Origin of the sequence: Enterococcus casseliflavus NBRC 100478 (assembly GCF_001544095.1) — a bacterium.
GTDB classification, from domain to species: Bacteria; Bacillota; Bacilli; order Lactobacillales; family Enterococcaceae; genus Enterococcus_D; species Enterococcus_D casseliflavus.
The window spans coordinates 1-47,154 of sequence record NZ_BCPT01000021.1 but is presented as its reverse complement, the minus strand read 5'-3'; the positions used below and the strand labels follow the sequence as shown (position 1 = coordinate 47,154).

General features: G+C 41.9%; 44 protein-coding genes. 35 read left to right on the top strand and 9 right to left on the bottom strand.

All coding sequences use genetic code 11. From position 1 onward, the window contains the following. Positions 1–27 precede the first annotated feature (27 nt). A complete protein-coding gene (locus ECA1_RS14820) occupies positions 28–672 on the bottom strand; it encodes a CPBP family intramembrane glutamic endopeptidase (protein ID WP_060792901.1) in 645 nt (214 codons plus the stop codon). A gap of 217 nt (positions 673–889) precedes the next feature. On the opposite strand from ECA1_RS14820, the gene groES reads away from it, so the two are divergent. The 5 genes from groES to ECA1_RS14795 all read left to right on the top strand — a co-directional run bounded on the left by groES (position 890) and on the right by ECA1_RS14795 (position 6,294). Beyond that, complete coding sequence (groES, locus tag ECA1_RS14815; protein ID WP_005225291.1) at positions 890–1,174, top strand: co-chaperone GroES; 285 nt, start codon at positions 890–892, stop codon at positions 1,172–1,174. A gap of 32 nt (positions 1,175–1,206) precedes the next feature. Then, complete coding sequence (groL, locus tag ECA1_RS14810) at positions 1,207–2,835, top strand: chaperonin GroEL (RefSeq protein WP_005237384.1); 1,629 nt, start codon at positions 1,207–1,209, stop codon at positions 2,833–2,835. Between the two features lie 802 nt (positions 2,836–3,637). Beyond that, positions 3,638–4,384, top strand: coding sequence for a YcjF family protein (locus ECA1_RS14805; RefSeq protein WP_060792900.1), 747 nt, complete (start codon positions 3,638–3,640; stop codon positions 4,382–4,384). A gap of 96 nt (positions 4,385–4,480) precedes the next feature. After that, positions 4,481–4,987 (top strand): hypothetical protein, encoded by a 507-nt coding sequence (locus ECA1_RS14800; RefSeq protein WP_060792899.1) that lies wholly within the window; start codon positions 4,481–4,483, stop codon positions 4,985–4,987. Further along, the gene (locus ECA1_RS14795) at positions 4,987–6,294 is read left to right on the top strand and encodes a glycosyltransferase family 2 protein (protein ID WP_060792898.1); all 1,308 of its coding nucleotides are present in this window, start codon (positions 4,987–4,989) and stop codon (positions 6,292–6,294) included. Before ECA1_RS14800 ends, ECA1_RS14795 begins: the two co-directional genes overlap by 1 nt. A 64-nt stretch (positions 6,295–6,358) precedes the next feature. Here ECA1_RS14795 and ECA1_RS14790 read toward each other — a convergent pair whose 3' ends face one another. Continuing rightward, positions 6,359–7,057 (bottom strand): GntR family transcriptional regulator, encoded by a 699-nt coding sequence (locus tag ECA1_RS14790; RefSeq protein WP_071859296.1) that lies wholly within the window; start codon positions 7,055–7,057, stop codon positions 6,359–6,361. Between the two features lie 199 nt (positions 7,058–7,256). Here ECA1_RS14790 and ECA1_RS14785 point away from each other — a divergent pair, with 199 nt between their 5' ends. From ECA1_RS14785 to ECA1_RS14770, 4 genes are all read left to right on the top strand, one after another. Further along, on the top strand, positions 7,257–8,636 hold the full coding sequence (locus ECA1_RS14785; RefSeq protein WP_060792896.1) for a glycoside hydrolase family 1 protein: 1,380 nt from the start codon (positions 7,257–7,259) through the stop codon (positions 8,634–8,636). Between the two features lie 11 nt (positions 8,637–8,647). Further along, positions 8,648–9,961, top strand: a complete 1,314-nt coding sequence (locus tag ECA1_RS14780; RefSeq protein ID WP_060792895.1) for a PTS sugar transporter subunit IIC — start codon at positions 8,648–8,650, stop codon at positions 9,959–9,961. 152 nt (positions 9,962–10,113) lie between these two features. After that, positions 10,114–10,413, top strand: coding sequence for a MazG-like family protein (locus ECA1_RS14775; RefSeq protein WP_060792894.1), 300 nt, complete (start codon positions 10,114–10,116; stop codon positions 10,411–10,413). A gap of 72 nt (positions 10,414–10,485) precedes the next feature. Next, positions 10,486–10,944 carry a GNAT family N-acetyltransferase gene (locus tag ECA1_RS14770; protein WP_005225310.1) on the top strand — a complete coding sequence of 153 codons (459 nt, stop codon included), beginning with the start codon at positions 10,486–10,488 and terminating at the stop codon, positions 10,942–10,944. 255 nt (positions 10,945–11,199) lie between these two features. Here ECA1_RS14770 and ECA1_RS14765 read toward each other — a convergent pair whose 3' ends face one another. Then, positions 11,200–12,039: an AraC family transcriptional regulator gene (locus ECA1_RS14765; RefSeq protein ID WP_060792893.1), complete on the bottom strand. Its 840-nt coding sequence runs from the start codon at positions 12,037–12,039 to the stop codon at positions 11,200–11,202. A gap of 114 nt (positions 12,040–12,153) precedes the next feature. On the opposite strand from ECA1_RS14765, the gene ECA1_RS14760 reads away from it, so the two are divergent. Continuing rightward, positions 12,154–13,032 carry a DMT family transporter gene (locus ECA1_RS14760; protein ID WP_060792892.1) on the top strand — a complete coding sequence of 293 codons (879 nt, stop codon included), beginning with the start codon at positions 12,154–12,156 and terminating at the stop codon, positions 13,030–13,032. Positions 13,033–13,106: 74 nt separating this feature from the next. Here ECA1_RS14760 and ECA1_RS17660 read toward each other — a convergent pair whose 3' ends face one another. Continuing rightward, positions 13,107–13,247 (bottom strand): hypothetical protein, encoded by a 141-nt coding sequence (locus tag ECA1_RS17660; RefSeq protein ID WP_005237363.1) that lies wholly within the window; start codon positions 13,245–13,247, stop codon positions 13,107–13,109. Positions 13,248–13,859: 612 nt separating this feature from the next. Between ECA1_RS17660 and ECA1_RS14755 the strand changes: the two genes are divergently transcribed. Both ECA1_RS14755 and ECA1_RS14750 read left to right on the top strand, forming a co-directional pair. Continuing rightward, positions 13,860–15,500: a C40 family peptidase gene (locus ECA1_RS14755; RefSeq protein ID WP_060792891.1), complete on the top strand. Its 1,641-nt coding sequence runs from the start codon at positions 13,860–13,862 to the stop codon at positions 15,498–15,500. 244 nt (positions 15,501–15,744) lie between these two features. Beyond that, positions 15,745–17,517 carry an oleate hydratase gene (locus ECA1_RS14750; RefSeq protein ID WP_060792890.1) on the top strand — a complete coding sequence of 591 codons (1,773 nt, stop codon included), beginning with the start codon at positions 15,745–15,747 and terminating at the stop codon, positions 17,515–17,517. An 86-nt stretch (positions 17,518–17,603) separates the two neighbouring features. Here the strand turns inward: ECA1_RS14750 and ECA1_RS14745 are convergent, their stop codons facing one another. Further along, positions 17,604–18,392 (bottom strand): MerR family transcriptional regulator, encoded by a 789-nt coding sequence (locus ECA1_RS14745; protein WP_060792889.1) that lies wholly within the window; start codon positions 18,390–18,392, stop codon positions 17,604–17,606. A gap of 73 nt (positions 18,393–18,465) precedes the next feature. Between ECA1_RS14745 and ECA1_RS14740 the strand changes: the two genes are divergently transcribed. The 4 genes from ECA1_RS14740 to ECA1_RS14725 all read left to right on the top strand — a co-directional run bounded on the left by ECA1_RS14740 (position 18,466) and on the right by ECA1_RS14725 (position 23,034). Continuing rightward, on the top strand, positions 18,466–19,089 hold the full coding sequence (locus tag ECA1_RS14740; protein ID WP_060792888.1) for an N-acetyltransferase: 624 nt from the start codon (positions 18,466–18,468) through the stop codon (positions 19,087–19,089). Between the two features lie 156 nt (positions 19,090–19,245). Beyond that, positions 19,246–20,085, top strand: coding sequence for a Cof-type HAD-IIB family hydrolase (locus ECA1_RS14735; protein ID WP_034858307.1), 840 nt, complete (start codon positions 19,246–19,248; stop codon positions 20,083–20,085). A gap of 108 nt (positions 20,086–20,193) precedes the next feature. After that, positions 20,194–21,141: a hypothetical protein gene (locus tag ECA1_RS14730; protein ID WP_060792887.1), complete on the top strand. Its 948-nt coding sequence runs from the start codon at positions 20,194–20,196 to the stop codon at positions 21,139–21,141. 228 nt (positions 21,142–21,369) lie between these two features. Continuing rightward, positions 21,370–23,034 carry a peptide ABC transporter substrate-binding protein gene (locus ECA1_RS14725; RefSeq protein ID WP_060792886.1) on the top strand — a complete coding sequence of 555 codons (1,665 nt, stop codon included), beginning with the start codon at positions 21,370–21,372 and terminating at the stop codon, positions 23,032–23,034. 194 nt (positions 23,035–23,228) lie between these two features. Here ECA1_RS14725 and ECA1_RS14720 read toward each other — a convergent pair whose 3' ends face one another. Continuing rightward, positions 23,229–23,813 carry a polymer-forming cytoskeletal protein gene (locus ECA1_RS14720; RefSeq protein ID WP_010747631.1) on the bottom strand — a complete coding sequence of 195 codons (585 nt, stop codon included), beginning with the start codon at positions 23,811–23,813 and terminating at the stop codon, positions 23,229–23,231. 245 nt (positions 23,814–24,058) lie between these two features. Continuing rightward, positions 24,059–24,868 (bottom strand): MurR/RpiR family transcriptional regulator, encoded by an 810-nt coding sequence (locus ECA1_RS14715; protein WP_015509153.1) that lies wholly within the window; start codon positions 24,866–24,868, stop codon positions 24,059–24,061. A 107-nt stretch (positions 24,869–24,975) separates the two neighbouring features. Between ECA1_RS14715 and ECA1_RS14710 the strand changes: the two genes are divergently transcribed. The 5 genes from ECA1_RS14710 (at position 24,976) to ECA1_RS14690 (ending at position 31,046) form a co-directional block, all read left to right on the top strand. Next, a complete protein-coding gene (locus tag ECA1_RS14710; RefSeq protein ID WP_081091758.1) occupies positions 24,976–26,847 on the top strand; it encodes a beta-glucoside-specific PTS transporter subunit IIABC in 1,872 nt (623 codons plus the stop codon). Then, a complete protein-coding gene (locus ECA1_RS14705; RefSeq protein WP_060792884.1) occupies positions 26,844–28,286 on the top strand; it encodes a glycoside hydrolase family 1 protein in 1,443 nt (480 codons plus the stop codon). Before ECA1_RS14710 ends, ECA1_RS14705 begins: the two co-directional genes overlap by 4 nt. Before the next feature lies 1 nt (position 28,287). Beyond that, positions 28,288–29,748, top strand: coding sequence for a glycoside hydrolase family 1 protein (locus tag ECA1_RS14700; protein WP_015509156.1), 1,461 nt, complete (start codon positions 28,288–28,290; stop codon positions 29,746–29,748). A gap of 247 nt (positions 29,749–29,995) precedes the next feature. Continuing rightward, positions 29,996–30,196: a cold-shock protein gene (locus ECA1_RS14695; protein WP_005225331.1), complete on the top strand. Its 201-nt coding sequence runs from the start codon at positions 29,996–29,998 to the stop codon at positions 30,194–30,196. 496 nt (positions 30,197–30,692) lie between these two features. Beyond that, positions 30,693–31,046 (top strand): nuclear transport factor 2 family protein, encoded by a 354-nt coding sequence (locus ECA1_RS14690; RefSeq protein ID WP_060792883.1) that lies wholly within the window; start codon positions 30,693–30,695, stop codon positions 31,044–31,046. Between the two features lie 451 nt (positions 31,047–31,497). Here ECA1_RS14690 and ECA1_RS14685 read toward each other — a convergent pair whose 3' ends face one another. After that, positions 31,498–32,898, bottom strand: coding sequence for a metallophosphoesterase (locus ECA1_RS14685; protein ID WP_060792882.1), 1,401 nt, complete (start codon positions 32,896–32,898; stop codon positions 31,498–31,500). A gap of 391 nt (positions 32,899–33,289) precedes the next feature. On the opposite strand from ECA1_RS14685, the gene ECA1_RS14680 reads away from it, so the two are divergent. Beyond that, on the top strand, positions 33,290–34,666 hold the full coding sequence (locus ECA1_RS14680) for a CHAP domain-containing protein (protein ID WP_060792881.1): 1,377 nt from the start codon (positions 33,290–33,292) through the stop codon (positions 34,664–34,666). 160 nt (positions 34,667–34,826) lie between these two features. Here the strand turns inward: ECA1_RS14680 and ECA1_RS14675 are convergent, their stop codons facing one another. Next, positions 34,827–36,968 (bottom strand): HelD family protein, encoded by a 2,142-nt coding sequence (locus tag ECA1_RS14675; protein ID WP_060792880.1) that lies wholly within the window; start codon positions 36,966–36,968, stop codon positions 34,827–34,829. A 263-nt stretch (positions 36,969–37,231) separates the two neighbouring features. On the opposite strand from ECA1_RS14675, the gene ECA1_RS14670 reads away from it, so the two are divergent. The 13 genes from ECA1_RS14670 (at position 37,232) to ECA1_RS14615 (ending at position 46,866) form a co-directional block, all read left to right on the top strand. Then, a complete protein-coding gene (locus ECA1_RS14670) occupies positions 37,232–38,269 on the top strand; it encodes an NADH:flavin oxidoreductase/NADH oxidase (protein WP_060792879.1) in 1,038 nt (345 codons plus the stop codon). A gap of 154 nt (positions 38,270–38,423) precedes the next feature. Then, entirely contained in the window at positions 38,424–38,741 is a 318-nt protein-coding gene (locus tag ECA1_RS14665; protein WP_008377296.1) for a PadR family transcriptional regulator, read from the top strand. Between the two features lie 6 nt (positions 38,742–38,747). Then, positions 38,748–39,581 (top strand): DUF1129 domain-containing protein, encoded by an 834-nt coding sequence (locus ECA1_RS14660; protein ID WP_060792878.1) that lies wholly within the window; start codon positions 38,748–38,750, stop codon positions 39,579–39,581. Positions 39,582–39,699: 118 nt separating this feature from the next. Next, positions 39,700–40,644 (top strand): tocopherol cyclase family protein, encoded by a 945-nt coding sequence (locus ECA1_RS14655; protein WP_060792877.1) that lies wholly within the window; start codon positions 39,700–39,702, stop codon positions 40,642–40,644. A 90-nt stretch (positions 40,645–40,734) separates the two neighbouring features. Beyond that, positions 40,735–42,714, top strand: a complete 1,980-nt coding sequence (locus ECA1_RS14650) for a S9 family peptidase (protein WP_060792876.1) — start codon at positions 40,735–40,737, stop codon at positions 42,712–42,714. 300 nt (positions 42,715–43,014) lie between these two features. Further along, a complete protein-coding gene (rpmG, locus tag ECA1_RS14645; RefSeq protein ID WP_005225339.1) occupies positions 43,015–43,167 on the top strand; it encodes a 50S ribosomal protein L33 in 153 nt (50 codons plus the stop codon). 16 nt (positions 43,168–43,183) lie between these two features. After that, positions 43,184–43,453: a 30S ribosomal protein S14 gene (rpsN, locus tag ECA1_RS14640; RefSeq protein WP_005225340.1), complete on the top strand. Its 270-nt coding sequence runs from the start codon at positions 43,184–43,186 to the stop codon at positions 43,451–43,453. A 15-nt stretch (positions 43,454–43,468) separates the two neighbouring features. Continuing rightward, on the top strand, positions 43,469–43,603 hold the full coding sequence (locus ECA1_RS17505; protein ID WP_005237325.1) for a putative metal homeostasis protein: 135 nt from the start codon (positions 43,469–43,471) through the stop codon (positions 43,601–43,603). Positions 43,604–43,632: 29 nt separating this feature from the next. Next, positions 43,633–43,803 carry a 50S ribosomal protein L32 gene (gene rpmF, locus ECA1_RS14635; RefSeq protein WP_060792875.1) on the top strand — a complete coding sequence of 57 codons (171 nt, stop codon included), beginning with the start codon at positions 43,633–43,635 and terminating at the stop codon, positions 43,801–43,803. Positions 43,804–43,840: 37 nt separating this feature from the next. Then, positions 43,841–44,236: a hypothetical protein gene (locus ECA1_RS14630; protein WP_005225342.1), complete on the top strand. Its 396-nt coding sequence runs from the start codon at positions 43,841–43,843 to the stop codon at positions 44,234–44,236. A 25-nt stretch (positions 44,237–44,261) separates the two neighbouring features. Continuing rightward, positions 44,262–44,669 (top strand): NusG domain II-containing protein, encoded by a 408-nt coding sequence (locus tag ECA1_RS14625; RefSeq protein ID WP_005237322.1) that lies wholly within the window; start codon positions 44,262–44,264, stop codon positions 44,667–44,669. Between the two features lie 375 nt (positions 44,670–45,044). Beyond that, a complete protein-coding gene (locus ECA1_RS14620) occupies positions 45,045–45,752 on the top strand; it encodes an EAL domain-containing protein (protein WP_060792874.1) in 708 nt (235 codons plus the stop codon). A 4-nt stretch (positions 45,753–45,756) separates the two neighbouring features. Further along, the gene (locus tag ECA1_RS14615) at positions 45,757–46,866 is read left to right on the top strand and encodes a GGDEF domain-containing protein (RefSeq protein WP_060792873.1); all 1,110 of its coding nucleotides are present in this window, start codon (positions 45,757–45,759) and stop codon (positions 46,864–46,866) included. Positions 46,867–47,154: the final 288 nt, after the last annotated feature.

The window sequence follows — 47,154 nt, the reverse complement described above, 5'->3', positions numbered from 1 at the left end:
CCAAAATTTCTGCGTAGCGTTTTTTCTTTAGGGCATTTGGATATAGCCGTAATGAAGCAATAACTGAATAATAATAACTAAAGTGTTCATTCCCACATGGGTGATCATGGAAGTCCAAATACTGCCGGTCAAAGCATAAAGCCCAGAAAAGAACAGTCCTAAGAAAATATAGACTAAGAGATGATTGTCATTGTGGGCAAAGGCAAAGGCTACGGCGCTGACCACTACACCAACCCAAACATTGCTGTATTTCCCAATGATGCCAACTAAGGCTCTGCGGAAGACAAATTCCTCCATAATTGGCCCACCGATCATTGCTGCGAGAGCAAAGAGTGGGTTTTGCACCACGATGGCAATGATGTTTTCGGTATTTTGCGAAGCGCTGACTTCTCCGAAAAAGGATTCGATAAAGATGGCTAGATTTTGCAACAAAATCGCTGCGACAATGCCGGTTAGCCCGTAAATAAGAATCGCTGAGACTTTGGTTTTTTTGTGTTCAAACGATAGCGGTTCTGTTTGTTTGAAATACAAGAAAAACATGATCGCTGCACCAGCTAAGTAACCGATCGTCGTTGCTGCTACTTGATGTCCGCTAGGGACGAAGGCGATCGGTAGAAAAAAGACGATGCCGTAAGTAAGAATCGTGGACAAAGAATATTTTGATAAAGACATAGTTGTTTCCTCACACTCCTTTGCTTCATTATAGACTAGGTTGCTTCTAGAAACAAAAAATCCTACTATATTTATCAATCAATTAGAAATGCAAAAAAAATTTAGCAAAAGGCTTGCAAAAATTTGGGAAAATGAGTAATATTGAAACTGTAAGTTAGCACTCGATACAAGAGAGTGCTAATGCTAAATTCTATAACATTCATTGGAGGGATTTATCGTGTTAAGACCATTAGGTGATCGTGTGATTATCGAAGTCGCAAAAGAAGAAGAAAAAACTGTAGGCGGAATCGTGCTTGCATCAGCAGCAAAAGAAAAACCACAAACGGGTACCGTTATTGCAGTCGGCGAAGGACGCACGCTCGAAAACGGTGAAAAAGCTCCTGTTGCTGTCAACGTTGGCGAACAAGTAATGTTCGAAAAATACGCTGGCACAGAAGTGAAATATGAAGGAACAGAATATTTGATCGTTGCTGCAAAAGATATCATTGCAGTAGTAGAATAAGAAAAATAAAAAATACTTGAGGTGATGAAATCATGGCAAAAGAAATCAAATTTGCAGAAGACGCACGCGCAGCAATGCTTCGTGGGGTAGATAAATTAGCAGATACAGTAAAAGTAACCTTAGGCCCTAAAGGTCGTAACGTGGTTTTAGAAAAATCTTACGGTTCACCATTGATCACAAATGACGGTGTAACGATCGCTAAAGAAATCGAATTAGAAGATCATTTTGAAAACATGGGCGCAAAACTTGTTTCTGAAGTCGCTTCAAAAACAAACGATATCGCTGGTGACGGAACAACGACTGCTACGTTATTGACACAAGCAATCGTTCGTGAAGGATTGAAAAATGTCACCGCTGGTGCGAACCCATTAGGTATTCGTCGTGGGATCGAAATGGCAACAAAAGTGGCTGTAGAAGAGCTACACAACATTTCATCAATCGTTGATTCAAAAGAAGCAATCGCACAAGTTGGTGCTGTTTCTTCTGGTAGTGAAAAAGTTGGTCAATACATCGCTGATGCAATGGAAAAAGTCGGCAATGACGGTGTTATCACTATTGAAGAATCAAAAGGGATCGAAACAGAATTAGATGTTGTGGAAGGAATGCAATTTGATCGTGGTTACTTATCACAATACATGGTAACTGACAACGATAAAATGGAAGCAGCGTTAGAAAATCCATACATCTTGATCACTGACAAAAAAATCTCTAACATCCAAGATATCTTGCCATTGTTAGAACAAATCTTACAACAATCAAAACCATTATTGATCATCGCTGATGACGTTGATGGCGAAGCATTACCAACACTTGTATTGAACAAAATCCGTGGAACATTCAATGTTGTTGCAGTGAAAGCACCAGGATTTGGTGACCGTCGTAAAGCAATGCTAGAAGACATTGCGATCTTAACTGGTGGCACAGTGATCACTGAAGACTTAGGCCTTGAGTTGAAAGATGCAACCATCGATAACTTAGGTCAAGCAAGCAAAGTGGTTGTGGATAAAGACAACACAACAATCGTTGAAGGTGCTGGTGAAAAAGAAGCAATTGACGCACGCGTTCAATTGATCAAAAACCAAATCGCTGATACAACTTCTGACTTTGACCGTGAAAAACTACAAGAACGCTTAGCAAAACTTGCTGGTGGGGTTGCAGTGATCAAAGTTGGGGCACCAACTGAAACTGAATTGAAAGAATTGAAATTACGTATTGAAGATGCATTGAATGCAACACGTGCCGCTGTTGAAGAAGGCATGGTCTCAGGTGGGGGAACTGCCTTAGTGAATGTCATCAACAAAGTTGCAGAAATCGAAACAGATGGCGATGCAGCAACAGGTGTCAAAATCGTTTTACGTGCCTTAGAAGAACCAGTTCGTCAAATTGCTGAAAATGCAGGCTACGAAGGTTCAGTGATCATCGACAAATTGAAAAACGCTGACTTAGGCGTTGGTTTCAATGCAGCAACTGGCGAATGGGTAAACATGCTAGAAGCTGGGATCGTTGACCCAACAAAAGTGACGCGTTCTGCATTACAAAACGCAGCTTCTGTTGCCGCATTATTGTTAACGACTGAAGCAGTCGTTGCCGACAAACCAGAACCAGCAGCGCCAGCAGCTCCTGCAATGGACCCATCAATGGGTATGGGCGGCATGATGTAAGCAAGCCTTGAGAACTCCTCTTTTGAGGGGTTCTTTTTTTTGCGATCAAAAAATACTTCAACACAGAAAAAGACAAAAAACCTTTCTTCTTAGTATTCTATGCACCAAAGAATTGGTTCATTGCTTGAATAAAAGGAGAAAGGAGTGGTAGATATAAGCTATCTATTTGTCTTGTAAAGGCAGTGTGTTTTGTAAGGAACGTCAGTTACAACCGTTCCCAAAATCCCTGCGCAAAACCAGTAATAAATTCGTAGAGAGCCGGCAGTATCACCGAAATACATAAAACAACAAAGACCATTTTCTGAACAGCAGTTAATTGTTTGAGGAAATGGTTTTTTGTGAACAATAAATACGCGATACAGATAACGGCAAGCAGCTGCAATAGATCAAATAAAATGGACAAGAAAATCACCTTTTCTGATTAGATTGAATGGACGATAGAATGATGGATTCTCTCAACATAGAGCAAAGGGTTGAATGATATGGTTCTGAGAAAACGTGAAGATCAACGTTTATAAAGAAACGGTATTTCGACTCCAAAGAATGCGAAGATCCCGCTTAAAAGAAAGTGAGTCAATAAGCCTAGATAAAAAAGGACTTTCCAATTCAATTTCTTTTTCATTCGATCCACTCCTTTTGTGTATCATAGCATAAAAAAACGATAATATAAATAAATAATCTAAAGATGCAAATTTGCATTTTTTAGCAAGTGTAAGCTCTCTCAAGCTACATTTTCGCTATCTTGAAAAACCTGAGCTAAAATAGAATGAGGAACAAAATCATGGCTCACTTTGATTTTTAAATGAACAACGAGTCGAAAGAAGGAGACATTTCTTTGAAAAAACCATGGATAAAACGCAAAAAGAAACAAAACGAAAATGAATTATTAACGGAACAGTCCGTTCAAGTCGAGCAAAGTCAAACGAGAGAAGAGTTGCAAGAAGAAGCGGAGTTTACTTCTTTTTTTGCGGATGTCATGAAGCGAATGCCGAAAAAATCGGCTGCCCTGGTGATGAAAGGCTATGACGGATCAAAAGCCCAGGCGGAAAAAGTGTTAGCGAAAAGCAAGGATCAATTTGATCAGGTATTTGAGGAGTTTTTAGTTGGCGTAGGTGATGAAACGCGGAAAAAAGCCCACCGCACGATCCATGCGGCTTCTTTGACGGCGGCGATCATCGGCTGTTCACCGATTCCCTTTTCAGATGCAGTGTTACTTGTGCCAGTTCAGATGACAATGATGGCCCGTTTGTATCGTATTTTTGGGCGAACATGGCGTGAAGGGTTAGCGAAAAGTATTTCGAAAGAGCTAGTCGTTGTGAGTTTTGGTCGCAGTGCCGTTGGCAATATCTTGAAATTTGTCCCAGCAGTCGGCACCGTTGCTGGAGCTGCAATCAATGCCAGTGTGGCTAGCGGTATTACCGAAGCATTAGGCTGGGTGACGGTCAAGATGCTGAATGATGGGGAAGATGTGTTTGAGCAAGTGATGTCCTTTAAAGGCCAATTTCACACGCTGTTCAATGCGTTGAAAGTTGGCAAGAAATCTAAGTGAGACAAACAGAAGAAGAACGAAGCAGGTCCAGACGACTTGCTTTTGTTGCTTCTTTTTCTTCACAGCAAATTAAAAAAAATTTAAGGAGTGAGTAAAATGAAACAACGAGTGACACGGGAAGAAGTCAAAGAACGGTTGGTCACCGATGCGTATTTTCAAAAAGGTCGTTCCGCTTTAAAGACCCGCCAAACGATTTTGACGATTCTTGCTTGGCTGATGGTCTTGGTTCCCTTTGTCTGGCTGGCCATTCCGTTGACGCTGCCGAATCTGGCGGATCGGATCGCCTTTCGGACCTATTTAGAAGAAGCAGTCACTTTCGAATTTCTAGCGTTATTTTTAGGCATTTCTTTTTTGATTTTAGTTCTTACGTTTACTTTATTAACTTTGAGGAACAACCGCCGCTTCAAACGATTGCTGCAAAAGCAATCGATGCATGATGAAGCTGCCTTGGAAAAACGCAAAGAGTTGCTAGAAGCATTTTACGAAGAACGCTTCGGGACGAAAGAAGAACGCCACGGGGCAAAATACTACGCGGTTGCACCGGAGCAAAACATCGGAGAAAGAGAGATCCAAGAACTTTTCCGTAGAAATGGGGTGGGCTGATGGTTGTCAATTTTGATACTGGGTTCCCGTGGTTGGACACATTTTTAACAGTCGTTTTGATGATTCTCTTCACGTATCCAATTTTAGGTGGCTTTGCTTGGTTCATTGGGGTGATCTGCAATCGTTTTTTGTTCCGTTATCGACAATTAGAGTGGATACCGATCCCCGAAGAGATCAAGCCGATGATCATGATTATGGTACCAGCTCACAATGAAGAAATCGTTATTGAAGACACGATTCATTATTTAATGAACAATCTGAACTACAGCAATTATGAGGTGTTGGTGACTGATGATGGCTCAACGGATCAAACTCCTGTGATACTAGACCGATTGATGGAACAGTACCCAAATCTAAGAGTGTTGCGCATCGAAAAAAATCAAGGAAAAGCCCATGCCTTTAATATTGGGGTAGGGTTTGCCAAAGGGGAATTGATCTTGAGCAACGATGCAGATACGGTTCCTGAACCTGACGCGTTATGGAAATATGTCAATTACTTCATCCGCCAAGACTCCATCAATATCTCTGCCATTACGGCGAATATGGATGTTCAAAACCGCACAACGATCGTAGGAAAATCACAAACTGTTGAGTTTTCAAGTATCGTAGGAATTATCAAACGGACCCAGCAAGCCGTTTTCGGCGTCATCTATGCCTATAGCGGTGCCAATACGATGTATCGCCGCGCGGCATTGATGGACGTGGGTCTGTTTCGACAAAATCGAGCAACAGAAGACATCAGTATTGCCTGGGACCACCAATTCCGAGGTTGGCTGTCTTTATTTGCTTCACGAGTGGAGGTGCCAGAAACACTCAAGATGCTCTACCGACAACGGAAACGCTGGGCGAAGGGCGGTACAGAAGTATGGCTGACCAACTTTAAAAAGGTCTTTTTGCATCCTTTTGAAAACATTGGTCGAACCGCTATGTTTGTCGATCAAAAATTAAGTATCATCTGGTCATTCTTTTTCTGGCTTTCATCTGCCTTGTTTGTCTTCTATCTGATCTATTATGGTGCAACTGGGAATTACGAACGGATCTATCATATGTTTACGATGGCCTTTCTCTTCGTTTGTTTCGAGATGATTGCGGGGGTGATGCAGCTATTTACCAGCCTCTTGGCGGATGATAACCGCAGCAAGCTGAAGTATTTCCGTTTTGCACCTTTTTACAAGCTGTTTTACTGGATGATCAATGCCATAACGATCGTCACTACCTTTATTCCAGCCGTCAAGACCATCCTTGGCTACGGCAGCGGCGTTTGGGTCAGCCCTGAGCGAACGGCGAAAAAAACCGAAGAATCTTAACGAATTCACCTTCCCTGGACAATAAAAACAAGTCTGAGTTTTCTTCAGACTTGTTTTTTTGCCATTAAGGTTCAGAAAGATAGTAAATCTCACGATTTTGGTAAGGATAACGAGTTTGCGAAAATTCGAAGGGTCGTCCGTCGGAGAGACGAGCAACTTGTTCTAATTCTAAGATCGGATCATTGGGATCGACTTCTAAATATTTGATATCATAGGAATCCGCTTTGTCGGCACGGATTTTACGTATGGCGGGACCTATTTTGAGATGTAAGGAATCAGTGATATATCGATAGATCGAGTGTTCAAGGATCGCCATATCAATATCGGGAATGGTTTTGATGGGCATGATCGTGTACTCCAATTCAAAGGGTTCGTTATCAACATAGCGCAGTCGTACGATATCATAAACAGGTTCGTTTTCTCGCAAAGACAAGTAATCCATTTCGTTGGCTTCTGGAAAACGTACATTGAAACTAATGATTTTACTTTGCACTTTATGCCGTCCGCCATATCGGTTGACTAAACCGATATACTCATTGATCTGTCCTTGGTAGGTAGCTGAATTGACATAGGTGCCATGACCTCTTTTGGTGGAAATCAGGCCTTCTTGCTTCAGTTGATTTAGCGCTTTTTGGATCGTCATTCGCGAGGATTGAAATCGTCTGGCTAACGCCGTTTGTTCCGGTAGTTTTGATAAAGCTGGAAAAACACCTTCATAAATATTCGTCCGCAACTGATCAACGATCTCTTTGTATTTTGTCATAGTCATCACTCCTTATGTAAAGAAATTCATGGACTTGAGTTTTGTTTGAAGGGGATAAAAACAAGGTCTATCACTAAAGAATCCGCTGAAATTCACATGTATAGAAAAAGCTTTACATGAGTTTTTGAAAAATTTACATGCCTATTTCACCTAATTATAATAGGTTTTGTAAGCGAATACAAACGATGGAGGAATCAATATGACAAAATTTTATTGGGGGAACAGTGTCAGCAGTATGCAGACAGAAGGCGGTTGGAATGAAGGCGGTAAAAGCTTATCCGTTTATGATATACGGGAAGCTTCGGAACAGGCTAGCGATTGGCATGTAGCAAATGATAACTATCATGCGTATACAGAAGACTTTGATTATATGCAAGATTTGGGGATGAACATGTATCGTTTCCAAATTTCTTGGTCAAGGGTCGTTCACGATGGAGATGGTGCCTTTAATGAAGAAGGGATCGCCTATTACGATCGTTTTATTGATGATTTGTTAGCTCGAGGGATCGAGCCTATGATTTGTTTGTACCATTTTGATATGCCTCTGCATCTGGCGAAAACCTATAACGGGTTCATCAGCAAAGAAGTGAAGGACGCATTCATTCGTTTTGGAAAAGAAATGGTAGATCGTTTTGCGGATAAAGTCCATTATTGGTTAACCTTTAACGAACAAAATCTTTTCCACCAAGACCATGGTTTTAAGATCAGCGGTTATTTAGAAGGGGAAGAAACGACAGAAGAATTGTATCAGATTTTCCACAATGTCATGGTTTGCCATGCAGAAATCTGTAATTATCTTCATGAAACAACAAATGCGAAGATCGGCGGCATGCTGGCGTATTCTGAGGCGTATCCAGCGACTTGTCGTCCACAAGACATCAAAGCAGCAAGAGAGTTTGATGAATTTGCGAACTTTACTTTATTAGATTGCTATGCGCACGGCAAGTATTCGGCAGCACAAGACCGATACGTGAAAAATCATCAACTCAATATGAATATTTTACCTGGGGAATTAGAAGCGATCGCAGCGCAGAAAAATGATTACATTGCCTTTAGCTATTATGCTTCTTCTACCTTGAATGCTGAAAAAATTCCTGAAGGAACGCCGCCGAATCGGTACATGACTTTTGGAAAACAAGACAATCCGTATATTAAAACGACGGAATGGAATTGGCAAATTGATCCGCTCGGCTTCCGTGATGTCTTAAATAAAGTCTATCAGCGGTACCGGTTGCCAGTGTTTCCGATTGAAAACGGGATTGGTGTCAGAGAGCATTGGGATGGCAAAGAACCGATTCAAGATGATTACCGTATTGCCTATCATCAAGAGCATATTCGAGCGATGTTTGAAGCGATGGTGGAAGATGGAGTGGTCTGTCTTGGGTATCTTGGTTGGGGGCTGATCGACATTTTGAGCTCGCAAGGTGATATGGAGAAACGATACGGACTCGTGTATGTCAATCGTGGCAACCATGAGTTGCGAGATATGAAACGTGTACCGAAAAAATCGTATGAATGGTTCAAAGAAGTGATCAAAACCAATGGTAGTACGATCTATACAAACCCATATACAGAATAGGAGGAACAAAAATGGCAGCAGATAAGCGCACGTTTTTAGATAAATTTACAGAGTTTTCGGTCCGTCTCGGCAATCAGGTTCATCTCAAAAGTCTTCGTGATGCGTTTGCGACCTTAATGCCTGCCTTTATTATCGCAGGGATCGCTGTGTTGTTTAATAATGTCTTCTTTCCATGGTTTTTAGAAGGGGCTGCCTTGGCGCGAATGCAAGTGTTTGGCAATTCCATCACCAATGGAACATTGAATATCGCCGGTCTGCTGATCGCCCCGATGATCGCTTATTTTCTTTGCCGCAATAAAAACAATCCGAGCGCCATCAATGCAACCTTTGTGGCAACGACTTGCTTAGTGGTCATGTTGGCGATGGCTCATGCCGTGATGCCAGAAGGCGCTCAAGCAGAAGTGACCATCAGTGGTGTGATGCTATTTGACGATGTCGGGACCAAAGGGATGTTTTCTGGAATCATTTGTGGGTTAGTTGCCACGGAATTATTTATTCGACTGTCAGAAAACAAGCACCTAAAAATCAATTTAGGGGATCAAGTTCCTCCTGCCGTCAGCAAATCCTTCAGCACGTTGATCCCTGCTATTTTGGTGATTTCCTTCTTTGCCGTAGTTGCGACCGTGCTAGCAGCCTTTGATACCGACCTGATTCAAATCATTTCAACAGTGATCCAAGAACCACTGCGTTTATTGAACACATCGATTTTTGGGTTCTTGATCATCTATTCAACGGGCAATTTTCTGTTTACTTTAGGCATTCACCAAACCGTCATCAATGGCACCTTGTTAGATCCATTGCTGTTAGTCAATATGAATGAAAACATGCAAGCCGTGCAAGAAGGCGCTACGCCACCCAATATCTTAAATTCAGCATTCGTGACGGTTTTCGCACAACTAGGCGGGACTGGATTTACGATCAGCTTGATCATTGCAGTGCTCTTATTCGTCCGCAATTACCAACCTTTTCGGGATGTCGTCAATCTATCCCTAGCTCCGGGTATTTTTAATATCAACGAGCCAATCATCTTTGGTTTACCGATCGTCTTCAATTTACCCATGATCATTCCCTTCGTTGCAAGTCCAATTGTTGCGACGTTGATTGGCTACTTTGCTACCGCAGTAGGATTCATTGAGCCGCTTTCTGTGATGGTTCCTTGGACGACACCACCAATTCTTAGTGCATTGTTGGCATCAAAAGGGGATTTTAAAGTTGTTTTGGTTCAAGTGATCATCATCGTCGTCTGTGTAGCAATCTATTTTCCATTTCTAAAAATCGCTCAACGGGTTGCAATCAAATCTGCTGAATTGGAGCGGGCAGAATAAACAAAACAGGATGAATCCTATACTAGAGTGACCTACAAAAGTTAGAACAAAATTCTAACGTTTTGGGGGTCACTATTTTTTGAGGTGATTTTTTTACTAAGTTTCTATTTTGAACTTTAATTAAATGGTATACTATCCCAAAAGGAGCGACTATGAAACTTTCAGAAATGCAAAAAGCGATTTATCAAAACAAAATCGATCACCAATTCAATGTCACAAATATTGAAAAAGAGTTTTTGGCTTTATATGGTGAAGTAGGGGAAGCCTTTGACGCGTATCGGAAGCAACAAGAGGTAGGAGAAGAATTGGCGGATGTGGCGATTTATCTTCTTGGGTTAGCGGAAATCCTTTTCATCGATCTTGAAGCAGAGATTCATAAAAAAATGGACGTCAACCAAAAGCGTCGTTATACGAGTTATGGCAATGGCTATGCCAAACGAATCGATAATTGATACACGCACAAAAACTAGTGGATTCCTCGAGTATAGGCCCTTACCGAAATAGAGATGGAAGCAGGAGATAGGATGGAAAAGAATGTAAGCATGCGTGAATTAACCACGGCGGATTTAGCAGAAGTCGTGGACCACTATATTGCCGTATTTTCAGCAGAACCATGGAATGACCAATTGACAGTGCCGCAAATCACCGACTATGTATCTTCAATGATGGCAATGAATACTTTTATTGGTTATCGACTAACAGACCGAGCATCGAATGAATTGATTGGTCTTTCATTAGGCTTTATCAAGCCCTGGTATCAAGGAAAAGAGTATGTGATCGATACCTTTTTAATTACTGGCACGCATCAAGGAAAAGGCCTTGGTTCCACTTTTTTAGAAAGGATCAAAGAGGATCTGCTCAAGAAAGAGATTCCAACGATCCTGTTAGATACCGAAGAAAGTATGCCAGCAGCGGATTTTTACAAAAAGAATGGCTTTAAACCGCTACCAGATAATGTGAGCTATTATTTATCTCTAGAATAATAATAGCTTGTCAATAAATAAAAAAGTCTGCGAAAAAATCGCAGGCTTTTTAGTTATGCACAGTTTCAACAGATTTATCCACAATATGTTGTAGGAACATGTTTTCGCCTACTAAATATTGGGTGTGTGGTTTTTAGAAAAGGATTTCAAAGAGATTCTTATGGACTAATGAGCGTAAAAGTGAAAAAAGTACTGAACCGCTTATAGAATATAGCAAAATTTATCTAGATGAGAGGCTCTGTTGGTACCGATCATCTAATTTCTATCATCTTCGCGATAGGTCTTGCGATACTGTAGCGGCGTTAAACCAAATTTACGCTGAAATCTTTTGCTAAAGTAGCTCAAGTGATTGAAGCCAACGTGGTAGCAGATGGTTGAGATCGGCTCATCCGTTTCGATCAATAGGTTTTTGGCTTGAGACAATCGATAATCAATCAGATAGTTGATTGGGGTCAATGTCGTGTATTGCCGAAAAAGGGCGGTACAAGTACGTGTATTGATGGCAGCAGCTTTAGCGATCGCAGGAACCGTTAATGGTTCTTGATAATGCTCATGGACAAATGCCAGCATTAAGTAGATAGTTTCTTTCTTTGGTGAAGCAGGTCTTGCAGCCATTAGCTGTGAAAGGGCAGCTAAAAACAATTCATAGAGAGTAAATCGTTGTTCAATAAGCAGAGGCAGACGCACGGTTTGAACAAATGCTTGGTGTTGGGCGGTTAAGGTTAAGCGCCGATAGCTGCGGGTGCGATCGTGGACTAATTGTTCGATCGCTTCTTTAAAAACAGGGTCAGCAATAAAGCCTGAAGAAAAATCAAAGCAGCAATATCGGACGTTTTGTGAAGCTAAAACAGCACCATGGAGTACACGGCTATTAATAATGATCGCCTCATTCTTGCTTAGCAAAATTTGCTCGTCGTCTATCGTATACACGAAGCTACCTTCTTCGACCCATACAATTTGCAGCTCGTCGTGCCAATGCAGAGGCAATTGGTCGCCACGCCTTTGTTGCAAGCAACGTTGATAAATTGCGAAGGAGCGATTTGTAGTTGTATGTTTGGTCGTTTCTTCGTTTTCTTCTGTGCGTTCAAAGTACATACCGCACCACCTTTTTACAGAATAGTGTTAAAAACAATCAGGATATTGACAAAAGTTCACTATCTGATTCGGTATAATACTAACAAAGTAAAGTGAAAGACAAAAGGTGTTTTTATGAAAAAAACAGTTGGGATTGTTTATGCTTGTTCAGCAGCAGCTTTGTGGGCAGTTTCTGGCATCGCTGGACAAATTTTATTTACGAAATATAGTATTACAGCAAATTGGCTCGTTTCAACACGACTGGTTCTTTCAGGGTGTTTGTTGCTGAGTATTGGGTTAAAGGATCGCGCCCGTTTGATTCCCCCATTTCGTGAGAAAAAGGACTTCATTCAGCTGCTCTTGTTTTCTTTCTTAGGCATGTTTCTCGTACAATTTACCTACTTTAAAACGATTGAGCAAAGCAATGCTTCTTTTGCAACGATTATTCAATATACAGGACCTTTCTTTGTTTTACTCTATGCTGCGATAGCCAAAAGGCAGCTCCCCTCTTTAAAGACATGTTTCTGGTTACTGGTAACCTTACTTGGTGTGACGGCTGTGGCATCAAAAGGACAGATTGAGCAATTAGCGACTTCCCAATCTGCGCTAGGCTGGGGGTTAGCATCAGCGATATCACTAGCTTTTTATTCTATACAGCCGCGTAAACTCTTGCAAAAATATGGGAGTTTACCAATTGTCGGCTGGGGGATGTTGATTGGTGGAGGCTTGGCGAATGTGGTTCATCCAATGTGGCAGATTGATAGTCAACTGAACGTTCAAGTGATTCTTTATTTGCTGGTGGTCATTTTATTTGGAACAGCACTAGCGTATTTGATTTTTTTAACAAGTTTACGCTATTTATCCTCAACACTTGCAACAGTTTTAACGGCAGTTGAGCCATTGCTGGCTGCTTTCTTATCGATCATTGTTTTTCATGATCACTTCACAGTGGTGGAGATACTAGGATTTATGGCAGTCATAGGGAGCATCATGTGTTTACAAAAAAAATTGTGAAAAAGACGAGATTCGCCAAAATCGGTGAAGTCTCGTCTTTTTTATAAATCAACAGAAAAAGAAAACGCAGGAGTCTACGCTTTCTTTTTCTGTTCTTCTTTTTTCTTGTCTGTGGTCGGTACGGAATCTAGGGCTTTTTTGAAAATCTCTTCTTTTTTCGTTTTATAGTTATGTTGTCGTTCAGCATAAACTTTTTCTTTCGTCTTTGTTTTCATACTCGGTCACCTCTTCCTTTTTTTTAAGTATAGCATGATTTCACAAACTTATGCAAATCCTTGGTTTTCTCCTTGGTGTTATAATCTTTCTCGTAATATACATTGTGAAAATATTTCTTTTGGCAGAGATGAGGGACTTCTCTATCAAGAAATTCGCATCCGGTTGGAGTCGATGTAACAGGATCTCATCTTAGCGTCGATCACAGAGCTGGAAGCGGCGTTCCTTTTGAAGCAACTTTTTCACAGAATCCCTCGTGTAAAAAAGGAATGATAAATGGGTGATTTTAGTATCGATTTTTGAAAAAGGGGATCTGGAAAGAAATGTTATTCAAATAACAGTCTTGTTTTTCAAAAAGTGGGTTTGTTTGCAAAAAAAATCCTGTTTTTATTCGCGAATTAAAATAACGTTGAATGAAATAGCGTTTTTCTGTAGTTTATATAAATCTTTTTAAATAGAGTGCCATTGAGCAACACCAAAGAGAAAGTGATCAAAAATAATAACGCAGGAAAATAAATGACACGTTTTATTAAACGTAAATTAAAAAAATACAAAACGAAAACAATATCAAAAAATATTAATTTTTGTTAAAATGGGGTACAGGGGGTGTTTTATTGGAATCTCGGAAAATCAAACGTAAGCGTTTAGTGAAACAAAAACGGTCCCTTTTCGTACAAAAAGGATTGGGTATCACAGCAGCGTTAGCATCGACTTCAGGTGTCTTTACGTCTCTTGCTCATGCGACCGAAACGACAAACGCTTCGTCATCAACCAACACAACTGCTACTCTTGCCAGATCGTCAGCTGAAACGGCGATCAATCGACAATTTAAAACAACAGCTTCACTGAATGTTCGTTCAAATGCTTCAACAAGTGCCTCTATCGTAAGTGGCGTAGGAGCAAATACAACAATCACTGCGGTGGCTCAAAAGAACGGTACCTCAGTGAATGGCAATACAACATGGTATAAGCTATCAACAGGCGGCTGGATCTCAGGTGCTTATGTGAAAAGCACCTCAGGCTCTTCTTCTGCCAATACTGGCTCGTCCAATTCGTCGTCTTCATCGGAAAAAGCAATTTCGAAATCAGTGAAAACGACTACTGCATTGAACGTCCGTTCAAATGCAACGACTAGTTCTAGTGTCGTACGTGGACTAGGCAGCAATGCGACGGTGAAAGTCGTTGCACAAAAGAGTGGAACGTCGGTGAATGGCACGACCACTTGGTACAAATTGTCCACAGGCGGTTGGATCACGGCGGCCTATGTCAAAGATGTTTCCAGCAGCTCGACAGGCAATAGTTCTTCTGGCGGCAACACAAGTGTTTCTGCAGAAACGGCTATCAACAAGAACGTGAAAACAACAGCGGCATTGAATGTCCGTTCGAGTGCCTCAACAAGCGGGAGTGTCGTTGGCAGCCTAAGCAACAGCACGACGGTGAAGGTCGTTGCCCAGAAAAATGGCACATCCGTTGGCGGCACCAATGTTTGGTACAAAGTATCGACTGGTGGCTGGATCACAGCGGCATATGTGCGTGACGTCACGTCTAGTTCTGGAAATACAAGTAATAACAATAATTCAAACACAGGTTCAAGCAACACTGGTTCATCAAACGGCTCAAACAATGCGAGTGAGCAAGCCATCAATAAAACGTTCCAAACAACCACTGGTATGAATGTCCGCTCAAATGCATCGACTTCTGCAAGTGTAGTCAGCAGTTTGGGCAGCAATGCTACCTTCAAAGCAGTCGCTCAAAAACAAGGTACGTCAGTCAATGGCAACGCCACTTGGTATAAGTTATCAACGGGTGGCTGGGTATCTGCAGCGTATGTGAAGGAAGTCAGTGCAACGACTCCTGGCAACAATAACAACGCAGGCAATTCCAATGTTCCGATGAGCGTGAACGGAGCAGCGATCGTTGCAGAAGCTAGAAAACATATTGGCACTCCTTATCAATGGGGAGGCAAAGGACCAGATGTCTTCGACTGTTCTGGGTTTACACGTTATGTCTTCTTAAAAGTGACGGGCAAAAACATCGGTGATTGGACAGTCCCACAAGAAAGCGCAGGGACGATCATTCCTGTCTCGCAAGCACAAGCTGGCGACTTGCTGTTCTGGGGTCAAAAAGGGAATACCTACCACGTAGCGATCGCTACCAGTAATACAAGCTATATCCATGCGCCAAGCACGGGTTATACAGTCACCGAAGCACAATCAGGCTTTTCGACTGCTAGCTTCGCTCTACGAGTGAAATAAATGTTTCATTGAATAGGCAAAGGGTTTGTCCTTTGTTAGAAACGCCCCTAAGAAAGCTGCCATCAGTTTTCTTAGGGGCGCTTTTGGGGTTGGGCGCAGATCTTTTTAAAAGGTGGGGCTTTGCCCTGTTTTTTTGACAAAAAGGCCGATTTGTCAAAATCACTTGTTTTTACTAGTACAAATTTTTGTCAAAAAAAATAGTTACTGATACCATAAAAACGTACCAATGTTAGGAGGGATCTACATGAGATATACGAACGGAAATTACGAAGCTTTTGCAAGAAGCAGAAAACCGAAAGATGTCGAAAAGAAAGAAGCCTATATTGTTGGTGGGGGATTAGCAGGACTTGCTGCGGCAGTCTTCTTGATCCGTGACGGCCATATGGCGGGTGAGAAAATCCACGTCCTTGAAGAACTTTCTTTATCAGGCGGTTCATTAGACGGAAAATTCATTCCCCATGATGGATTTGTGACCCGCGGCGGTCGAGAAATGGAAAATCATTTTGAGTGTCTGTGGGATCTATTTCGCTCGATTCCATCTTTGGAGGTGGAAGATGCTTCGGTGCTAGATGAGTTTTACTGGTTGGACCACGATGATCCAAATTCGTCTAACTGTCGGATCATCCACAATCGCGGCCAACGAGCAGCAGATGATGGAGAATTTACCTTGTCTGCGACAGCACAAAAAGAATTAACCCAATTATTTATGACTTCAGAAGATCAATTGATCGGGAAAAAAATCGAAGATGTTTTTGGCGAAGAATTCTTTGAATCTAATTTTTGGCTATACTGGTGTACGATGTTCGCCTTTGAAAAATGGCATTCGGCGATTGAAATGCGCCGCTATGTGTTACGTTTTGTGCACCATATCGATGGCTTGCCTGATTTTACTGCGTTAAAATTTACCCGTTACAACCAGTATGAGTCATTGGTCAAACCACTACTTGCTTATTTGGAAGAACAAGGAGTTGACTTCCAATATGAATGCACCGTCAGCAATATTGATGTTCGGATCGTGGGCGAGGAAAAAGTTGCTCAAAAACTTGTGCTAGAAAAAGCGGGGGCAATCGAAGAAATTCCTTTATCAGAAGATGACTTGGTCTTTGTTACCAACGGATCGATCACTGAAAGTTCCACGCAAGGGGACCATTATACTCCAGCGCCTATCTCAAAAGCACCTGGTGGCAGTTGGCGTTTATGGAAAAACTTGGCGGCGCAATCGCCTGAGTTTGGTCATCCAGAAGTCTTTTATGAAAACTTACCTGAAGAAAGCTGGTTTGTTTCGGCAACCGTGACTTGGCAGAATTTTGATGTGGAACCTTATTTAGAAAAATTGACCCATCGCAAGTTACGAACAGGCAGAATCGTCACTGGCGGGATCATCACCATCAAAGATTCCAATTGGATGATGAGCTTTGCGACCCATCGCCAACCGCACTTTAAAGAACAAAAAGACCAACAAACGATCACATGGGTGTATGGCTTGTTGTCAAATACACCAGGGAACTACATCAAAAAACCAATTGAACAATGTTCTGGACAAGAAATCGTGCAAGAACTGCTTTACCATTTAGGCGTGTCAGAAGCAGAAATCCAACGCATTTCAAAAGAATCAAGTGTGGCAGTTCCAGTCTACATGCCGTTTATCACTTCTTACTTCATGCTGCGTGAACCAGGGGATCGGCCATTGGTTATTCCAAATGGCTCCAAAAACTTAGCTTTTATCGGTAATTTCGCAGAGACTGAACGAGACACTGTTTTTACAACAGAATATTCCGTTCGGACTGCAATGGAGGCTGTTTATCAGCTATTAGATGTGGAACGTGGGGTACCAGAAGTGTTTGCTTCCGCTTATGATCTACGTACTTTGGCCAAAGCTGTCTATTATCTGACCGATAAGAAAAAAATTACGGAAATGGAGCTGCCGTTTATCGAACGGAAACTCTTGGAAGGCTTCGTTAAGAAAACCGAACATACCTACATTGGCGATCTGTTGAAAGAAAACCATTTGATTTAAATAAAACGCAACGACAACGAGGCGAAAGAAGCTGCTCGTTGTCGTTGCGTTTTTTATTTACTTTTTAGCGCAGTTTGAACGAATCATTATTTCTCAGATAAAATCCGAACTTGGATCTCTGTCAAATAAGCTTGCTCGTTGCTAAGGGTCGTTTCGTGGATCGATCGTTCATAGAAGTAGTCATCGATTTGCCATTGGTGCGTCGCAATCAGCTGCTTGAGTTTTTGATAAAACTGTTTCAATCCTTCGTCATCCCCCTGATAAATGGCGGTTAAATAGCATCCTGCTGGTTTCACGAAGGAAGTCCCTTGCGGCTCTTCTTGCCGCACGTAAACGTAGTCGATGTCTTGCGTATCGTCTTTGTTCGTCCGAATCATAAAACCATATTCGTTATTCGAGAAAAGATACGGCTGTGCCATCAAAAGGTCGTAGGCTTGGGTGATCATCTCTGGGATGGAGCCGCCGTTTAATCTAGGACTGAGGGAGAAATATTCCTCTGGCTGTTCCTTCAAGGTAAAGGGGGAAGTTTTTTCTGCAGCCAGGCGCAAATCCGCAGCTTTTCGTTCGATGATTTTTTTGATGTTGGTCAACTGCTGAATTTTTTCATCGATGGTTTGCCGCTTGGCTTCCAATAAGTTTCTCATGGTCTCGGCATCCCCCTGCAGCGCTGTTTGGATCTCTTTTAAGGGCATCGATAATTCTTTCAATGACAGGATCAATCCGAGATCCAAAAGTTGATCAAGGGAATAATACCGATACCCGTTCTCGTCTTTGCTGTTTGGTTGAAATAGCCCAATCTCGTCATAATAGTGGAGTGTCCGAGGATTGATCCGCGCGAAGCGTGCCATTGCCGATACTTTTAATTTGGTTTTCATGAAGATCCTCCTTGACTTTACAGTTACTGTAAACTTTATACTAAGAATAGTCAACTACTGGGAGGAAGATAGAATGAATAAAAAAGTAACGTATCGACCATTTAAACGAGAAGATCTGCCTGCGCTTGTGCAAGTGATTATTGATAGCTGGAACTACGACAAGCAATTTGACAAGAAGACCGCCAAGCACTTTGCTCATGTCTTTTTGTGTTATGAACTTGCCCGTGCGACCTATTCGCGGGTGGCTCTTTTAAATGGTGAAGCTGTCGGCATCTTATTAGCAGACAGTAAAAGAGGAAAGAAACTTCATCCAATGCGCTATTGGGGGAAAACGATTTGGCATGCTGGCTGCTTAATGCTTACGAAAGAAGGGAGAAATACGCTGTTGCATTATGCCAAAGAGGTGGCTGAGTTAAATCAAGCGATGTTGAAAGATTTACAAACTCCTTTTCAGACCGAAGTTGGTTTGTTTGCCGTTAGTCCCAAAACACAAGGATTGGGTGTAGGCAAGCAGCTCTTTACTTCCTTTTTAGCGATGGTCCAGCAGGAAAAAACGGCTCCGTTTTTCCTTTATACCGATACCACCTGTAATTACGGTTTTTATGAGCATATGGGCTTGAAGCGGGCAGCTGCTGTGAAACGCTGGATCAAAAAACCGATGAAGAAGGAAATCGAGTTTTATATCTATACTTCCTAAGAGTGCAGCGATGCACTCTTTTTTCATTGGCTAGTATGGTAAACTGGAAGCAAAGAAGGTCAAGGAAGCTGTTTTCGTTTTATGGAAACGGCGCTTGTTTTGGTCGAAAGCGATGGCTCAATCCGCTTTCGTAAAAAGGATGGGGAATGGGAAAGGATGGTTTATTTGGAAAAAAAGCAGATAGGGTTTATTTTAAGTGATATTGATGGGACGATCTTGGATCATAAGCATCAAATCGATCTGGATTTGATTGAAGAAATCAAACGATTGAAGCAGCAAGCGATTCCTTTTGTTTTGGCTTCCGCTCGCTCCCCGAAAGGAATGCTACCGATAGCTCAAGAATTAGGGATAGAAGACTGGCCCTTGGCTTGTTACAACGGTGCCCTGATTGGAGGGTACGATCAAAAGGGCACACTGGTACCGATTTTCAGTCATGAGGTCAAAAAAGCAGAAGCAAAAACTTTGGTTGCGCGCATCAAAGCTGATTTTCCTGGTGTTTCTATCAATGTCTACTCTGGTGATCAGTGGTATTGCGAAAGAGTGGACCAATGGGCACGAGCAGAAGCGGCGATCACCAAAGAGACTCCTGTAGAAACTTCATTAGAACAACTGTTGGCACAAGAAGCTTTTGAGGTTCATAAGTTTCTTTTGATCGGCACAACGGCAGAAATCCAAGCGCTCCATGCTGCCTGCCAGAACGCTGGATTTTTAGAAAGCGCCTTTTACTTATCCAAAGAGAATTATTTGGAAGTCACTCATCAAGCTGTGGGAAAAGATAAGGCGCTAAATGAATTGGCGGCCTATTTTCAAGTGCCGCTGGCGCAAACCTTAGCGATTGGCGATAATTTTAACGACCTGCCAATGATTGCTTCAGCTGGTATTGGTGTTGCGATGGAGAATGCGCCCGAATTGGTCAAAGCAAAAGCTGATTTTGTGACGGCTAGCAATACAGATCATGGGGTTACTGATGCGTTGCGACGATTTGTCACAGAATAGATAAAAAAACTAGGTTTTTTGAACAAATTGATTGACTTTCATTTCTACTCTCCTTAAACTTTTAGCTATACCTAAAAAGGTAAGTGTTTGTTGGAAAGAAGGAGAAAAATGAATAAGAAGATCGAGAAGACATTGACCAAATTTGCCGAGCCGTTGGGGCTCTCCGTTGATACTTCCACTGGGGTGATTTATGGAACGTATCATAGTTATAAACTTTTTTTAGTTCAAGAGAATAACAATAGTTATTCTCTAGTGGCTCACTTTTCACTTAGCAAAGATGGCGAACTTCCCAACCAAGAAGAAGTCAAAGAAGTTTTAAGTGAGTCAAAAGAGATCATCGACTGTGTGATCCAAGGATATCAAGTTGCCTATACTTTACGCGGAGCGATGACTGCAGGGAAAACTGTGGACAAGTTGCGTACTGCGTTGGACCAGTTGACGAATTTTTTGAAGACCAAAGGCTTCCAAAATGCTTGTACCTTCTGCGGCGCGGTCACTGAGCCGGTTTCGCTGTACGCTATTGGCGGCGCTCCCGTCATTGCCTGTGAAGCTTGCTTTAAGAAACAACAAGAAGCAGTCCTTGCGCAAGAACGGGAAAAAGGGCAGAAAAAAGAAAATTGGTTAGCTGGAACCGTGGGTGCGTTTCTTGGCTCACTGATTGGTGCCGGCGCAATTATTTTATTAGGACAACTGGGGTATGTTGCTGCATTGTCTGGGATCGCGATGGCGATCTGTGCCATCAAAGGGTATGAATTATTAGGTGGAAAACTCAGCACAAAAGGTATTATTAGTAGTATTATCGTCATGATCATCATGGTCTATGTCGGGAATCGTATCGACTGGTCGATCAGTGTAGCGAATTATTACACGGACGTTGATGTCTTCTATGCCTTTCGTATTTTACCTGATTTGATTCGTGAAGGATATTTGGAAGCGAGTCAGTATTACGGGAACTTAGGTCTGGTCTATCTCTTTACGGCGATTGGGGCTGTGCCAACTATTATCGCTACGGTACGAGAGGGGAAAGTGACACGTCAAAGCTATAAAATGGAGTAATCCACGTTTCTATCCAAAGATAAAAAAACACAAAGCGAGATCTTGTTCGCTTTGTGTTTTTTGTTTTTGTGTCATAAATAATAACGTGCAGTGTTAACATAAAAAATAAATAATAATAAAATGAGAAAAATAGCTTGCTTTTATAATTAATATTTATTAAAATCTTATTTACATTCAGAGTTTTGTAATAATTCTGAAAATTTTGGATTTTCATAAGGGGTAGGTAAGATGAAGAAAAAATGGGGATATGGTGTCGTCGCTGTTTGTGGAATCGTATTAGCAGGTTGCTCAACAGGAGGGACATCAAGTACAGGTGAAAGTTCAAGTGGTAGTGGGACAGCAGCTGCCGAACAAATTTTTAATGTTGTGGTTCAACAAGAAATGCCGAGTGCCGATCTATCCTTAGCCACCGATACGATCAGTTTCAGTGCTTTAAATAATGTGTATGAAGGGTTGTACCGCTTAGATGCTGATAGTAAGCCCGAACCAGCAGGTGCCGCCGAATTAGCGGAAGTCAGTGAAGATGGTCTGACCTATAAATTGAAATTACGAGAAGATGCCAAATGGTCAAATGGAGAACCAGTAACAGCAGCGGATTATGTCTTTGGCTGGCAACGCACTGTAAGTGCGGAAACAGGTTCTGAGTATGCGTACTTATTTGCGCCCGTAACCAATGCCGAAGCGATAACAGCAGGTGAAAAAGATGCCTCAGAATTAGGGATCAAAGCAGTCAGTGACTATGAATTAGAAATCACGCTGACGACGCCTACGCCATACTTCCAATACTTATTGGCGTTTCCATCCTTCTTCCCACAAAGCCAAGCAGTTGTAGAAGACAACGGCGATCAATATGCTTCAACAAGCGACAATGCCGTTTACAATGGACCCTTTGTGTTAGCTGGCTTTGATGGGCCAGGAACCGATACAGAATGGTCATATGAAAAGAATGACCAATATTGGGACAAAGAGACGGTGAAACTTGATACCATCAATGTTAGTGTCGTAAAAGAATCATCAACTTCCTTGAATCTATTCCAAGATGGGCAAGCAGACGACGTCATCTTAACAGGAGAATTGGCGCAGCAGATGGCCAATGATGAAGCGTTTGTTTCAGAACCATTAGCCCGTACTTCCTATATCGAGTTGAATCAGCGAGAAGAAGATTCGCCATTCCGCAATGAGGATCTGCGTAAAGCAATCTCTTATGCCATCGATCGTGATGCATTAGTGACATCGATTTTAGGGGACGGTTCATTGGCTTCCACAGGATTGATACCAAAAGGAATGACCTTTAACCCAACTGATAATACTGATTTTGTCGATGAAGCGGAAAGTGTCATTGAATACGATCAAGAAAAGGCCAAAGAACATTGGGAAAAAGCCAAAGAGGCGTTAGGAATCGATTCCTTGAGCTTTGAAATTTTGGCTTCTGATACAGATTCAACCAAAAAGGCCATTGAGTATATTCAAAGTGCGATTCAAGACACGCTGGATGGGGTGAAAGTTAGCCTAAGTCCTGTTCCTTTCTCCGTTCGTTTAGATCGTTCAAACTCAGGTGACTTTGATGTCGTCATGGGTGGTTGGGGAGCTGACTATGCGGATGCTAGCAGCTTTACTGATTTGTTTGTTACCGACAATTCCTACAACCGCGGTCGTTGGACAAGTGAGGAGTACGATACAGCAGTGAAATCGTCTGCCACGACAAACGCTGGCAATCCAGATGCTCGCTGGCAAGACTTGTTAGATGCAGAGAAAATCATTATGGATCAACAAGGGGTCATCCCTGTGTACCAAAACGTTGAAGCTCATTTACGTGCACCAAAAGTAAAAGGGGTCGTATCACACGGTGCTGGTGCGCAATATGACTACAAGTGGGCAGTTATTGAAGAATAAGCGCCTAAAGAAGAAACTGGTTTTGCGTAAGCAAGCCAGTTTTTTTTCTTGGGCTTTGTTCTTACTTACACAATGTTAGTAATGAGAGCGGATGCAATTGTTTATAAAAAAACAAAAAAAGTTGGCAAGGGATCAACGATCGACTTGCCAACCTCGTTTTTTGTTCATCTATTTCACAGAAATCCAGTGAAAGATTATTCGCTAACTGTTACGTCACCTGTTACAGAAGCGCCATCTTCGTCAAGTGTTGCTGAATCTTGGAATTCTTTTGAAGTGAATGTTACGTTACCTTCAACTTTTGCACCGTTCAATACAAAGCCGTTAGCATTCACTTCAACGTCACCTTTGATTACACCGTGAACGATGTTGAAGTTTTCTGAGTTAACGATCAATTTAGGAACAGTTACTGTGTATTCAGCTGTTACGTTGCGGTCTTCATCTTGTGAGTACAATGCAAATTTACGGTAGATATCAGCAGAGTCGTCACCTTTGTCGTGGAATTCGCCATCAACGGTTACATCGTTATCAAATGTCATGTCGCCAGTTACAGCAACGATCCAGTTACCATCTGCGCTCAATGCTTTTTCGATCACTGAAGTTTGGTCACTGATAGAAGCAGTTGAAACAACGTCATCTGATGATTCAGTTGATGCAGCAGTTGAAGCTGCTGTTGATGATGATGAGCTTGCAGCTGTATCGTTATCTGAACTACATGCAGCTAAAAGAGTGCCTCCCATAAGCAATGATGCAGCGATTAAAGTGATTTTAGTTTTTTTCATGTTTCCTTCTCCTTTGTATTCCCATAGTTTTCTTAAAAACAAAATGATTATACCATACCGAGGTGAAGTTTGTGAAACAAAAAACATAAATGAGGAGAAATTTAATAAATAGCAGCCTAGGATTAAAAAAATTTCAAAGAAACTAGGAATAAATGAGTGACGCTTACGAATGAATGAGACATCTTATTCACAAAGAACCCTCCATTATGGAAGAAATGCCCTTCTTCTATAATGGAGGGTCATTACTACATGCGCTTTCGATCCGTCAACTGCTTGAACTTCGATACGATCAAATCCATGATGAACTGATACATAAAAGCATGGGTTTGAAAATGGGTTTGGTGAGGGAAGATGATTGCTTCTTGGACAAAGGGCAGTTCCGAGATCTGTGGATTAGCGGTGATCACGATGACTTTGGCTTTGGTTCGATCGAAGAAATCTTTCCGTGGTGTTCCATTTCGAATTTGCTGTTTCGTTAGGTAGTCACCGGAGTTGGTAAAAATGATAAACAGCGATTCTTCATCAGCGGTCTTGATGATTTCTTCCTGTACAAGATCGTCTTGGAAGGTCCGAATGAACTTGCCGTTGTATGCTAGTTTGATCTGGAAATCAATAGCAGCCGATTCTGAGAATAAAATTCCAAAAGCAAAGACATTTTTATGCGTCACAATGGCTTTTGCGACCCGTTCGATGGCTGGCAGATCAAGATGATGACGCAGATAATCGATGTCTTGTACAACTGCGTCAAAATAGGAGTCTACGCCCTCTTGCTCTAAGGCAGACAAAATATTCGAACGATAATTCAGGGGATTGTTGAAGCGGTTTTCGATAAAGGCAGCGTTGTCTTTTAGATCGCCATAATCATCAAAGCCCAAGGTGCGAGCGAATTTTGAAACGGTTGACTTTGACACATGGCAAAGAGCAGCGAATTCACCAATGCTTAGAGTTTGGATCTGATCATAATGGTTGATCATGGTCAAACCGATATAGTAGTTGGTGGAATCAGTGGGTGCATTATTTAAAAGATTCAATAAACGAATGATTAAGAGGCCCATTTTCTTTCCTTTCTTGTAAGCAGTTTCCAAATTGCGAACTTTCGCAGGTGAGAGAAAAAAATCTGCTATAGTAACGCCATAAAGCGCTTTATAAATCAAACACGGGAGTGAGTCATTTGGCAAAAGATTATTCAAAACTTGCTAGTGAAATTATAGCACAGGTCGGTGGGGAACAAAATATCGTTAGCCTGTATCATTGCATCACTAGATTGCGTTTTAAGTTGAAAGATGTCGAGTTGGCACGAAAAAATAAGGATAAGATTCAGCAGCTTGATGGGGTATTGTCTGTCATTGAAGGAAACGGCCAGTTTCAAGTCGTGATCGGTAATCATGTAGCGGATGTTTTTCAAACGATCATGAGTAAGTATTCGATCCAAAATGCTTTGGAAAGTGACGGGGATGCCGAAGAATCAACAGAAAAACAAGGCAATGTATTTATCCGATTCTTCAATGTATTGTCTGCGATCTTTAATCCAATCATTGTTGCTCTTGCAGGGGCAGGGATGTTGAAAGCTTTGCTAGTTGTTTTTACAACCTATCATTTGATGGATGCGGAAGGAAGCACCTATAAAATATTAGCTGCTGCTGGCAATAGTGTCTTTTATTTCTTGCCTTTATTTTTAGCGATCAGTGCAGCGCGGATTTTCAAAGTCAATATGTTTATTGCTTTAGCAATCGTTGGGGCGTTGCTGGAGCCGAATTTTACAGCAATGGTGACGGAAAACGGTGTGACGGTCGATTTCTTTGGCATCCCAGCTGTGTTGATGGGGTATTCGGGTACCGTGATTCCAGCGATCGTTTCGATCTATATCTACTCGCATTTGGAACGACTACTCAAACGGATCATTCCTAAGAGTATCGAGATTTTTGCTCTATCACTAGTAGCTCTTTTGATCATGGTGCCTTTGACCGTTTTGATCATTGGACCGGTCGGTGTAATGCTTGGAGACGGTTTAGGCAATGCCATGAACTTTATCAGCGACAAGAGCGGGCTGTTGGCTGGCTTGTTGATCGGTGGCGGTTGGACATTCTTAGTAATGATCGGGATCCATTGGGGAGTTGTACCGATCATGGTCAATAACCTAGCGGTATATGGCTATGATACGCTGCGCCCGATGATCGCAGCAGCAACATTTGCGAGTGCTGGGGTTGCTTTAGGTGTATTTTTACGCTCTCGCAGAAAAGAAACCAAAGGCCTGGCGCTATCTTCCTTGCTTCCAGCATTGCTTGGCGGAATTACAGAGCCAATCGTCTATGGACTTTCGGTAAAATTTAAAAAGCCGTTGATTGCTCAAACCATCGTTGGTGCCCTTGCTGGTGCGTTTATGGGAATGATGCAAACCAAGGCCATCGTCTATGTTTTCCCAGCATTGACGACATTGCCAGCTTTCTTTGGGGACACCTTTGTGTACTATTTGATCGGCATTGCCTTTGCGTTCTTCGGTACTGCTATTTTGACCTATGTATTAGGATTTGAAGAAACGCTAGAACCTGTTTTAGAAGAAGGTGCAGGGCTGCAAGTGATGACACCAGTTGCTGGTGAAACGATCACGCTTGATGATGTCAAAGATGAAGTATTTTCTTCTCGAGCAATGGGGGATGGATTAGCCGTTTATCCATCAGCCGGCGATATTTATGCGCCACTTACTGGTACGGTTGTGACAGTTTTTCCAACTGGACATGCTTTTGGGATCCAATCAGCTGCTGGGACGGAAGTGTTGGTGCATATCGGCTTAGACACGGTTGATTTAGCAAAAGGCGTGTTTGAGATTTCGGTGAAACAAGGGGATCAAGTCGTGAAGGGACAAAAAATTGGCACCTTTGACTTAGCAAAAATTATTGAAAAAGGATATGATCCGACAACCATGTTGGTCTTTACCAGTGTGATCAAAGAAGATGCATTGACAGTTGTGGATCAAGCGAAAAAAGACGTTACCGCTTTGGTAGCAAATGATTTATTAAAAGGAGCGATTTCATGAGTGTATTTCCAAAAAATTTCCTATGGGGCGGCGCAATCGCCGCAAATCAAGCCGAAGGAGCTTATTTGGAAGGAGGAAAAGGATTAAGTGTAGCGGATATTTTACCAGTTGGTGAAAAACGTATTGAGCAAGTTTCACTGCAGCTTGAAGAGGATAACTTTTATCCGAGCCATGAAGCCATCGACTTTTATCATCGGTACCCAGAAGACATTGAACTTTTTGCGGAAATGGGCTTGAAGTGTTTGCGTACCTCAATTGCTTGGAGTCGCATTTTTCCGAATGGGGATGAGACGGAACCCAATGAAGCAGGTTTACAATTTTATGATGATTTATTTGATGCCTTGAATGAAAAAGGGATCCAACCAGTTGTTACATTAGCTCATTTTGAGACGCCACTGCATTTGGTGACGAAATATGGTGGTTGGCAAAATCGTGTACTGATCGATTTTTTTGATCGGTATACAAAAGTGGTTTTTGCACGCTACAAAGGGAAAGTGAAATATTGGATGACTTTCAATGAAATCAACCATACCCATACGATCCCGTTACTCGCAGCAGGTATCGATGTATTTTCTTTCGAGACTGAAGAAGAAAAATTACAGGCACTTTATCAAGCAAGTCATAATATGTTTGTTGCAAGTGCCAAAGCAGTTCTGAATGGGAAGGCAGTAGATGAAAACAATCAGATTGGCTGTATGCTGTCACTGAGCCCGATTTACCCTGCAACGTGCAACCCGCAAGATGTTTTTGAATCGTATCAACTGCGCCGTCGTTCCTTGTTCTATAGTGATGTGCAATTGCGAGGCGCCTATCCGGAATACTTCGACCGCATCGTGAAGGATAATCATCTGTTGCTGGACATTACAGAAGAAGATCTAGCGATCATTAAAGCGGGGACCTGCGATTATTTAGGCTTTAGTTTTTACCGCAGCTCATTGCATGAAGCAGGCATGAAAATTTTAGGCAATACTGGCGGATTACTAGGGAAAAAGAATCCTTACCTAAAAGAAACTGCTTGGGGATGGCCGATCGATCCGCTGGCATTACGCTATGTTTGCAGCGAATTGACTGATCGCTATCAAAAACCATTATTTATCGTTGAAAATGGAATTGGTTTAAAGGATGTTGTCAATGAAGATGGATCGATCGTCGATGAAGAACGGATGGCCTATTTAAAAGACCATGTAGAAGCAATGGCGGAATCGATCAAAGATGGCGCAACGATTCTAGGCTATACATGGTGGGGACCGATCGATATCGTTTCTGCGGGGACAGGAGAGATGGAAAAACGATACGGCTTTATCTATGTCGATAAGCAAAATGATGGTAGCGGAGATCTTTCCCGCAAGAAAAAAGCTAGTTTTGCGTATTATCAGCAAGTGATCGCCACGAATGGGGAAGCGTTGGCGTACGAATCATTTTTGAAAGGCGGCAAGTAAAATGAAAAGTTATTTTCCAAAAGATTTCCTCTGGGGAGGAGCAACGGCTGCCAACCAAGTTGAAGGAGGTTCTGGAATCGATGGAAAAGGCTTGTCGGTTTCTGATGTCTATCTATTCGATTCCTCAATGCCGAAAGAACGATGGACTGACCAATGGCATATGATGACTCATCAGCAAGTTGCAGAAGCACAGGATCCAAACAGCACGAAATACTATCCGAAAAGACAGGGAATCGATTTTTATCATCACTTTAAAGAAGATATTCGTTTATTTGCTGAGATGGGCTTCAAAGCCTATCGGATGTCAATTGCCTGGACACGGATCTTTCCAAAGGGGGATGAGGTAGAGCCAAACGAAGCTGGATTGGCATTTTACGACGCAGTCTTTGATGAGTGTTTGAAGTATGGGATCGAACCAGTGGTATCACTATCCCATTATGAGATGCCTTTGTATTTAGTGACTGAGTATGGAGGATGGCCAAACCGGCAAGTGATCGACTTTTATGTCCGTTTTGCCAAGACGGTGATTGAGCGATACCAAAAGAAAGTCAAATACTGGGTGACTTTTAATGAAATCAATTGTGTCAAACACCATCCATATGTTAGTGTCGGGATCATTGAAGAAGGTCATCCTAATATTGAACAAGACAAGTACCAAGGGGCGCACCATCAATTTGTCGCCAGCGCAATCGTGACTGACTATTGCCATCGATTGATTCCCAATGCCAAGGTCGGCTGCATGATCAGCTATCAATTATTAACGCCGTACAGCTGTGATCCAGACGATGTCCAAAAAACAGTTGAAAGTCAACGAACCTCACTCTTTTTCAGTGATGTGCAGGCAAGAGGCTATTATCCAGCATATGCCAACCGCATGTTTGAAGAAAAAGGAGTGGAATTGGTGATCGAACCAGGAGACTTAGAAGTCATCCGAGAAAACCCGGTTGATTTTGTTTCATTTAGTTACTATATGTCCAGTGCAGTCAGCGCACATCCAGAACGATTGGAAAGTGCTGTCGGGAATCTGATCACTGGTGGGATTAAAAATCCCTATTTGCCAAGCAGTAAATGGGGCTGGCAGATCGATCCCAAAGGGTTGCGAACAGCATTGAATCAACTCTATGACCGCTACCAAAAACCTTTGTTTATTGCCGAAAACGGTTTGGGAGCAGAAGATGTCGTAAACGAAGATGGCACCATCGATGATTTTTATCGAATCGACTATCTGCGTCAGCATATTGAACAAATCAATGAAGCGTTGCATGATGGCGTCGAGGTCTTTGGCTATACGGCATGGGGCTGTATCGATATCATTAGTGCCTCAACCTCACAAATGTCGAAACGTTATGGCTTTATCTATGTTGACCAAGACGATGAAGGCAATGGCACAAAGAAACGCATCAAGAAAGCGTCATTTGATTGGTACAAAAAAGTAATTGCTTCAAACGGCGCAACTCTTTGATTTTTGATTCTTCCAGATAAAGCAATTGCTAGGCTTAATCATAAGGTTTCTTAACAATTTACCTTTTTATCAAGAAAAAAAGCCAACTTTATTTGCTATTTTATTTTAACCATGCTATGATGAATAGGTAAAGTTCTGATATGTTAATACTTGTTTATCTTTTCTATTGATACACACTTCAATTACACATCATTTTCTATTACAAACAAATAAACACAGTCGATGTGTAATATGGAGGTATACGTTTATGAATAACGGTACAGTAAAATGGTTTAATGCAGATAAAGGTTTTGGATTTATTACAGGTGAAGACGGCAATGATGTATTTGCTCACTTCTCAGCTATCCAAGGCGACGGCTTCAAAACTTTAGAAGAAGGTCAAGCAGTGACTTTCGACGTTGAAGAAGGCCAACGTGGCTTACAAGCAACAAACATCGTTAAAGGTTAATTGACGTTAACAAGCGAGAATCCATTGGGTTCTCGCTTTTTTTTGCTTTAATTTACATAATTATTGAAATGGATAGGGTTTTGATGATCTGCTACAAGAGAATAGTTGCAGGTTTTGAGGACCTGACATGGTAAATAGTACATCTTTGATTTCACTATTCAACTAGCCCTAAGCGTTGCGGTTTACTTACCTATGATTTCTCATTCGATGATAAGCGTATAAAAAGAAAGAGGGGCTGTATACCGTATTCAATAAATTAATAAAGTGGTTGAATAGGTTTAGTGGCGTTGCTACCATTAAAGCGAAACATGCTACGATTCAATATATGGTACCCCGTACTTATACAAGAGTAATCGATGTGAAAGATCGATATTTCTTATTCGTTTCATCGATATTGTCTTGAATGAATTGTAAAAGTAGAATATATTGGTACAAATTAGCTGCTTTTTTTATTGGAGATGGGAACAAAGATGATTACATTTCGAGGGAGATTTATATGAAGCCAAAAGAAATACTTTGCCAATGGGTTGATGCGTTTAATCAGGCAGATGTAGAATGTATTTCAGAATTATATGATGAGAATGCAATAAACCACCAGGTTGCTAATGAGCCAGTTGTTGGGAAACAAGCGATCAAGCAGATGTTTGAGCAAGATTTTTCTAACGCAAAAATGGTTTGTATCGTTGAGAACATTTTCGAAGATGGACAATGGGCAATTTTAGAGTGGCGTGACCCCTTAGGTTTGAGAGGTTGCGGTTTTTTTCAAATAGTAAATGATAAAATTTTATTTCAAAGAGGCTACTGGGATAAATTATCTTTCTTAAAACAGCACGACTTGCCTATTGAATAAAAGGAATTCCCTTATAGGAATGGTTAGCAGATATGCATGACAGGAAGGTTAATCGCTTCACGTAAAATTCTTAAAGGAGCAACACTGTTTGAAAACAATACCTTTTGTTTTAAGTAATGATTAAGAATAAGTTAGTTTACTTCCGTCGGCGCCTAGTTGCGTGGTATAGTTATTGATAAGCGACAAATATTTTTGTACCACACGTTACTTGTTTTGAAGAAATTTATTCAAACCTGGCGTAACTTCAGAGTTACAAGGATACAATAGAGGTTAGGGATTGTATCGTTTAAATGAGAAATAAATAATAGTAGTAATAGTATGCTGCACTTTCAAAGAATAAATATTGACTCGTCAGATAGCCTTCTCGTTTACCCAAACGAGAGGGCTATCGTTCATTAGAAAAGAAAAAGTGTCTTTTTCCTAAAAGAAAGGAAGAAGACACTTTTTGGCTTTATTCTGCTGTGAGGGGGATCGTCAGCTTGCGATCATCGGTTTGATCGTCCAGCATTGAATCGACATATTGCTTCAAAAAGTAAGAATAGGTCGCTAACCACTGATACTCCTTGGAGTCTTTGATAGCAGCTTTTTCTTCGGCTGAGTAAGTATCATTGCCAGTAAAAAGGGCAGTGTTCAGCTTCGTGACAAACGTACAAAGTTTTGTCATCTGGGCATCTGACAGTTCAGACACTGCGGACAATTGGTCACGGACCAGTTGGTCGGTGTCTTTTTCAAAAATACTTTTCTGGTAGTTTTGATAGTTCAGCAACTGTTCATCAGTTTGCTTCGTTTCAGCCGCCCAAGCATCGAGATCAATCTGGCGTGCTTCGTAGTTGATTTCCTTGTCAGAAAGAGAAAGGACGCCGTAGCCTAATTCTGCCGTTGAATAAGACCCAGTGACTGCTTCATAAAGCGAATCATTCCCTTCGTTAATGTCTTGAATGTGGATATGACCAGAGAAAACGGCTGGCACGTTGAAGCGTTCCAACAAAGCGACAGTCTCAGAGGCGTTGTCAAGAACATAACCGTCTTGTAAGAGTTCATTATGACCGAACAAGTTATGGTGCAAAAAGACCAGTGGTACTTGCTCCGCTTCTTTCGTCAGGGTTAATTGCTCCTCCAACCAAGTTAGAGTAGCCGGTTTCAACTCACCATTCGTAGTAGGATCATCCCAATTAACCTCAGAATCGTAGATACATGAATCGAGCAAAAAGAGACGATACTTGTCGTTTAACTGAATGCTGTAGCTAAGGGAAGACTTGTCGATACTGTTGGCTTTTTCGTAACCTTCAGCAAAAATCGTTTGAAAATCCTCAGGACTGATTTGATCTGCGTAGTATTCCTTTTCACCTTTAAATGCTCGCGCCCAACCATTGTAAATCTCGTGGTTGCCAGGTAATGCTAAAACCATAATGTCAGCTTCTTGCAATGGTTCAAGCAATCTTGCCAACTCTTGAGCACTTGCTTTCTCGCCATTGAGCGTCATATCACCGGTCAAAATAATTCCCGTGGGTTTCTCTTTTAAGGCTTGAGCGGTGAAGGCCTCGATCGATTGTTCTTGATACGTCATCTCTTTGCCAGCAGCTCCCTTTGTGAAGGTCTGAAAGGCTGCGCCGTTATCATGGAGCGTGGAGGAAAGAAAATGAATATCACTTAAGAGCCAAAACTCACTGTTGCTCGCCTGTTGCAATGGAGTATCGGCTTCATGCACCTTACGAAATTGAAAGAATAACAGGAAACAGGTGACAAAAAGTGTAAGTAGTGCCAATGGCCAAAACCATTTTTTGTGTGTACGAATCGCGATTCCCTCCTCGCTTGTTTTATTTATTATAGAAAGGAATAGGGATCTTGTCACATAAATGGTCTTTTTTTGAATGATTTCTTGTTTTCATAGTTTTTCTTAATAAAATAATCGTGATCAAGTTATAATCCTTGAATAATTAGCCTTAATTTTGATAAAGATAACATGAATTGAATTTATTTTAGATGATGAAAATGAAAAGAAAATGCGGTAATTTATTCAGAAACGTTGATTTAACGGTCTTTAATTGTCATGTTATTTATCGTTGAGATAAAGGGAGTGTTAGATTGAAACATTTTTGTAACATTTCCTTTATCTGTGTGTCATATCATTATGGTAGAATTCATTTGTCGTTAAATCGAACATTAAACTTTCTTAGACAAAATTAAGTTTTTATAAAGGCAGATCATCTGTCAAATCAACCAGCTAGTCGGAGGAAAAACGAGTGAAGAATAGTTTGTTATCAGCATTAATGGTGTGTTCACTAACATTAACAGCAGTTGCAGCACCTGCATTAGCATTTGCAGATTCCATTGATGATCAAATCGAGCAGCAAGACCAAAAAATCAATTCTCTTAAAGGTCAGCAAGCTGACGCCCAATCACAAATCGATTCTCTAGAAGCAGAAATTGAAACAGTGAGTGCAAAAGTTGCTTCATTAGAAGCGAAACAAGTTGAGTTAGGTCAAGAAGCTGAGAAATTGCAAGACAAAATCGCAACATTGAAATTGCGTATTGCCAAACGTGAAGAAGCAATCCAAAAGCAAGCCCGTGATGTACAAGTTAACGGTCAAAGCACCAATTTCATTGATGCTGTTTTAGAAGCAGATTCTTTAACGGATGTTATCGGTCGCGTACAAGCGATGACAACGATCGTCAATGCAAACAATGATTTAGTTGAACAACAAAAACAAGACAAACAAGATGTTGAAGACAAAGTCAAAGAAAACGAAAGCAAGATCCAAGAAGTTGCTGCGAACCAAGCAGAACTTAGCCAACAAAGAGATGCCATCGCAGCAAAACAAGCTGACTTAAATGTCTTGAAAGCAAACTTAGCAGCAGAACAAGCGACTGCTGAAAAAGACAAAGATGCATTGAATAAGAAAAAACAAGAAGCGGAAGCTGAAAAAGCACGTATCTTGAAAGAACAACAAGAAGCTGCTGCTGCTCAAAAAGCAGAAGAAGAAAGACAAGCTGCTGCTTTGAAAGAAGCACAACAAGAAGCTGCTGCTCAATCAACTGAAAGCACGACAGAGAATACAACAGCTTCTACTGAAACAGCAACAAGTAGTTCTTCAAGCAACACAAGCTCAAGCAATACCAGCAGTTCTAACAGCTCAAGTTCATCGAACGCAGGCTCTTCAAACACTGGTTCAAGCAATTCAAGCTCAAGTAACTCAGATTCAAACTCTTCATCAAACAATAATTCTACAGGAAGTATTTCTACTGGCGGTGGAAAAGATCATTCAAGCTCAGGTAACATGTATGCTTGGGGTCAATGTACTTGGTACGTGAAAAACCGCGCTCCTTGGGTAGGTACTTACTGGGGTAATGGTGCACAATGGGGTGCGTCAGCTGCAGCTGATGGATACACTGTCAATGGTACACCAGCAGCCGGTGCCGTTGTAGTCTTTGCCGCTGGTCAATCAGTTGGTGGCGAATGGACTGCTGATCCAACTTATGGACACGTAGCCTATGTTGAATCATACAACCCATCAAACAATACCATCACAATCTCTCAAGGCGGAATGGGCTTTGACAGTCCTGGTGGACCAAACACTGCAACAATGAGCGCATCTGGATATACTTACATCCATCGCTAATCAATTCAAAAGCAAAGCATCAACGCAATCGCGTTGATGCTTTTTTATTTGATCGATAGCTTTCTAAATCAGTCAGATAAGAGAACTACTCAGAGAGGCAAGACAGGGTTCTCTCAAATCTTATCAAGATTCTATAGAAAATAGGAGGTTTTTCGTTCTACTAGCAAGGAGGGAGAAACGGCGAAAAGGTTCCTTTTGAAGTTACCACCAGTTCTTCCATTGCACGAGAAATCGCCGTGTAGAGAATCCGCCGGTCTTGATCGGTATGATAATTTTCTTCTGAGACATCATATAAGAGGACCTGCTTAAATTCCAATCCTTTGGCAAGATGAATCGGTAAAACCGTTCCATGAAATGACACGGCCTGTTTATCGAAGAACTGTTTGAGCTCCTCACTGGATCGACTATCTTTGGTGATGATCGTTACTGGCTGCTTAAGTTCCTTTACTATGTCTACTAACGCAACGTCAGGCAGATTGGCATAAAACTGTGGCAACTTTCCTTCTGGTCGAACGGCAGAGATGTTTAAATTGGTTTCTTTTGGTAGCATTTGGGCAAATAACCGCGTGATTGCACCGCTAGACCGATAACTCGTAGTCAGCTGATACGTTTCGAGGGATTTCGCCTGTTGTTGAAACAACGTTTGGATTTCTGATACGGTGATGGCACTTGTAAAGATCGCCTGTTGCTGATCCCCCACGAGGGTAAAAGCGGTCATAGGAAAAAGACATAATAGAAACTGAATTTGTGCTGGCGTATAATCTTGGACTTCATCGATAAATAGATAGCGTAACGCAGGGACAGGTTGTTTTTCGGCGAGCAAATGACGAATCAGCAATAGACAAACGGTATAATCCAAACTATCTGTTGTTTGCGTGAAAGTGATCTGTCCATGAGTAAAATAGTCGGCACTGTCTGCTAACAATCGTTTCGTATCAAACCAAGTAAGGTCGTTGATTTGTTTGGAAACTTTTGCGTATTTTTTCTTCAGGAGGCGAATGGCTGCTTTTTGAATCGTTTTTTCTGAATCATCCTTTAAAACTGTCCCTAATAGGGAGCGCTGTTTGTCTTCAGTCAAAGAACGAACTTGGTCGTGAACATTTGCTGCTAAGGCATTTTTTTGCAGTCGATCCTCCCAAGCGTAAGCCAATTTCTTTTTGACTGCTTGGATGCGATCGCGCAAGGATGCCTGTTTCGGTGTCTCTTGGAAGAAAGTGTCGATCGTTTCTTCAGAAAAAAGGACGACGTTTTTTCTTTTGATTGGTTTAAACTGAAGCACAAGTTCTTCTGGCAGCTGTTTGCTCAAGGATTGAAGAAAGCGACTGAAGTCCGCACTGCGCAAAAGGTCGATTGCTTCACTGGGTGTTTGCTGGATGCGGTCAAAATACGCCTCTTCCGATTCTAAGTCAACACTAGGAAATGCTTGGCAAAACTGGCGCATGGTCAACGTCAATGGATTTTTTTCACCGAGGGAAGGCAGCACTTGCGAAATATAATCAATAAACCGAGAGTTCGGGGAGAGGATCAAGACATTCTCTACGGTCATCTCTTCACGAAAATGGTACAGCAAAAAGGCGATTCGCTGCATGACAGCAGACGTTTTTCCGCTTCCAGCAACACCGTTGACCAGTAGGTTTTTATGCGCTAAGTCACGGATGATGACGTTTTGTTCGTGTTGGATCGAAGCAGTGATATCTTGCATTTTTTTGCTATTATTGGCCTCAAGGGCTGCCAGTAACACTTCATCTTGAATCGCGACTGAGGTATCAAAGGCTTGCTTCAATTGATCTTTTTCGATAATAAATTGTCGGCGATGTTCAAGAGCGACAGAAATCGTCTGATTGTTCACTTGATAAGAGACCGGGCCCAAGCGTTTTGCATAGAACAATTCGGCAATTGGGGAGCGCCAATCATAGATCAGCCCTTCCTTATTTTCATTAACAAAACCATTGATCCCAATGTAAAAATCTTCTATTGTTTCCTCATCTTCAAACTGTAGGGAGATTTTACCAAAGTAGGGACTATCCAGTAGACGGTCGATGGCAGCTAATTCAAGTTCAGCAGATTGAAGAGCGGCGTTCATTTGGTCGATCTCACGGTTCTTACTTTCGATGGCAGCAAAAGTATCTAAACGGTCAGCAAAATTATCAAAGTTTAAGCGAATCTCTTCGCCGATGCTTTGCATCGCAAGGCGATCTTTTTTTCTGCCTTCAGTCAAGAAGGTGCTCAGCATTGTCTTTCGTGTCAGCAATTGCTGGTACGTGTCTGCGAGATGCTTCTTTTCAGCCTTTAGGTCGTTCATTCAGACTCACATCCATTCTCCAAAGTATCTCAATTATACGAGTATCCACCAAAAATACTAGTCTATTTTTTTGACTCTGGATGCGGTATAATAATAGTGGGAAGAGGCAGCTGATTGTTCCAATGTCATGGGAGCAAGCAGAATGCGTCTATTTTTTTGTTTTAAAAATGAGAAAAAGGGTCATTGCTTGTGTTTTTGAAGGGGCTGTTTATACTGAATATAGAGAAAAATACAAAGCGAAAAATCGTTGAGGGAGTGTCAGCATGTCCAAATTATTGTCACCAGTGAAGCTAGCGAATTTAGCATTGGCCAACCGCGTCGTTATGTCGCCGATGTGTATGTATGAAGTAAAAAAAGAAGACGGTGTTGCGGAGCCTTTTCATTTTGTTCACTACGGGGCACGAGCATTAAGCAAAGTCGGCTTGATCATTATTGAAGCGACTGCCGTTGAACCAGACGGACGAATCACAAACAATGATCTAGGGTTATGGAATGAAGAGCAGCAAACAGAGCTGACGAAATTGGTGGAACTGCTGCATGGGTTCGATGCGCAAGTAGGCATCCAACTAAGCCATGCAGGACGAAAAGCAGTTGATGCCACCAATCCTTTGGCACCAAGTGCCGTTGCCTTTAACGAGCGCTACCCATTACCGTCAGAAATGACCCTGTCGGAGATCAAACGGGTGCAAGATAGTTTTGTTCAGGCTGCCCAACGAGCAGCCAATACGGGTGTCACGATGATCGAACTTCATGGGGCTCATGGCTACTTGATGGATCAATTTCTTTCGCCTCTCGTCAATCAACGCACCGACCAGTATGGTGGTTCCTTAGAGAATCGCTATCGCTTTGTAAAAGAAACGGTACAAGCAGTTCGGGCAGTCTTTTCTGGGTCCTTGTGGATGCGCTTGTCACTGACAGACTATGAAGAACCAGGACGCCAAAATTCGTTGGAAGATTGGCAGCAAGTGGCCCAATGGCTTCAAGCAGATGGCATTGATTGTTTTGACTGTTCCACAGGCGGTGTGGTGGATAAAAAGCCTAATATTCCGATCTATGATGGCTATCAAGTGCCCTTTGCTGCAGCTATCAAGCAAGTGGTCGATATTCCCGTAGCAGCAGTCGGTTTATTGGATAATCCTGATCTTTGCGAATATCTTTTGCAAACCAATCAAGTGGATTTGGTGTTACAAGGCCGCGCATTGATCAGAAATGTCAACTGGTTGGCAGATGCATCGGCGAAACTTCACGATAAGTCCTTTCAAGCTTACAATGATTCCTATCAACGCGGGGTGAAGCGTTGATTCATCTGATAAAAAAATCTCCTAGAAGAAAAATCTTCTTAGGAGATTTTTTTATTCTACTAGTATGCTTTACAAACTAGTGTCAAACACGTATACTAGGTACAACACTAGTTTGTATAACAAACTAGATAAAGGGAACCAAAGGAGGGAAATCGTGAAAGAGACGCAATTGCTAAAAGGGGTTTTGGAAGGGTGTGTTTTGCAAGTGATTGCTCAAAAAGAGATTTATGGTTATGAACTGGTACAGGAACTGAAGCAAAGAGGCTTTGAAACGATCGTTGGCGGCACGATCTATCCTTTGCTGCAGAAGTTGGAAAAACAAGAACTTATTACCTCTGAGATGAAAAAATCACCTGAAGGACCTGATCGCAAGTACTTCTCGATCACCCCGAAAGGCATAGACTATTTGGCACAATTTAGAGAACAATGGACGAACCTAATGAAGAAAGTCGAAGGATTATTTAAGGAGTGAGGAAACATGGCAAATAAACAAGAGACGACCTATTGGCGAGAGCAAACCAATCTGATCGAGCAACAATTCAATGAGAAAAATCGCCAATTTTTTGATGATTTTCGAAGCTACCTCTTACTTTCCAGCCTTTTTTACGATGAGCATAAAGTCACAGAGCAGGTATACGCGATTGCAATGGATTTATTAGAAGCACAAACTCATGGAGAAGAGGCGCAACACTATTTTGGTAATGATCCGAAAGGGGTGGCAGATGAACTGTTGGCAAACACGCCAAAGAGCAATTTCAAAGAGCGTCTCAAATTGGCATATTTAGCGGTTGGTATCAGTTGGGGGATCAAGTTTATAGCTGATTTTACAAATCAAGGACCACTGGTTCTTAACCTGCTGGATTATCTTTTAACAGGATTGGTAACTGTGGTAGCGGTCATCGGGATTTTTGCGATCATCAGCAAAACCATCTATCAAAAGAAGGGCACAAGCAAGGTGATTCGTTTCGGCTCCCTTTGGCTCGTTGTGAGTGGCTGGATTGGTCTTTCACTGTTGATCAATCTGCTGACCCAAAACTGGTGGCTCCTGACGATCGCATTTCCTTTTGATGTAGTATTGGTTGGCAGTTTGCTGGTAGCGGCGATCGTTTTTGTTGTATCACGCAAAGAAAAAGCTTTTTATCCGATCGTTTTTCTACTGGGGGTATTTGTGTTGCTTGGTTGCCTGCAAAAAGCCATGGCATTTTATCACATTGGGGATCCATCGTGGATGACCGGCGGACTTTTGACACTGCTCGTTGTAGGGTTTCTTATTTTTCTCTGGTGGACCCGTCGAGTGATGAAAAAGCAATAAGCAAAGCCAGAAACAAGTGTGTTGCTTGTTTCTGGCTTTTTTACATGGACAAAGGCATTATCCTGAGGAATCTTTCTGCTTCATGCTACACTTAAAAAAGAAACGGAGGGAAATCAAGATGTTGACAACAGATCGGTTCTTTCACGGCCACAATAAGCAGACCGCTTTTTTTGAAGGCTGGTACCATAAGCACCAAATCGGTGAAGAAGTCTATGCTTTTATTCCAGGTCTTTCGATTCAAGAAGACGGTACCAAAGAAGTGTTCATTCAAGTGATCAATCATGAGGGCGCGCATTACTTCTCCTTTCCAGAAACTGATTTTCAGGTTTCAGAAGAGGAGCGAAAAGTAACGATTGGTGACAATATCTTTAGTGAAGCAGGCATTCAAGTTTCTTTAAAAAATAACGATCTCCAAGTACAAGGAGCAGTAAAATATAACGACCACAAACCGATTCAGCGGACACGTTATGCGCCGAGTATCATGGGGCCTTTTTCGTACCTGTCATTTATGGAGTGCTACCACGGTGTCTTGAGCATGAGTCATACCTTAGAAGGTACGCTGTACTGGAACGAAGAACCAATCGATTTTACGAACGGGATCGGTTATTTGGAAAAAGACTGGGGTACCTCCTTTCCAGCAGCTTATATCTGGGTTCAGTGCAACAGTTTTGATGCACCAGATGTACGGTTCTTTTTCTCCGCAGCCGACATTCCCTTTGCTGGTTTTGCTTTTTTGGGAACGATTTGTGTTCTGCAAGTCGGCAGCCAAGAATATCGTTTTGCTACTTATCATGGTGCAAAGATTCATGATGTCAAACGTACGGAAGACCGTTTAGTGATCCAGCTCAAACAAAAACAGTGGCTGCTGACGATCGAAGTGTTGACGAAAGAAGGCCATTCGTTGTTAGCACCTTCTATTGGGCAAATGAATCGGATCATTCGCGAAAGCGCCAGTACGGAAATTGCCTTGACCCTTTTAGAAAATGGGCAGGAGATCTTGCGGCAGACAGGGACGTCGGCTGGTTTTGAAGAAGTAGCGAATCTGCGAAGATTTCACTATTAAAAAAAGGCGGGAAAAAAGCAGAAAAATTCGTTTCTTTTGATATACTAGTAGATAGTTACTGCGAAAACACGTATCTTTGGAGGGAAACGGATGGAAAAAATAACGAATGAGACACTGTTTGAACTGAAAACGATTGCGCAGCCTGCAGTGGGGCAAAATCAGGTTTTTTACTTGGAAACGGCAGTCAACCAAGAGACTAATACGTATGATTCAGCTATTTATAGTATTGACCCAAAGACCAACGAACGGCGTGAGTGGGGCACCGAAGCGACGACCCACAACAACCTAAAGGTCTCGCCAGATGATCAAAGGCTCAGTTTTGTGACGACCGATCCAAAGAAAGATGAAAGTACGTTATGGACGATGCCAGTGTCCGGAGGCAAGCCCCAAGCACTTGTCACTGAGAAGGGTCTGGGGGACTATTTTTGGAAGCAAGACGCAACGGCGGTCTATTATAAGCTGGCACAAGAAGAGCCGGTCTCAGAGAATCAAGACGACACAGAAAAGACGGACAAGCAAAAGGAATTTCCAGAAGTAAAAGCTACTACGAAAGTCAATTATTTGGCGGATGGCGTCGGATTTTTAAAAGAAAAAAAACATTCGATCGTCAAAAAAACGATCGCGACACAAGAAACGGAACTGATTTTTGAGCATGATTCTCCCTTTGTTTTTTCTGGCATCGCGGATGATCAGAAGACGTTGTTCCTCACCTTTGACAAAGAGGAAGAAGATGAATGGGACTATGGCTCGAAGGTTTGTCTCCTTGATAGCCAGACGAAAAAGACAGAAAGTTTAGAAAACATCCTGCCAGAAGGAACCTACACTTTTGCTGCTGCGCGCAATGATCAGCTGTTACTATTAGGCAATGATCTCTCTTACGGATTTGTGACCTTGGATGATTTGTTTTTGATCGACTTAAAAACGAAAGCAGTCAAAAATCTTTCCAAGGAGTTAGATGTTGCCTTTGGCAATGCGATCATCAGTGATTTTCAACAAAAAAATCGTGGCGTAGCGATCACCTGGTTGACGGATGACACATTCCTTGTACCCGTAACAGAACATGGCAAGCTACAATTGTACCGTGCCACGACCCAAGGAGAATGGACCAAACTACTTGATGAAAAAATGGATATCCTCGATGCGGCGATCTATTCAGAAGCCAAACTTGCTGTTGCTTATGCGACGCCAACGATCCCTAGTCGCTTAGCATTGATTGACTTAACAAGTGGTGAAGTAACCGATCTCTATGATCCCAACCAAGCAGTTATGTCACAGTTAGCGATCAGTAAACCCGAAGCGTTTTGGTACGAAGGAGCAGATGATTGGCAAATTCAAGGCTGGTATTTGCCCCCGACCGAAACAAAGGAGAATCATCCAGCGATTTTGTACATTCATGGCGGTCCGCAGGTCTGCTATGGGGAAACATTTTTCCATGAGATGCAAGTCCATGCCGCTAATGGCTATGGGGTCATCTTGGTGAACCCTCGTGGCGGGCAAGGATACGGTCAAACATTTGTCAAATCGATTTTAGGTGATTATGGCAATAAAGATTATCAAGACTTGCTGTTGGGGGTGGATGCCGTGGTGGCAAACCATCCAGAAATCGATACGAACACCATCCATGTGGCTGGCGGCAGTTATGGTGGCTTTATGACCAACTGGATCGTTGGCCATACCGATCGTTTTTGTGCGGCCGTTACGCAACGCTCGATCTCAAATTGGATCAGCTTTTATGGGACGAGTGACATTGGACCTGCCTTTGTCAAATTCCAATTGTTGCGGGAACTTGATGAGACCGAAGGACTTTGGAAGATGTCGCCTTTGGCCTATGCCAGCCAAGTCAAGACACCTACGCTAGTCCTCCATGGAGAAAATGATTTGCGATGTCCGCAAGAACAAGGACAGCAGTTTTACATGGCATTGCAACGTCAAGGCGTCGATACGAAGCTGATGCTGTTTCCTCAATCCTCTCATGGTTTGTCGCGCAATGGCTTGCCGAACCTGCGGATAGAACGCTTGCAGGCGATCAGTGAATGGCTTGCATCACATGAGAACCAATCAGTAAATTAACCGAATGAAATCACCTGACAAAGAATCACGACTTGGGCTGCTTGAAAAGCCCAACCAGTGATTTCTTAAAAATCAGGTGATTTTTTTGCGGGATCAAAAGCTATAGGTTTCTGTTATTTTGCCACCAATGACAGCGACGGTTGAAAACAAATTCATATGACGTTTTCTTCACGTGTTAAATAAAAAAAAGAAGAAATAGTTTTGCTTGCTTCCTGTGTTTTAGTGTGATATGATACAAAACGTAATCGTTACACTTTGAGTGTTCTTTTGGTGTGACGCAAGAGAAAGGAGCTGGTTATTATGAGAAACAATATTATTTTGGCATGTGTGGAGACAGGGGAAAGACTTTATTTGACCAATAAGAACCAGCGCAATACGCCGGAACGTTTAGAATTAAAAAAATATTCACCAAAGTTGCGGCGCAGAGCGATTTTTCGTGAAATCAAGAAATAGGAAGGAAAATAACTGAATGGCAAAAAAATCAAAAATTGCAAAATACAACAAACAAGTACAACTCATCGAACAATACCGAGCAGTACGTCAAGAACTAAAAGCACAAGGAGATACCCAAGCATTGGCCAAACTACCGAAGGATTCGAATCCGACTCGTTTGAAAAAACGGGATATGATCGATGGTCGTCCGCGCGGCTACATGAATAAATTCGGCATGTCACGGATCAATTTCCGTAAGCATGCACATCTCGGAGAAATTCCCGGCGTTACAAAAGCAAGCTGGTAACAGAAAGGAGTCAATATGGAAAAAACGGACTTGTCTAGTGCGTATCGACGTTTAAAGAGCCCGAACATCAAAACAAGGAAACGCGCATTAAAGATCATTCATGAATTTAAGCGAAATAAAAGGAAAAATGCATTGCAGCTGCGTGCATAATGAGAAAGTGAAAGAAAGTTGGAAATGACATGGCAGTACCTGCAAGAAAAACATCAAAAGCAAAAAAGAATAAGCGCCGGACCCACTATGGCGTCAAAGCACCAGCGATTTCGTTTGATGGGACAACAGGAACCTTCAAGCGCAGCCACCATGTATCATTAGCAGACTATAAAGCGCAGCACCCAATCGAAAAGAATTAACGGCGTCTTATGACGCCTTCCAGAAAGCAGGGGGAAAATGGAGATCATCTATCCGTCATTGATTGAAGAAGCCTATCGTCACAGTAAAAAATTTCATCCAGAGATCACCAAAGAGGCAATCTATCGCCATTTTTACGAAGCAGGTTTGATCAAAGAAAACGGCGATCCGACGGAAAAAGCCTTGTCAGAAGGGGTCGTTAAAGATTATACTGAGGACTGGGATCTTACCTTTGAAGAATTTTTGATGATCTACCCCGTGTTTCGTTCCTTTGACTCAAAGCATTTCAAGAAGATCGAGCATTTTTGGGAAATGGATTTGGCTTTGCAAGAACAAATCCTTGCCCAATGGGAGCAAGAAACCTTCACAGAGGAAGAGATCATCGACCTAACTGCTTTTTTTGAAGAGCGATTACCTTCTAAAAAGGAACAGTGAATGAACCGTGAAAGGCGTACATGTGATGAAAAAGACGATCCAGCCATTTTTAAAACTTTTAAAGCCCTATGATTATCTGCTGTTTGTTCTGTTAGTTGTCGGCTCTTTTTTACCGCTTTTTCTATTTGAAGCACAAGCTCAAAGTGATACCGGCGATCGGTATGCAATCGTGCGGATCAATGGAGAAGAGGTTGACCGTTTTAACTTAGAAGAAATCGATGCGATGGAAAAAACCTACTATCCAGCAGAAGGTCAGTACAATATCGTCGAGATCAAAGATGGCGCGATCCGAGTTCGTGAAGACAATAGTCCCGACCAGATTGCTGTCAAAACCAGCTGGATCTATCGCAATGGGCAGACGAGTATTTGCCTGCCTCATAAGCTGGTGATCGAGATCAAGCAAGCCGGTGCCTCTGACTATTTAATTTATTAACAGAAAAAGGAAGCCAGCTGAACAATTCCTGTTCAGCTGGCTTTTTTATGAGGATGAGCCGAAGAAGCTGTCAAAAACGCCAATCGACCAACGTGTAAGTCAGCAAGAAACAGCGTTTTTGATACAAGAAAAGCGCAGAATTCCAACCGTCAGAAGAAAGAGGAACTATGGGTGAAAGCTACAATCTCTGTCCAATCGTTCACAAAAAATTCTCCCCAATCATCTAAAATAGTTGGGGAACTGCGGCCCTATTTGGTATACTTAGGCAAGTCAGTTCCTTTGAAGCTTCTTTTTCTAAGGACTATGAACGAGCGATGATACGAATATGACCAATTTTCGGAAGTGATAACTTTACTAGATGGGGGCTTAACGAAGATGGGAAATGAAACAATTTGGGAAAACACAGACAATTTTTATCTGTTATGTCAACCAATCATGCAGGTAGAATCGCTAAGTCAGCAAGAGGTGAACGGCTATGAGGTCTTGCTGCGCAGCGAGAAAAACAACCGCTTTCCGCAACAAGAATTCAGCGCAATGATTCAATCTGAAAGTGGCAATCAGCAGTTGATGGGGTGGTATGCCCAGGAGCTGCAACGGTTGTGCCAAAAAAAGCCGAAAACCCGCTTTAGTGTCAATATTCATCCACAACAGCTGCTGTGGCAGTCAACGTGGACTTTTTTTGAGGGGATGACTGCCCACAAAGAGCAGTTGCAGATCGAATTAACAGAGCATCCTGTAAAAGGTCAGCATGATTCTTTTGATTTGTCTACTGCCCTTGCAAAAATCAAAGCCTATGGCTATGTGATCGCTGTCGATGACATCGGCTGTGGCCAAAATACCCTCTCATTGGTCTTTGCCAATCTTGAAAATGTGGATTGTTTGAAATTTTCACTACTGCCGTTTATTCAGCTCGATGAGGAGATTGGGTTTAGTTTCTTGACCTGTTGGTTGAAGGTCGCCAAAAAGTATCAGCTTGAGTTGATCGTTGAAGGCATCGAGACCCGCGATAAGATGGCGCAGCTGCTTGAGATGGTGGTTCATTTACAACAAGGATATTTATGGTCTAAAGGAGAGCGATTGTGATGGAATGTTAGAACGAGGCGTGCTCTTGGCGTTTGGTTTGCCGCTGATGATTGCCAGTTTACTGGTGACCGCAGATGTTTTTATACGAAGTGTGCAAAAAATATCGGTTTCTCGTCCATTTAAGTATTTTATTATTGGTATTCTGACGTTTACGCATTTGTATTTTATTCTTTCTTTTTCAATGAATTCAGTTGGGTTTATCTGTTATCAATACACAACTGCTTTTATTGCGAGTCATTTTTTCTATGGTGATCGTGGCAAGATCTTGATTTTGATAACGCCGTGTATGGTCGTTTTCTATTTACTGTTTGTCGGTTTTTCTGACATTGGCAAAGCCTTTTATTTACCGCTATTAGGTGTCGGCGTCTTTGTCCTTGATTTTCTCTTATCAAAAATCAAGCCGCTGCGTCCGCAACAGCAATTTTATTTGATGTATTTTTTGACCTGTCTGATCTCACCGCGTTTTTCGATGTTGGTCCATCATACGACGACCTATGACTGGGAAGCGATGTTGGCAGTACTTGTTGGTTCTTTTGTGCTGTTGGGCGGCTTTATGTGGCTGCATCGGTTGATTGAAGGCGAAGAGTACCAAGTACTGGCAGAGTTGGCGAATAGTAAGATCGATGCATTGACCGGCTGCTTCAACTATGGGACCTATAACCACGATCTGCTTCAAGCCGTTTCACAGAAAAAGACTGTGACGATCGCCATGATCGATCTCGATCACTTCAAAAAGGTCAACGACCGTTATGGTCATATCGCTGGAAATGAGCTGTTGAGAACCTTTGCCACACGGATAACTATTTTTTTAGAGGCGCATTTTGCCGAGACCTTTTCCTTTTATCGTTATGGCGGCGAAGAGTTCTGTGTCGTGATCGAAGGGGATGTCAAAGAAAAGACCGTAGCTGCGATGACGACGCTGTGTCAAACTATTTCCAGCAGTATGTTTCCTGTCGCCAATTTTGAAAAAGGGACGATGTCTTTGTCTTGCGGCGTTGAAGCGAGCACCGTTTGTCATGGCGATATCTTGGCAGCCGTCGAAAGAGCCGATCAAGCACTCTATCTCGCAAAACAAAGTGGTCGAAATCGGGTGTGCACCTTACCTGAGACGTAAAAAAATAATGAAAAAATGATTTGCACAAATTCACAAAGAATTAAATCTTTATGCACAAAAAGTTAGTAATAATAAAGAAATAAAGTTATTTATTTAAAAAATATACATTTTGCTTTTTTTATTTATCTTGAGAATCTTCGCATATCAACAAAAAGATTGAAACTATGTATAATTTCTGGTAAATTATTCTAAATCAAGAGTGATAAAAACTGTCAATAATAAATAGTGATTCTTACTTGATGCTTTGTCCGCTTTTCCAATGAAATGTTTCTGGAATTGTCCCGTCGA

Bases quoted from the DNA above. Each gene is read 5' to 3' on its own strand.
- rpsN (WP_005225340.1), top strand. From the start codon at position 43,184: ATGGCAAAAAAATCAAAAATTGCAAAATACAACAAACAAGTACAACTC.
- ECA1_RS14695 (WP_005225331.1), top strand. From the start codon at position 29,996: ATGAATAACGGTACAGTAAAATGGTTTAATGCAGATAAAGGTTTTGGA.
- ECA1_RS14795 (WP_060792898.1), top strand. From the start codon at position 4,987: ATGGTTGTCAATTTTGATACTGGGTTCCCGTGGTTGGACACATTTTTA.
- ECA1_RS14805 (WP_060792900.1), top strand. From the start codon at position 3,638: ATGAACAACGAGTCGAAAGAAGGAGACATTTCTTTGAAAAAACCATGG.
- ECA1_RS14620 (WP_060792874.1), top strand. From the start codon at position 45,045: ATGGGAAATGAAACAATTTGGGAAAACACAGACAATTTTTATCTGTTA.
- ECA1_RS14615 (WP_060792873.1), top strand. From the start codon at position 45,757: ATGTTAGAACGAGGCGTGCTCTTGGCGTTTGGTTTGCCGCTGATGATT.
- ECA1_RS14715 (WP_015509153.1), bottom strand. From the start codon at position 24,868: ATGGGCCTCTTAATCATTCGTTTATTGAATCTTTTAAATAATGCACCC.
- ECA1_RS14770 (WP_005225310.1), top strand. From the start codon at position 10,486: ATGGAAAAGAATGTAAGCATGCGTGAATTAACCACGGCGGATTTAGCA.
- ECA1_RS14790 (WP_071859296.1), bottom strand. From the start codon at position 7,057: ATGACAAAATACAAAGAGATCGTTGATCAGTTGCGGACGAATATTTAT.
- ECA1_RS14730 (WP_060792887.1), top strand. From the start codon at position 20,194: ATGAATAAGAAGATCGAGAAGACATTGACCAAATTTGCCGAGCCGTTG.
- ECA1_RS14785 (WP_060792896.1), top strand. From the start codon at position 7,257: ATGACAAAATTTTATTGGGGGAACAGTGTCAGCAGTATGCAGACAGAA.
- ECA1_RS14820 (WP_060792901.1), bottom strand. From the start codon at position 672: ATGTCTTTATCAAAATATTCTTTGTCCACGATTCTTACTTACGGCATC.
- ECA1_RS14735 (WP_034858307.1), top strand. From the start codon at position 19,246: ATGGTTTATTTGGAAAAAAAGCAGATAGGGTTTATTTTAAGTGATATT.
- ECA1_RS14630 (WP_005225342.1), top strand. From the start codon at position 43,841: ATGGAGATCATCTATCCGTCATTGATTGAAGAAGCCTATCGTCACAGT.
- groL (WP_005237384.1), top strand. From the start codon at position 1,207: ATGGCAAAAGAAATCAAATTTGCAGAAGACGCACGCGCAGCAATGCTT.
- ECA1_RS14780 (WP_060792895.1), top strand. From the start codon at position 8,648: ATGGCAGCAGATAAGCGCACGTTTTTAGATAAATTTACAGAGTTTTCG.
- ECA1_RS14740 (WP_060792888.1), top strand. From the start codon at position 18,466: ATGAATAAAAAAGTAACGTATCGACCATTTAAACGAGAAGATCTGCCT.
- ECA1_RS14760 (WP_060792892.1), top strand. From the start codon at position 12,154: ATGAAAAAAACAGTTGGGATTGTTTATGCTTGTTCAGCAGCAGCTTTG.
- ECA1_RS14670 (WP_060792879.1), top strand. From the start codon at position 37,232: ATGTCCAAATTATTGTCACCAGTGAAGCTAGCGAATTTAGCATTGGCC.
- ECA1_RS14725 (WP_060792886.1), top strand. From the start codon at position 21,370: ATGAAGAAAAAATGGGGATATGGTGTCGTCGCTGTTTGTGGAATCGTA.
- ECA1_RS14765 (WP_060792893.1), bottom strand. From the start codon at position 12,039: ATGTACTTTGAACGCACAGAAGAAAACGAAGAAACGACCAAACATACA.
- ECA1_RS17505 (WP_005237325.1), top strand. From the start codon at position 43,469: ATGGAAAAAACGGACTTGTCTAGTGCGTATCGACGTTTAAAGAGCCCG.
- ECA1_RS14775 (WP_060792894.1), top strand. From the start codon at position 10,114: ATGAAACTTTCAGAAATGCAAAAAGCGATTTATCAAAACAAAATCGAT.
- rpmG (WP_005225339.1), top strand. From the start codon at position 43,015: ATGAGAAACAATATTATTTTGGCATGTGTGGAGACAGGGGAAAGACTT.
- ECA1_RS14625 (WP_005237322.1), top strand. From the start codon at position 44,262: ATGAAAAAGACGATCCAGCCATTTTTAAAACTTTTAAAGCCCTATGAT.
- ECA1_RS14660 (WP_060792878.1), top strand. From the start codon at position 38,748: ATGGCAAATAAACAAGAGACGACCTATTGGCGAGAGCAAACCAATCTG.
- rpmF (WP_060792875.1), top strand. From the start codon at position 43,633: ATGGCAGTACCTGCAAGAAAAACATCAAAAGCAAAAAAGAATAAGCGC.
- ECA1_RS14650 (WP_060792876.1), top strand. From the start codon at position 40,735: ATGGAAAAAATAACGAATGAGACACTGTTTGAACTGAAAACGATTGCG.
- ECA1_RS14655 (WP_060792877.1), top strand. From the start codon at position 39,700: ATGTTGACAACAGATCGGTTCTTTCACGGCCACAATAAGCAGACCGCT.
- ECA1_RS14720 (WP_010747631.1), bottom strand. From the start codon at position 23,813: ATGAAAAAAACTAAAATCACTTTAATCGCTGCATCATTGCTTATGGGA.
- ECA1_RS14745 (WP_060792889.1), bottom strand. From the start codon at position 18,392: ATGAAAACCAAATTAAAAGTATCGGCAATGGCACGCTTCGCGCGGATC.
- ECA1_RS14690 (WP_060792883.1), top strand. From the start codon at position 30,693: ATGAAGCCAAAAGAAATACTTTGCCAATGGGTTGATGCGTTTAATCAG.
- ECA1_RS14705 (WP_060792884.1), top strand. From the start codon at position 26,844: ATGAGTGTATTTCCAAAAAATTTCCTATGGGGCGGCGCAATCGCCGCA.
- ECA1_RS14675 (WP_060792880.1), bottom strand. From the start codon at position 36,968: ATGAACGACCTAAAGGCTGAAAAGAAGCATCTCGCAGACACGTACCAG.
- ECA1_RS17660 (WP_005237363.1), bottom strand. From the start codon at position 13,247: ATGAAAACAAAGACGAAAGAAAAAGTTTATGCTGAACGACAACATAAC.
- ECA1_RS14750 (WP_060792890.1), top strand. From the start codon at position 15,745: ATGAGATATACGAACGGAAATTACGAAGCTTTTGCAAGAAGCAGAAAA.
- ECA1_RS14800 (WP_060792899.1), top strand. From the start codon at position 4,481: ATGAAACAACGAGTGACACGGGAAGAAGTCAAAGAACGGTTGGTCACC.
- ECA1_RS14700 (WP_015509156.1), top strand. From the start codon at position 28,288: ATGAAAAGTTATTTTCCAAAAGATTTCCTCTGGGGAGGAGCAACGGCT.